Below are 57,671 nucleotides of genomic sequence, written 5' to 3'. Positions count from 1 at the left end.
CTTTGCTGGCGATGACGTTTTTGGTCCAGTGGTGGTTAATCGGCCCGGCCGGCAATTCAGTCACGGTGGTCGGCTCGCCGAGGATGGAGGTCTGGCCTTTCTCATAGTGATAACGCAGTAACTTGTCGGTGTCGGCAACGTAAAAGTCATTGCCGACCAGCGCCATGCCAAAAGGCGAATTCAAGCCTTTCAGAAACACCGTGCGCGTTTGCGCCACGCCATTATGGTCGTTGTCCCGCAGCAAAGTGATCCTGTTAGCGCTGGGTACGCCTGCACCCGCACGGCCCATGACTTTTTTCATGACCCAGCCGCGAATACCCGGCGAGTCGTCTGGCTTGGCGGGAGAATTGGTTTCTGCCACCAACACATCACCGTTTGGAAGTACATACAGCCAACGCGGGTGATCCAGGTTTTCGGCGAAGGCAGCCACCTGGGTTCCGGGTGCGGCGATCGGTTTCTCGCCTTTTGCCCAGCCCACGGCAGGCGCAATGTTCACGGTAGGGATCAACGTCTTGGTGGGTTCTGGCAGTTTGGGCGTGGGGCCAGTGCCATCGGCTACTTGCAACCGGGACGTGTCGCCGCAAGCCGCGAGGCCAGCGGTCACTACCAGCAGAACGACCCATTGAGGTCTTATTGTGGGCATGAGTGATCTCCATGAAAGACGAAAAGTCGCGTCAATAATCAGAGGCAGTTGAGCTGTTGAGGTTCAACTTTCCGGGTGCGCGACCCCGTATGTGGTTTAAACCGTTCAAGCGTCCCAAAGCAAGCGGCACTTTGATTGACGCTCTACCCCCAACCCTCTACCCTTCGCGACGTGTTTCAGGTGCTTCGCAATCAACGATTGGCGGAGTGAAACAGGGAAGCCGGTGAGGGCGCGTCAAGCGCTCGATCCCGGCGCTGCCCCCGCAACGGTAAATGAGTCGAAGCTGTGCATTTCAGCCACTGTGTCCGAAGCGACATGGGAAGGCGCATAGCAGGGAATTCCCACTCATGAGCCCGGAGACCGGCCTGATCCATTCAACAGCATCACGGCGGGCGATGCTCTGCGCAGGGCTTTTTGGGCCGTGCTGGCAGTCAATTTCAGTGCCTTCCGTTTGCTATCGCCTGCCTCAAGCGGAGAGCTGAGATGAACGAAACCCCCGAACGTGATGAGCGCCATCTGGCGCGTATGCAGCGCAAAAAAGCCGTCATCGACGAACGCATCGCCAATTCACCGGATGAATGCGGCTTGTTGCTAGTGCTTACCGGCAATGGCAAGGGCAAAAGCAGCTCTGCGTTCGGCATGCTCGCCCGAGCCATGGGCCATGGGATGCAGTGCGGCGTGGTGCAATTCATCAAAGGTCGCAACAGCACCGGCGAAGAGCTGTTCTTTCGACGGTTTCCCGAGCAAGTGCGCTATCACGTCATGGGCGAAGGCTTCACCTGGGAAACTCAGGACCGTCAGCGCGATATCGCTGCCGCCGAAGCCGCCTGGGAAGTGTCCCGGGAGATGCTTCGCGACCCGAGTATCGGCTTGATCGTCCTTGATGAACTGAACATCGCCCTCAAGCACGGTTACCTGGACCTTGAAAAAGTGCTCAGCGATTTGCAGGGCCGTCCGCCGATGCAGCACGTGCTGGTCACCGGTCGCGGAGCCAAGCCGGAGATGATCGAGCTGGCGGACACTGTCTCCGACATCGCCGTGGTCAAGCATGCCTTCCAGGCTGGCATCCGCGCGCAAAAAGGCATCGAGTTGTGAGTACGCATCAATGAGAACGTCGCGTCATTGCCCGGCGGTATTGATCGCTGCGCCAGCGTCTGGCCAGGGCAAAACCACGGTGACCGCCGCGTTGGCGCGTCTGCATCGCAATCAGGGTCGCAGCGTGCGCGTGTTCAAATGTGGACCGGATTTTCTCGACCCGATGATCCTTGAGCGGGCCAGCGGTGCGCCGGTTTATCAGTTGGACTTATGGATGGTAGGCGCCGATGAAAGTCGTCGCCTGCTATGGGAAGCGGCAGGCGAGGCGGACCTGATCCTGATCGAAGGCGTCATGGGCTTGTTCGATGGAACACCTTCCAGCGCTGACCTCGCCCGGCACTTCGGGGTGCCGGTGTTGGCAGTGATTGACGGCACGGCCATGGCACAAACCTTCGGTGCCTTGGCGTTGGGCTTGGCCCGTTATCAGCCGGATTTGCCGTTTGCCGGAGTTTTGGCCAATCGCGTCGGCACCGTGCGCCATGCGCAATTGCTTGAGGGCAGCCTGACAGAAGGCCTGCGTTGGTACGGTGCGTTGTCCCGGGACACCGGGATCGAATTGCCCAGCCGTCATTTGGGGCTGGTCCAGGCCAGCGAGCTGACTGATCTGGACGCCCGACTCGATGCCGCCGCCGCTGCGTTAGGCAGCACCTGTGAAGTGTCGCTGCCGCCACCGGTTGAATTTTCCGTACCCGAAGAGGCGCCGACCGAGCCGTTACTGAATGGCGTACGCATTGCCGTAGCCCACGACGAGGCCTTTGCCTTTATCTATGGCGCTAACCTGGACCTGCTGCGGGCCATGGGCGCCGAACTGGCGTTTTTCTCGCCGATCCACGACACCCGGATTCCCCCCGCTGACAGCCTATACTTGCCCGGCGGCTACCCGGAATTGCACCACGTGACCCTGGGACAAAACTTGCCAATGCTGGCGGCTATTCGTGCGCACTATGCCGCAGGTAAACCGCTGTTGGCGGAGTGTGGCGGCATGCTCTATTTGCTGGATGCCTTGACCGATGTCGATGGCCAACGGGCTGAACTGGTGGGTTTGCTCACGGGCGAAGCGGTGATGCAAAAACGTTTGGCCGCGCTGGCATTGCAAACCGTCGAGTTGCCGGAAGGTGTGCTGCGTGGGCATACCTATCACCATTCGCTGACCAGCACCCAATTACAGCCCATTGCCCGTGGCGTCAGCCCCAATGGCGGGCGCGGCGCTGAGGCCGTTTACCGTGACGGGCGCATGACCGCGTCTTATGTGCACTTCTATTTCCCTTCCAACCCACAAGCGGTTGCGGCGCTTTTCAAACCATGAATGATCAGGCCTTCAGCCCCGATGAACGTGCCGCGGTGTATCGGGCGATAGCCGAGCGGCGAGACATGCGCCACTTCATAGGCGGTGAAGTGGCCCCTGAATTGCTTGCTCGTTTGCTTGAAGCAGCGCATCACGCGCCCAGCGTTGGCTTGATGCAGCCGTGGCGTTTTATTCGGATCACTGACCGGGATTTGCGTGCACGTATTCAGGCCCAGGTAGAGGAAGAGCGGATTCGCACCGCTGAAGCGTTGGGTGAGCGCTCGGACGACTTCATGAAGCTCAAAGTCGAAGGCATCAATGACTGTGCGGAGGTGCTGGTCGCCGCGCTGATGGACGGTCGCGAGAAGCACATCTTCGGTCGCCGTACCTTGCCGGAGATGGACATGGCATCGTTGTCCTGCGCAATTCAGAATTTATGGCTGGCCGCGCGCGCTGAAGGGCTCGGCATGGGTTGGGTGTCGCTGTTCGAACCCCAAGCCTTGGCTGACCTGCTCGGCATGCCAGCCGGGGCCAAGCCTCTGGCGGTCTTATGCTTGGGACCGGTGGCCGAGTTTTACCCGGCGCCGATGTTGGTATTGGAAGGTTGGGCCGAAGTACGGCCGTTGAGTGAGCTGCTGTATGAAAACCAGTGGGGAATGACCCGATGAGCGTGGCGTTACTGAGCGTCGCCGGGTTCGCACTGGACGCATTGCTCGGCGAGCCGAAACGAGCGCACCCGTTGGTGGCGTTCGGACGTTTTGCGGACCGCATCGAGCAGCGTTTCAATTCGGCGGGACGTGGCTGGCGCAGCCATGGCGTGACGGCGTGGTTCATCGCTGTTATCCCGTTGACGCTATTGGCGACGGCCTTGAGCTGGCTGCCGTATATAGGCTGGCTGGTTGATATCGCCGCGCTGTATTGCGCGCTGGGCCTGCGCAGCCTTGGCGAGCACGTTGAACCGGTGGCGCAGGCGTTACGCGCTGAAAATCTCGACCAGGCGCGACGCCGGGTTTCGTATCTGGTGAGCCGGCAAACCGCCGAGCTGGATGCCACCGAAGTAGCGCGGGCCGCCACGGAGTCGGTTCTGGAAAATGGCAGCGATGCAGTATTTGCCGCGTTGTTCTGGTTTGTGGTCGCCGGTGTGCCAGGCGTGGTCCTGTACCGCTTGAGCAATACCCTGGATGCCATGTGGGGTTATCGTAACGAACGTTTCCAGCGTTTCGGCTGGGCAGCGGCGAAAATCGATGACGTTCTTAATTACATTCCCGCACGGCTGGTGGCGCTGACCTACGCCTTACTGGGCAACACCCGATTGGCGCTGCGTTGCTGGCGTTACCAGGCGCCGCTTTGGGACAGTCCCAACGCTGGCCCGGTCATGGCCGCAGGCGCTGGCGCGTTAAGCGTCGAGTTGGGCGGAGCAGCGGTTTATCACGGCGAACTGCACCAGCGTCCGCAACTGGGCGAAGGCGCTGCCGCTGATGCCGATTCAATCGACCGTGGCTGGCAACTGGTTCAGCGCGGGGTCTGGTTATGGTTATTGGTCGTGTGTGTGGGGGCTGAGTTTTATGTTTGAACGTTATGCTTGAACATGGCGGCCGCTTGCGGGAAGCGGCGTTGAAATACGGCATCGCCGAGCAAGATTGGCTGGACCTGTCCAGTGGCATCGCGCCGTGGTCATGGCCCGTTCCAGACATCCCGGCCCGTGCATGGGCGCGTCTGCCGGAAACCGATGACGGTCTGGAAAAGGCTGCCTGTGAATATTACGGCGCACCACAGGTGCTGCCAGTTCCCGGTTCCCAGGCGGCGATTCAGGCGCTGCCGCGATTGCGTCGCTCGGGCAAAGTGGGGGTGCTGTCACCGTGCTATGCCGAGCACGCGGAAGCCTGGCGCAGTAACGGTTTTCTGGTCCGGGAAGTGCTCGAACACGAAGTTGAGTTCTTTCTCGACAACCTAAACGTGTTGGTGGTGGTCAATCCCAACAATCCCACCGGCTTGAATATTCCTCCCGAGCGCTTGCTGGCATGGCACGCACGGTTGGCCCAGCGCGGTGGCTGGTTGGTGGTCGATGAAGCGTTCATGGACAACACACCGCCATTCAGCCTGAGCGCCGAGACGTGGCGAGTGGGGTTGATCGTATTGCGGTCGTTTGGCAAGTTTTTCGGGCTGGCCGGGGTGCGCCTGGGTTTCGTCCTCGCTGAGCCGCAATTGCTTAAACTGCTGGAGCGGCACATCGGCCCTTGGGCTGTCAGCGGGCCGACCCGGGTGTTGGGTCAAGCGTGTCTGAAAGACGTTGTTGGCCATCACCAGCAACGTCTGCGCGCCGAGCAGGCCAGTGACCGTCTGGCGGCGATGCTGACCTGGTATGGCCTGAAACCCCAGGGTGGCTGCGCATTGTTTCAATGGCTCAGCACCCCGCACGCCGTTGCGCTGCACGAATTCTGCGCCCGTCGGGGGGTTCTGTTGCGTTTGTTTGTCAGCCGGGATCGTCCGCATAACGACAGCGTGCGCTTTGGATTGCCAGCGGATGAACTCTGCTGGCAACGGCTGGAACAGGTACTCAGCGAATACGACAGGGAAACCCCATGACCACGTTGATGGTGCAGGGCACCACCTCCGATGCCGGCAAAAGTACCCTGGTGACAGCGTTGTGCCGCTGGCTGACCCGCCAAGGTGTCAGTGTGGTGCCATTCAAGCCGCAAAATATGGCGCTTAACAGCGCGGTGACCGCCGACGGTGGCGAGATAGGCCGTGCTCAGGCGGTGCAGGCGCAAGCCGCCGGACTGGAGCCCCACACCGACATGAATCCGGTGCTGCTCAAGCCCAACAGTGACACCGGCGCGCAAGTGATCATTCACGGGCGGGCCGTCACGACCATGAACGCGGTGGCCTATCACCGCTATAAAGAAATAGCGATGCAGGCAGTATTGGCCTCCCACCTACGCTTGAGCGCAACGTACCCGGTGGTGATGGTGGAAGGGGCGGGCTCCCCGGCCGAAATCAATTTGCGCGCCGGTGACATCGCCAACATGGGCTTCGCCGAGGCGGTGGATTGCCCGGTGCTGTTGATCGCCGACATCAATCGCGGCGGGGTTTTTGCGCATTTGGTGGGCACCCTGGAATTGCTGTCCCCCAGCGAACAGGCGCGGGTCAAAGGCTTTATCATCAACCGTTTTCGCGGCGACATCGCCCTGCTGCAGCCGGGCCTCGACTGGCTCGAAGCGCGCACCGGCAAACCAGTGATCGGCGTACTGCCCTACGTGATGGACTTGCACCTTGAGGCCGAAGACGGGCTTGATCAGCGCCAAACCGAGAAGGTCGAGCAGGTGTTAAATGTGGTGGTGCCGGTGTTGCCGCGCATCAGCAACCACACGGACTTCGATCCGTTGCGCTTGCACCCTCAGGTTAATCTGCAATTCATCGGTCCCGGCCAGGGGATTCCGGCCGCCGACCTGATCATCTTGCCTGGCTCGAAAAGCGTGCGCAGCGACCTGGGCTATCTGCGCGCCAACGGCTGGGACACCGCCATTGCCCGTCATCTGCGCTATGGCGGCAAAGTGATTGGCGTTTGCGGCGGCTTGCAGATGCTCGGCCAGCACATCCATGATCCCCTGGGGCTGGAAGGGGGGCCTGGGTCCAGCGCTGGTTTTGCCTTGCTGGACATCAGCACGGTGCTGGAGGCAGAAAAGCAACTGCGTAACGTGCGAGGCCGACTGCTGCTGGAAGATGCCCTCGTCAGCGGTTACGAAATTCACGCGGGGGTCACCCAGGGAACGGCCTTGGATACCCCGGCGGTGCGCTTGGACGATGGCCGCTGTGACGGTGTGCAAAGTACCGACGGGCAGATTATCGGCACCTATCTGCACGGCCTGTTTGAATCGCCGCAAGCCTGTAGCGCTTTGCTGCGCTGGGCCGGGTTACAGGACGTGCAGGACGTGGATTACCACGCCTTGCGCGAACGCGACATCGAGCGCTTGGCGGACTTGGTGGAGAATCATCTGGATGGCGCGCTATTACGCCAGCTCTGTGGTTTGGATGCTTCGTCCGCGGAGGTCAATTGACATGCTGCAACTGATCCTCGGCGGGGCGCGTTCCGGCAAGAGCGCGTTGGCCGAACGGCTGGCGGCTCAAAGCGCGCTCGACGTTATTTATATCGCTACCAGTCAGCCATTGGACGGCGAAATGAATCAGCGCGTGGCCCTGCACCGCCAGCGCCGCCCCCAGCAGTGGGGCTTGATCGAAGAACCCATCGAGCTGGCGCGGGTACTGCGCGAACAGGGGCGCGGCGATCGTTGTTTATTGGTGGATTGCCTGACGTTGTGGCTGACTAATCTGTTGATGCTGGAAGATTCCGAACGCCTGGCCAGCGAACGCGAGGCGCTGTTGAGCTGCCTGGCGGATCTGCCGGGCGAAATCATTTTTGTCAGCAACGAAACCGGGTTGGGCGTCGTGCCCCTCGGCGAACTGACCCGCCGTTATGTCGACGAAGCCGGCTGGCTGCACCAAGCCCTGGCGGAACGTTGCCAGCGTGTGGTGTTGACTGTTGCTGGCTTGCCGCTGACGTTGAAAGGACCCGCATTATGAGTAATTCCTGGTGGCTCATGCCTGCACAGGCGATGGACGTTCCGGCCCGTGAAGAAGCCTTGGCCCGTCAGCAACAACTGACTAAACCGGCTGGCTCCCTTGGGCAACTGGAACGCGTTGCGGTGCAGCTTGCCGGCCTGCAAGGGCGCGCAAAACCGACGGTCGATAATGTCTGGATCGCGATTTTCGCCGGCGATCATGGGGTGGTGGCTGAAGGCGTTTCTGCGTTTCCCCAAGCCGTGACCGGACAAATGCTGCACAACTTTGTCACCGGTGGCGCCGCTATTAGCGTGCTGGCTCGGCAACTGCCGGCACAACTGGAAGTGGTCGACTTGGGCACTGTTTCGCCATTGAACCTGCCAGGCGTTCGCCACCTCAACCTGGGGGCGGGCACCGCGAACTTCGTCGAAGCCCCGGCCATGACAGACGCCCAAGGCTTACTGGCCTTGGAGGCGGGGCGCGACAGTGTCCTGCGCGCAGTGGCGTCGGGGGCAGAACTGTTCATCGGCGGCGAAATGGGCATTGGCAATACCACCGCCGCCAGTGCTTTGGCATGCCTGCTGTTGGAAAGCCCAGTGAGTTTATTGGTTGGGCCAGGTACGGGTCTGAACGTGGCGGGCGTCACTCATAAAGCACTGGTCATCGAACGTGCGCTGGCCTTGCACGCCGAACACGCAAGCGATCCGCTGCGTGGTCTGTTTTGTTTGGGCGGCTTTGAAATTGCTGCGTTGGTGGGAGCTTATCTGGCTTGTGCCCAAGAAGGCGTCGCGGTGTTGGTCGATGGCTTTATCTGTAGCGTTGCGGCGTTGGTCGCGGTGCGCTTGAACCCGTCGTGCCGCGATTGGCTGTTGTTTGCCCATCGCGGTGCGGAGCCGGGCCATCGTCATTTGCTGGAAGTGTTACAAGCCGAGCCATTGCTCGACCTCGGTTTACGCTTGGGCGAGGGTAGCGGCGCGGCACTGGCCGTGCCTTTGCTGCGTCTGGCCTGCGAGCTGCACAACGGCATGGCGACCTTCGCCGAAGCTGCCGTGGCGGACCGCCCGGCATGACCCTACGCCTCGACCTGCTGCGCCATGGCGAAACCGAACTGGGTGGCGGTTTGCGCGGCAGCCTGGATGACGCACTGACGGATGTCGGTTGGATGCAGATGCGGGCGGCAGTGGTCGGTGCCGGGCCATGGAGCCGCATCATCAGCTCGCCGCTGCAACGCTGCGCGCGCTTTGCCGAAGAATTGGCTGAGAAGCTAGGGCTGCTGGTGCAGTTGGAGCCTGACATGCAAGAACTGCACTTCGGCGAGTGGGAAGGGCGAAGCGCAGCGCAATTGATGGAAACCGACGCCGAGGGTCTGGGTTTGTTTTGGGCGGATCCGTATGCCTTTACCCCACCCCAGGGTGAGCCATTGCCGGTGTTTTCAGCGCGGGTACTCGGGGCCGCGTTGCGCTTACAACAGACATACGTCGGCGAACGGGTATTGCTGGTCTGTCATGGCGGCGTCATGCGCTTGTTATTGGCTCAGGCGCGAGGGCTGCCCCGTGAGCAGTTGTTACAAGTCGACGTTGGGCACGGCGCGCTGTTGTCGATTCAGATCGATGCCAACGGTGTGCTGAGCGAATGAAGTTATTGCCGCTGTGGATCGCCCTACAATTTCTCAGCAGCCTGCCTGTTCGTTTGCCGGGGATGCCGAAACCAGACGAATTGGGTCGCTCGTTATTGTTTTATCCGCTGGTGGGCGGGCTGTTTGGGTTGCTGCTGTTGGGCCTGAATACGCTGTTGGCCAACGCGCCGTCGTTGCTGCACGCGGCGTTGCTGTTGACCGTTTGGGTGTTGCTCAGCGGCGGCCTGCACCTCGACGGCCTGGCCGACAGCGCTGACGCCTGGCTGGGTGGATTCGGTGATCGCGAACGCACATTGAGCATCATGAAAGACCCTCGCAGCGGGCCGATTGCGGTGGTTACCCTGGTGCTGGTGTTGTTACTCAAATTCTGTGCAGTGCTGGCGTTGATTGAAAGCCATCACACCATCGGTTTGTTACTGGCCCCAGTGATCGGTCGCAGCGCCATGCTCGGTTTGTTCTTGAGTACCCCTTACGTGCGGGCTGGCGGGTTGGGACAGGCATTGGCTGATCATGTTCCTCGCACAGCCGGGAAACAGGTATTGGTTGTGAGTGCGATGGGTTGTTTGTTGGTGGCCGGGGTTGGTGGGCTTGTTGTGCTGGTGACGGCGGTTGTTGGTTTTTATGGGTTGCGGGGTTTGATGATTCGCAGGCTGGGGGGGAGTACGGGGGATACGGCCGGGGCAATGTTGGAGTTGTTGGAAATGGGGGTGTTGGTGGTGTTGGCAATCTGTAGGAACTAACGTGTTGGCGAGGGTTTTGTGTTGGCGCTGGGTTTGGAGTGTATATCCGGCCTTTGTGGTTGCTGCGATAGGCCGGGGTCGCGGGCGACCGGCACCCCACCAAGCCGGACGACCCGGCGATGATCGCGGCTGTCGAGAAAGTCATCGCGTCCAAGCGTTAGCCTTTGATAAACAAAGCCATGAAAAAGCCCGACTGCCACTGCTGGCGGTCGGGCTTTTTAGTATTCGCGATGCAGACCTTTCAGCCTGCCGCGAATGGGCGCGTCAGAAGCGGTAGGTCAGAGACGAACCGAAGCCGTTGGCGCTGTTGTGGTAGGTGGCGCTATACGGCGCGCCTTTACCTGTGTCGTTGACCGACACGCTTTCTTCTTTCAAGTAAGAATAAGCAACGTCGATAGTGATGTCGTCGGTAGGGCTCCAGCCAGCACCCAGGCTGAAGATGCGGCGGTCGCCGGTTGGAATCCGTACCGAACGATCAACGTTGTTGGTAGGCGATTGGTCAACCGAGAAACCGGCGCGTAACACGACTTCTTTGTTCAACTGGTAAGCGGCGCCGATGGCTTGCGCCCAGGTGTCATGCCAGTTTTCCTGCTCGGAAATCGTCCCCAGGGGACCGCTGTTGCCGCCAAGGAGCGCTGGAACGCCTTCGTTGTTGACGGTGATGTCTTTGAGGCGGCTCCAACGGGTCCACGTGCTGCCGGCGTATACGGTCCAGTCCTGGTTAAGCTTCTGGGTGATGGAGAAGTCAACCGACTCTGGTGTAGTAAGGTCCAGACCGCCGTCAAACTTAAGGCCGTTAGGGCCGAAATTCGCGCCAGCGTACTTGGTGTTACCTTCCAGGGCGAAGCTCACTTTGGAGTGATAGGTCACGCCCAAATTGGTAGTGGCAGTCGGCGTGACGAGGATGCCGACGTTGTAACCCCATGCGTTGTCTTCACCGTTGATGCGCGCTTTGCTGTCGTTGGTGCCAGCAGGGTTCACCTGAATGGCCGAGGTCAACTCACCTTTGATGTGGTTGAAGGTGGGACCTGCACCGATCGACACGTAGTCGTTAAACGCATAGCTGATGGTCGGTTGAACCGTGAGGACCGAGACGTTGCTCTTGTCACCGTAGTAACGTCCCTGGAAGCTTTTTTCATAGTCGGTCACCAGACCGAACGGCGCATAGACACCCAGACCCACTGCCCAATGCTCGTCGATTGGTTTGACGTAGTAGCCAAAAGGAACAACGGTCAGCGGAACCATGTCGCCGTCGTTGGTGCTGCCTGGTTGGCCGCTTGTATGTTTGATGTCGGTGCTGGCATCGATAGCAACCGCACCCAGGCTGATTTGTTCGCGTTTGATTTTCGACATGCCGGCCGGGTTACCGACAACGGTGCTCGCGTCATCGGCGGAAGAGGAGCGGCCTGCGTAGCCGGTGCCCATCCCACTTACGCTTTGTTCGTTAAGTGCAAAACCGCTCGCGAAGAGCTGGGTAGAGATAAGGCCTACAGCGAGGCTAAGTGTGGTCTTGAGCATTACTTTTTTCATTATTAGAACTCCTTGTTGATCACCGGGCGGAAATTACCAACATTTTCGCCGTTGCGCTATAGCCTGAATTGCCCGGAATAGAGCCATCTTGTAGGACAATCTTTCCAAACGGCATCGATCTCCAGTAAATCCGTGCAATCAGTGAAGGTTCCAAACGCGCTGTTAATGGGTAGTTACACAGTTTTGCCAAGACGTCGTGAAGTTGCGCAGCTTTATCAATTTGTAAACAGGTAGATGGCCGACGAGGCTCTGACGCTTGGCAGCAGTGAATCGACTAGAGCCCGCCGGAAGCGACCAAGGTCGCTTGAGTTGAAGTGTAGTGTCAAATTACGAGCGTAAAGGACTGTTTCTGAAATATTTGTGCTTGCGCTTGGCAGACGTCGACCATCGGTTAAGGCAAATCCGGGGCAATAAAAAGCCCCGCTGCGAGGCGAGGCTTGATATATGAGCGCTTCAGCAAGTGAAGGGCGTCAGCACCTTCAGGCAACCAGTGCCTGACGTGTGCGGTCGATCACCATTTGCAGCGGTTCGGCGCTGGAATACTGATCGGGGTAAAGACGTTCGCTGTGACGCGCGATGCCGTGTTCGTTGACGATGGTGAAGCTGAAGCAGCCTTTACGAGCGGCCATGATCAGGCAGTTCATCGGAGCAAAAGCGTTAGTCAGGGTGCGGATGGCGTCCTGGGTCTGGATATGATTATTCATGGTTGGGTGTTTCCTAAAGCGACACGGTATAAGACCGTGCAAAAATAAAACGTTCCAGTTAACGCGGGCCCGTGCTTCAAATGCAACGTGGCTGGGCGAGTAACCTGACTGGAACAAAGCAGACAGTTGAAGCGCGCTTAATCGTATGGCGCTCGGGCTGACCGGTAGGTACTTAGGAGGGCAGGCGGCACAACAATGGCAAAGGTTCGACGCCAGAGGTGGAGATCCTGATCAATTTGCAGGCTGGTTCTATCAGGGCATCAGAGCTGCTAACACCCTTCCTGTTAATGAGGAAGGCAGTGTATCGAGTTTATGTCTGGAAACCATCGAGGTGGTCGATCCCTTGTTGTCGACAACATTTCACGTGTTAAACGTGGGTGCCGAGGGGATTTGTTCGACCAGAATTGACTTTCAGCTTGGTACTAACGGCGGCAATATTAACCGAATAGGACGCACAAGGGAAGCCGTGGGTGCAAAACATTTTCCGCGGGATGAACCGTGTGCCTGATGGTGCGACGCTTGAGGGCTTGCAAGAACGGGTTATGCACTTTAAATCGGTCGCGTTATAGCCGTTGGTGTGGACTTGTACACACGTTGGCAGCAACCTGCCATGCACCGGTTATCACCTCGGCAGAACGTTTGTTGTTTTGGCACGAATTATTAAGTCAATGAAAAACATCGTTTTTTTTCACTGGTGAAAAAATCGTCAGTTTGAACGCAGGCCCCATTCCATCGGCCTTTGCGAGGGTTCAAGGCGGGTTGTCCACTGAGTTATCCACAGCTTCTGTGGATTGTCCCGAGCGCTTGCTCTAGTCCGCGGGTGCTGGGTTTTTTTTCTTGGCGGTGGCAAAATCCACGCCGAATTTGACGCTGGACCTGGAGTTTTTTATGGCATTGGACCTGACCAGCCTGTTGCTTGGCTTGGCTGTGGCGGCATTGCCATTGCTGGCACTGGCTTGGCAACTGCAGCGGCGGCTCGCGTTAGAACGGGCCGATGCCGCATTGCTCGACGAACGGCTGAGCACCGCACAAATGGCCCAACACGGGCTCAACGCCCAGCTTGATGCGAGCCGCGATGAGATCAGCGACTTGAGCCACGCTAATGCAGCTAAGCAAGCTGACCTTGCGGCAGCGCGTCGTGAGGTTGAGTTATTACAGCAAGAACGTGGCAGCGCCCACGACGCTGCTCAGCTGTGGACTCAGGAACGAACCAGTAAAGAAGCTGAGTTGCGTCACCTGGATGCGCATTGCGCGTCATTGGGCGCAGCGCTTCGTGAGCAGCAAGAAAGCCATCAGCAGCGCCTGAGCGACCTCCAGGGTTCCCGGGATGAACTGCGTGCCCAGTTTGCCGAATTGGCCGGTAAAATTTTCGACGAACGGGAGCAACGTTTCGCTGAAACCAGCCAGCAACAGCTTGGCCAACTGCTCGATCCGTTGAAAGAGCGCATTCAATCGTTTGAAAAGCGTGTGGAAGAAAGTTACCAGCAGGAAGCTCGGGAACGGTTCTCGCTGAGTAAAGAACTGGAGCGTCTGCAACAGCTGAACCAGCGCCTCAGTGACGAGGCCACCAACCTCACCCGTGCGCTTAAGGGGCAGAAGACTCAGGGCAACTGGGGCGAACTGATCCTGGAGCGGGTGCTGGAGCACGCGGGCCTGGAAAAGGGCCGCGAATATCAGACCCAGGTGAGTCTGAAAGGGCCGGATGGCGAACGTTTCCAGCCAGACGTGTTAATCATGCTGCCCGGCAATAAACAAGTCGTAGTCGACGCCAAGGTCAGCCTGACCGCTTACCAGCAATACGTGTCTGCCGACGATGATGTCATTGGCCAGGCCGCACTGAAGCAACACGTGCTGTCGTTGCGCAATCACGTCAAAGGCCTGTCCGGTAAAGACTATAAGCGTCTCGAAGGTCTGCACAGTCTGGATTTTGTCTTGCTGTTCGTGCCTATCGAAGCGGCGTTTTCGGCAGCGTTGCAAGCGGAGCCCAATCTTTTCCAAGAGGCCTTCGACCGCAATATCGTGATCGTAAGCCCGACGACGTTATTGGCAACGTTGCGGGTGATCGACAGCTTGTGGAAGCAAGAGCGGCAAAGTCAGAATGCGCGGGAAATCGCCGAACGTGCGGGCTGGCTGTACGACAAGTTTGTGCTGTTCATCCAAGACCTCGATGAAGTCGGCAATCGGCTGCAGCAACTCGATAAAGCGTATGGCGCGGCTCGTAACAAATTGACTGAAGGTCGCGGTAATCTGGTCAGCCGTAGCGAACAATTGAAGCTGCTCGGCGCCCGAGCCAGCAAGAACCTGCCAGCGGACCTGCTTGAAAGGGCCATGACTGACGACGATGGCGTGTTGCAGCTGCCGGAGTAGACCCGAATATCCAGGGCAGATGACCGTCGGTCGCTTGGTTTGTAGGCATGAGCGCAACGGGTAGGTCTATTGATATGTGCCGCCATGTCACGGCTAAAGTCTGATTGAACGTTTAATCGTTAACAGCTATTTAATGTTTTACGGACGAGCAGATGGTTTCAGTCGACGAGCGGATGGTGTGTTGAGACTTAATGTCACAAATTCTTCCCGCGACATTCGGAAGCAGGCGTAAAGTACGACATCGCACTATGATTAGTAGGACGCGACAAGGCGGATGTCAGTCGCGGAGTATTTCCCTGAAGGGGGGCGTTATGAATAGTAAATTGCAAGAATGGCTCCATGACCTCGGCGTTGCTCTGGGCCTGATCGAACGGCCGAAGCTGCAGCCTATCCCGGTTCGTACTGACGACGAGCGTCGGCGCCCACGCCGGTAAGTCGTGGTACTCAGTCGTTTTCAATCAGCACCAGAATAACGTCAACCAGAATTTGCAGCGTCAGGTGTTCGGGCGCTTTGTAAATGCGTTTTCTGATGCGAATTGGAAAGACAATATCGAATTCGAACTCCAGTTGATCGAGCAATGCCTCGATCTCCAAATCATCCAGCGCTAAATCTCTGAGCGTTGCATCTTCCTTAATCTCAGCTTTGTCTATCAGCATGACTCCCAAGGTGTTGTAGAGTCGTTGTTGAACGTCGAGCCGCTCCATGAAACGCCTGCTTCTGTCACTGACAGAAAATGAACCCCGTACTCAAGGAACCGAGGCTCTGTTCGGTAAGGCTAGCTCACTCTGTGATCAGGCGTGGGTCCAGAAATACTCTGTAGCTAACTTGTTCGCGGTATACCCGGCGTGACGCAGATCCCGGTGGGAGCGAACGTGTTCGCGAAGGCAGCAACGCGGTCCGTCAGACAAACCGCGCCACTCGCTTCCCCAATAAACTCAGTCCACAGGTTGCGATCAAACCGTCTGTGCAATGACCACAGGCCGCGGCGATAACAGGCTGATCACTACGAAGCTGATCAAACCCACCGACAAGCTGTAGTAGATCGGCGTATTAGCATCGAAGCCGTCTTTGAGCATGAACGCCAGCGCAGTCAGGAAGCCCAGCACCATGCTGCTGATCGCGCCTGCGGTAGTGGCTTTTTTCCAGTAGATGGCCCCGATCAGCGGGACCAACATGCCGCCCACCAGCAGGTTGTACGCCAGGGTGAGCGCGCTGATGACGTCGTGCACTACCAACGCGATGGCGAGTACCACCAGGCCGGTTAGCGCTGTGAACAGTCGGTTGATGCCCAGGCTTGATTGTTTGCCGCCACGCAGGCGCGGCAACAGGTCCTCGGTGAGGGTGGTTGATGCCGCAAGCAGGCCAGCGCTGGCCGTGGACATCATGGCCGCCAATGCCGCCGCGATCACTAAGCCGCGCAGGCCGTCGGGCAATGACACTTTGACGATGGCGGCGAAGGCGTTGTTGACGTTGTCCAGATCGGGCAGCAGCACATGGGCCGCCATGCCAATCAGCGCGCAGGCCAGGCCATAGAAAATGCAATACACACCGGCAACAGAACCCGCGTATTTGGCAACTTTATCCGTCCGGGCGGTGAACACCCGTTGCCAGATGTCCTGGCCAATCAAAATGCCGAAGAAGTAGATCAGGAAGTAGGTGATGATCGTGTCCCAGCCGATGGTGGTCCAGCTGAAACTCGACGCTGGCAGCTTGGCCACCAATTGATCCCAACCACCGACGCGGTATAGGCAGATAGGCAGCAAGATAAACATCAGGCCTACGGTTTTGATCACAAACTGGACGATATCGGTCAGGGTCAGCGACCACATTCCGCCAATCGCCGAATACACCACTACCACGCCACCGCCCAGCAACACTGACAGCCAGAACGGCAAGCCGAACAGCACTTGCATTACCGTGCCGATGGCGAGAATCGAGGTCACGCCAATCATCAGGGCGTAGGCCAACATAATCACGGCACTGGCCTGGCGGGCCATGGGGTTGTAGCGCTTTTCCAGCACCTGAGTGACAGTGAAAATGCGCAGCTTGAGCAGGGGCTTAGCCAGAAACAGGTTCAAGGCAATGATGCCTAGACCCAAGGCTGCGCACAGCCAAAATCCTGAAATGCCGTGAACATAACCCAAACGGACGGTGCCGACGGTGGATGCACCGCCGAGTACCGTCGCGGCCATGGTGCCCATGTACAGGGTTGGGCCGAGGTTACGGCCGGCAACCAGGTAGTCTTCGTGGGTTTTAGCCTTGCGCATGCCGTACCAGCCGAGTACCAGCATGCCGGCGGCATAAATGAGGACAACGAAAATATCTAAAGCCATGGCAGGGTGTCTCCAATCATTGTTTTTATAATGTTCGTCGACTGTCGAACGCAGTCGTTTATCAGCCACACCCGACGGCAAACAATGCGGTCGGGTGGGTTCAACAGTTTTAGCGGGGTATTACTTTAGCGGTGTGTAACGCCCGGCAGCACGCAGAGCATTTCGTACAGCAGGTTAGCGCCCAGCAACGAGGTGTTGCCGGTGGTGTCGTACGGCGGCGAGACCTCTACCAGGTCGCAGCCAACCAATTCGAGGCCTTGGCACCCGCGGATGATCTCGATGGCCTGAATCGTGGTCAAGCCGCCAATTTCAGGTGTGCCCGTACCGGGCGCCCACGCGGGGTCGATGCCGTCGATGTCGAAGCTCAGGTACACCGGACCGCCGCCGACTTTCTCGCGGACTTCTTCCATTAGTTGCGACAGCGACTTATGCCAGCACTCCTCGGCCTGAACCACACGGAAGCCTTGTTTGCGGCTCCAGTTGAAATCTTCAGCGGTATAGCCTTGGGCACGCAGACCGATCTGAACCACCCGGTCGCAATCCAGCAAGCCTTCTTCAACCGCGCGGCGGAAGGTGGTGCCGTGGGCGATTTTCTCGCCGAACATGTGGTCGTTGACGTCGGCGTGAGCGTCGATGTGCACCAGTCCGACCTTGCCATGCTTTTTGTGAATCGCACGCAGGATCGGCAGGGTGATGGTGTGGTCGCCACCCAGGGTCAGCGGAATGACATCGTGTTCGAGAATCTGATCGTAGGACTCTTCGATAATGCGTACGGCATCCAGCAAGTTGAACGTGTTGATCGCCACGTCACCAATATCGGCCACGGACAACGAGTCAAACGGGGCGGCGCCGGTGGCCATGTTGTACGGGCGAATCATCACCGACTCGGCACGAATTTCACGTGGCCCGAAGCGCGTGCCGGGGCGTAGCGAGGTACCGATGTCCAGCGGCACGCCAACGAAAGCAGCATCCAGCCCAGCGGCCGATTGCAGGTGCGGCAAACGCATCATGGTGGCAATGCCGGCGAAGCGCGGCATTTCATTGCCGCCCAGTGGTTGGTGAAAAATCTTTTCCACGGGATAGCCTCATTGTCGTTGTGGTATGAGCGGATTCTGCAAAGCGCAACCCGTGGAAGGAATCGCTGAGGCGAAATACTTAGTTCAGAGAATTCTGAACTAACGCTAGACTGAACGCCGTTCTGCGCCGATCTCCTGCAGATTGGCATCCAATGACATTCACGGATTTTTAATGGCCAGCACTTTACCCGACCTGAAACTCCTGCGGATATTCGCCAGTGTGGTGCGCCATCAGGGGTTTGCCAGCGCTCAGCAGGAACTCAACCTGTCGACCTCAGCCATCAGCACCTACATGAGTCAGCTCGAAGCGGCCTTGGGGTTGGTGTTGTGCCACCGTGGGCGCGGCGGGTTCAGTCTGACCAGCAAAGGCGAGCTATTCCATCAGGAAACCCTACGCCTGTTGGGCGAGTTGGAAGGGTTCGAGCAATACGCCGCAGCACTTAAAGGCGAGCTGCGAGGGACTCTGAATTTAGGCGTTATCGATTCCACGGTCAGTGACCGGGCGTTGCCCTTTGCCGAAGCTATTGGCGCCTACAGCCAGGATCATCCCGCGGTGCATTTGCACTTGTCGGTCATGAGTCCCTATGAATTACAACTCGGCGTGCAGGACAACCGTCTCGACCTGGCCATCGGTGCTTTTTCCACGCGCATGAGCGGTTTGGTGTATCAACCGCTGTACCGCGAACAACACTGGCTGTATTGCAGTAACCGGCACCCATTGTTCGCTGAGCGTCGCATCCCCGAGCCGGTGATTGCCCAGCAACGTATGGTCGGGCGCGGTTATTGGAGTCAAGCCGAACTGGCACGACACGGTTTCAAGCACAGCGCCGCCACGGTAGAAAGTATGGAAGCGCAGCTTATATTGGTGCTGTCGGGGGCCTACATCGGTTATCTGCCCGAGCATTACGCCCAGGCTTGGACCGACTCCGGCCATTTACGGGTGTTGCTGCCCGCCACGTTCGGCTATCAAGCGCCGTTTTCCATGATCGCGCGCCGGGGCCGCAGCCGGGAACCGTTGATCCAGGCGTTTCGTGATCTGCTGAAAACCCAGCTCAACCAGAATCAGAGCTGAGAGGCGCCCATGTCCCGGACCCAATGCGCCCGTTGTCTGCGTCCCGAAACCCATTGCCTGTGCGCACTGATACCGCAGCTCGACAGCCGCACGCGGGTGCTGGTGATTCAGCATCCAAGCGAGGTCGGCCATGCCCTGAACACTGCACGCCTGGCCGTGTTGGGGCTGATCAATGCCGAGTTGGTAGTGGGGGAGGTGATTGAGGACCTGAACGGATTGCTGAATCGGCCGGGCTATCTGGCGCGGTTATTATTTCCGGGGGACGATGCGCAGACGTTGCAGGCGAATGCGGGCGGCAGCGACACGCCACACGGTCAGCCATTGCTGTTAGTAGTGCCGGACGGAACGTGGCGCAAGGCACGTAAATTACTACACCTGAACCCGGCCCTGGCTGCGTTGCCACGGGTCACGCTGGGGGCGGCTGCCACGTCACGCTACAGATTGCGCAAAGCACCGGGGCCGGACGCGTTATCCACCATAGAAGCGATCACCCACGCGCTGAATACGTTGGAAGCGCCGCAGACCTTCAATGAGCTGTTGTTACCGTTTGACGCGCTCATCGACGGACAAATCGCGGCAATGGATGCAGACACCTATCAGCGCAATCACCTGTAGCAACAGCATCAACCATTCAACGAAGACTGCTGTGCTGCCTTGGCCTGAATCATGCGATTGATGTAAGCCCCGGTTTCACGTTCCGCATCAAGGCGCGTGTAATACGGGCCTTCCAGAGTGTTTTCCCGGGTGCTGAAAAAGTAATGCCCATTGACCAGCGAAACACGATCACTGCGGTAGTGAACGGTGGGGATTGGATCTTGCGAGCGCTTTCCGTACATGGTCGTTACCTGAAGTCGGACCTGGGACTGCTTGGGTTAGTCACAAAACATTAACTTAAATCACTTCGACAGTGGCACAAAACCATCAGTTCTGTGACAGCGTTGGGACAATAAACACAGTTTTCCATTATCTCCACCGCAACTGTCCCTATGTCGCCAAACAATCCATGCCTAGAATGGCGTCCTTCGTAGCATTTCGTGTTACTGCCATTATCGAGAGTCCTTTCATGCATGTTTCATCTGGCCGCTGGTTGTATGGCCTGTCTTTGGCGCTGGTCACCGCCGTGTTATGGGGTGTCCTGCCAGTCAAGCTTAAACAAGTGCTGCAAGTGATGGACCCCGTGACGGTGACGTGGTTCCGACTATTGGTTTCAGGCTCGTTGCTGTTTATCTGGCTGGCCTCGGTGCGGCGCCTGCCGAGTTTTAAAGTACTCGGACGCAGAGGTAAAATTCTGCTGGTACTGTCGGTGTTCGGCTTGGTGGGCAACTACCTGTTGTACTTGATCGGCCTCAAAATGCTCAGCCCCAGCACCGCGCAGTTGGTGATCCAGGTAGGGCCCATTCTGTTGCTTATCAGCAGTGTTTTTCTGTTCAAAGAGCGATTCAGCATGGGCCAGGGGATTGGGCTATTGGTGCTGCTGGTGGGTTTTGCTTTGTTCTTCAATCAGCGTCTGGAGGAACTACTGACGTCGCTGGGGGATTACACCGCCGGGATACTCACGGTGTTGCTGGCCTCAGCGGTGTGGACGTTCTACGGCCTGAGCCAAAAACAGCTGCTGACCGTGTGGAATTCGCTGCAAGTAATGATGGTGATTTACCTGTTTTGTGCCTTGTTGATCACGCCGTGGGCACACCCGGCCGAAGCGCTGCAATTGAGCCCATTGCAAGGTTGGCTATTGCTGGCGTGCTGTCTGAACACATTGGTGGCGTATGGCGCATTTGCGGAAGCATTGGCTCATTGGGAAGCCTCCCGAGTCAGCGCCACTTTGGCGCTGACGCCGTTAGTCACCTTGGCCACAGTGGCGACGGCCGCCTGGTTATGGCCGGACTACGTGCAAGCAGAAGACCTCAACGGCCTGGGCTACACAGGTGCCGTATTGGTCGTGCTGGGCTCAGCCGTCACCGCGCTCGCCCCCTCAATAATCGCCGGACTGCGGGCAAGGAAACTAAGGCTGGCTGCGGTTTGACAAGCCCTCAGTAAATCCTCTGGAGGGGTCAACTCTTACTGGCGATTTCAGCAGCACAGCGGTGGTTCAGGACGACCGCTGTGCCGGGCATGTCGCCAACAAGTCGGCTCTTACAGAGCCCCGCAGGGCCTAATAGTCACTTACCCGCCTCAAGCATATTTTCCGGCCGCACCCAGGCGTCGAACTCTTCTTCTGTCAAAAACCCCAACGCCAACGAGGCTTCGCGCAGGGTCAACCCTTCGCTGTAGGCTTTTTTGGCGATTTGCGCTGATTTGTCGTAGCCAATGTGTGGGTTCAACGCTGTCACCAGCATCAAGCCGCGTTCCAGATGCTCGGCCATTTTTGCAGCGTCAGGCTCCATTCCAGCAACGCAGTGCTCCTGGAAGTTGCTGCAGCCATCTGCCAGCAAACGAATCGATTGCAGCAGGTTATGGATGATCACGGGCTTGAACACGTTCAACTGCAAATGGCCCTGACTGGCGGCGAAGCCGATCGTGACATCATTGCCCAAGACCTGGCAGGCCAGCATCGACAGCGCTTCGCACTGAGTCGGGTTGACCTTGCCTGGCATGATCGAACTGCCCGGCTCGTTGGCCGGCAACTTGACTTCAGCCAGGCCCGCCCGCGGACCGGAACCCAGCAGACGCAGGTCGTTGGCGATTTTCATCAAGGTCACGGCCAAGGTTTTCAGCGCGCCAGATAATGCCGTCAGCGGCTCATGACCTGCCAGCGCGGCAAATTTGTTCGGCGCAGTGACGAAGGGCAGGCCGGAAAGCGCCGCCAATTCCGCAGCCACTGCTTCGGCAAACCCTTGTGGTGCGTTCAAGCCAGTGCCCACAGCGGTGCCGCCCTGGGCCAGCTCGTACACCGCTGGCAGCGTGTGCCGAATCGCTTTGACGGAGTAATCCAGCTGCGCCACGAACGCCGACAGCTCTTGGCCAAAGGTGATGGGCGTCGCGTCCATCATGTGCGTACGACCGGTTTTAACCAGCCCCATATGCCGCGCGGATTGCTCAGCCAGGCCGTCGGACAATTCAGCAATCGCTGGTAGCAGATGTTCATTGACCGCTTGCGCTGCGGCAATGTGCATCGCCGTTGGGAAACAATCGTTAGAGCTTTGCGACCGATTTACATGGTCGTTGGGGTGCACCGGGGACTTGCCGCCGCGACCCTTGCCGGCCAACTCATTAGCGCGCCCGGCAATCACTTCGTTGACGTTCATGTTGCTTTGGGTGCCGCTGCCGGTCTGCCACACCACCAGTGGGAATTGCCCATCCAGTTGGCCCCCCAGAACTTCATCGGCCGACTGTTCGATCAGGCGGGCAATATCAGCGGGCAGGTCGCCGTTACGGTCATTGACTCGCGCTGCAGCTTTTTTGATCAATGCCAGGGCATGCAGTACAGCCAGCGGCATACGCTGGTCACCGATGGCAAAGTTAATCAGCGAGCGTTGAGTCTGAGCCCCCCAATAAGCGTCGTCGGGAACGTCGATCTGACCAATGCTGTCGGTTTCGATACGGCTCATCTGCTTGCTCCTCATGGCTGAATGCGCAGTTTAGGCTTAGTTAATCCCGAGGGGTTCCCTGAAACGGCTTTTAAGCCGCTGAACGAACCGCTGAGGCAGTCAGGGCTTGAGCCGCAAGCGGACATGGGTGCAGAATGTTCGGCCTTGGGGTTCAGCCTCGCCTGCTAGATGATAAGGAAACTCGATGACCCGTCTTCGTGCCATCTGTACTGCGGTTGCTCTGGTATGCGCCAGCGGCCAGGTTTTTGCCGATACCGCTAGCCACAACGCCAGTGCCGAAACTTTCCTGAAGCTGGCTCATGCCGATAAGCTCGGTACCCCGGTGTACATGCAAGTGCAGCAAATGTTCCTACAGCGCTTTGACGAGTCCAAAGCCCCTGAGTCGAAAAAAGCCCTGCTTGAAACGTACCAGGCCAAAGCCAACGCCGCCCTGGACCAATCCATTGGCTGGAACAAGCTTAAGCCAGACATGGTCAAGCTCTACACCGCGAACTTTACTGAGCAAGAGTTGAAGGATCTGGTTGCGTTCTATCAGTCCCCACTGGGCAAGAAAGTATTGACCAAGATGCCTGAACTGACTCAGCAATCGGCTCAGTTGACCCAAGGTAAACTGGAAGCCGCAGTACCGGTTGTCAACAAGTTGCTGGCCGATATGACCAATGAACTGGACCCGGGCAAGAACGCTGTCCCACCTCCTGCTCCGGCCAAGAAGCCTTAAGCGAAGCCCAACATGACCATGCAACAGCGAATCGAGGCGGCGCTGGCCGCTTTGCAGCCGCAGCACCTGCAAGTGCTTGATGAAAGCCACATGCACAGCCGTGGCCTGCAAACCCATTTCAAGGCGGTGCTGGTCAGTGATCAGTTTGCCGGCTTGAATGCGGTCAAGCGTCACCAGAAGGTTTACGCCGCGCTGGGTGATCTGATGGGCGAGTTCCATGCCTTGGCGCTGCACACCTACACGCCCGAAGAATGGGCTAAAACCGCTGCCGCTCCCGAGTCACCGACGTGTGCTGGTGGCCACTGAGGTTGAGCTCCTACAGTTTTCATTGTTGGATTTTGTTAGAATCGTGATCGCGCCGCTTAGTCGGCGCTTTTTTTTGTATCGGGTCGGCTCTTTGCGAGAGCACCCACCTGGAGAAACAACATGACTCAAAAGATTGTCGTGGCGGCATTGTATAAATTCGTCACGCTGACCGATTACGTTGACCTGCGCGAGCCCCTGCAGCAAGCGATGGTCGACAACGGCATCAAAGGCACGCTGCTCATCGCTGAAGAAGGCATCAACGGCACCGTTTCCGGCAGCCGTGAAGGTATCGACGGTTTGATGGCCTGGCTGAAAAACGACCCGCGCATGGACGATATCGATCACAAGGAATCGTACTGTGACGATCAGCCGTTCTACCGGACCAAGGTTAAGCTCAAGAAAGAAATCGTCACCCTTGGGGTTGAAGGCGTCGACCCGAACAAACAGGTCGGCACCTATGTCGATCCGGAAAACTGGAATGCGCTGATCAGCGACCCTGAAGTCCTACTGATCGATACCCGCAACGACTACGAAGTGTCGATAGGTACGTTCCAAGGCGCTATCGATCCAAAGACCACCAGCTTTCGCGAATTCCCTGACTACATCAAAGCCCACTTCGACCCGGCCAGGCACAAGAAAGTCGCCATGTTCTGCACCGGCGGCATTCGCTGTGAAAAAGCCTCCAGCTACATGCTCAGCCAAGGCTTTGACGAGGTTTACCACCTCAAGGGCGGCATCCTCAAGTACCTGGAAACAGTCCCGCAGGATGAAAGCCAGTGGCGCGGCGACTGTTTTGTATTCGATAACCGAGTGACCGTTCGCCACGACCTGACCGAGGGCAACTACGATCAATGCCACGCGTGCCGCACGCCCGTCAGCGTCGAAGACCGGGCCAGCGAACACTACACACCCGGCATTAGCTGCCCCCATTGCTGGGATAAATTGAGCGACAAAACCCGGCGCAGCGCCATTGACCGGCAGAAGCAAATCGAACTGGCGAAAGCGCGCAACGAACCGCACCCTATCGGTCGCAACTATCGACTGCCTACCGAGGCCTGAGCCATGCAAGCCCGCCTGCTCTATGTGATGGACCCTATGTGTTCCTGGTGCTGGGGCTTTGCGCCGGTGGCCGAAGCCTTGGTGCAACAGGCGCAGGCGGCGGGCGTGGAGCTGCATCTGGTAGCGGGCGGTTTACGCACGGGCAGCGGCGCGGCGCTTGAACCCACCACGCGCCGCTACATCCTTGAACACTGGCAAGCGGTGGCGAAGCTCACCGGTCAGCCGTTTCTGTTTGACAGCGCATTGCCAGATGGATTTGTCTACGACACAGAGCCTGCATGTCGCGCCATGGTCGCAGCACGCAGCCTTGATCCGCAGATGGCCTGGGGACTGGTCAAATTGATTCAAACGGCGTTCTACACCGAAGGCCGCGACGTGACCCAGGCCTCGGTGCTGGTTGAACTGGCGGAACAGGCGGGCCTGCCACGCATCGTGTTCGCCGAGGCCTTCGACAGCGCTGAACAACTGACGGCCACAGCGGCGGACTTTACCTGGGTGCAAGACTTGGGGATTGCCGGCTTCCCGACCCTACTCGCTGAGCGTAAGGGTCAACTGGCGCTGCTGACTAACGGCTATCAATCCCTCGATGAACTGGCTCCGTTGCTCAGTCGTTGGCTGGAGCGTGCAGCCAGTGTCTGAACAACCGCATCACGCTGATTCGGCACCGCGCATTGACCGACTGAGCTGGGCCGAAATTCGCCGCCTGGCACTGCATCACCGCAAATCGCTGTGGATCGCCAACGGCGTGGCCGTGCTAGCCACCTTGTGCAGTGTGCCGATTCCGTTGCTGTTGCCATTGCTGGTGGACGAAGTCCTGCTCGGACACGGCGATTCCGCCCTCAAGTTCATGAATCACTTTCTCCCTGACGGCTTGCAAAAAGCCGTGGGTTACATCGGCCTGATGCTCTTGGCGACCTTCACCCTGCGTCTCGGTGCGCTGGTGTTCAACGTCTTGCAGGCGCGATTGTTCGCCCGGTTAGCCAAAGACATCGTGTATCGGATTCGCCTGCGCCTGATCGAGCGACTCAAGCGTATATCCCTGGCTGAATACGAGAGCCTGGGCAGTGGCACCGTCACCACGCACCTGGTCACCGACCTCGACACGCTGGACAGGTTTGTCGGCGAAACCCTGAGTCGATTTCTGGTCGCCATGCTGACCCTGGTGGGCACCGCAGGCATTCTGCTGTGGATGCATTGGCAACTTGCGGTGCTGATCTTGCTGTTTAATCCGCTGGTGATCTACGCCACGGTACAGCTGGGCAAACGCGTCAAGCACTTGAAGAAGCAGGAAAACGATAGCACTTCACGCTTCACCCAAGCGCTGGCAGAAACCCTGGATGCGATTCAAGAAGTTCGCGCCGGTAATCGTCAGGGATTCTTTCTTGGCAGGCTCGGTGTGCGGGCCAGGGAAGTGCGCGATTACGCCGTGGCTTCGCAATGGAAAAGCGATGCGTCCAACCGAGCCAGCGGCCTGTTGTTTCAATTTGGCATCGATATATTTCGCGCGGCGGCCATGCTTACCGTGCTGTTCTCCGACCTGTCCATCGGCCAAATGCTCGCGGTGTTCAGTTACTTATGGTTCATGATCGGCCCGGTGGAACAACTGCTCAATCTGCAGTATGCGTACTACGCCGCGGGCGGCGCGCTAACCCGGATCAACGAATTGCTGGCGCGCGCCGATGAGCCGCACTACCCCGGTGGCGGTGACCCGTTTACCGGGCATGAGACGGTTGGCATCGAGGTGCGTAACCTGACCTTCCGCTATGGCGAAGAACCGGTGCTTGATCAGTTGAACCTGACGATCGAACCGGGAGAGAAGGTTGCCATCGTCGGTGCCAGCGGCGGCGGCAAAAGCACCTTGGTGCAATTGCTGCTCGGGCTGTATACGGCGCAGTCCGGCAGCATCCGTTTTGGTGGCATGACCCAGCAGGACATTGGTCTGGAATCCGTGCGCGAACATGTCGCCGTGGTGCTGCAACACCCCGCGTTATTCAACGACAGCGTACGCGCCAACTTGACCATGGGCCGTGAGCGCAGTGACGAAAGCTGCTGGCGGGCGCTGGAAATCGCTCAGCTGGACGTGACGATTCACAGTTTGCCCAAGGGTCTGGACACCATCGTCGGCCGTTCCGGGGTGCGCTTGTCTGGCGGCCAGCGGCAACGATTGGCCATCGCCCGTATGGTGTTGGCTGAACCTAAGGTCGTTATCCTCGATGAAGCGACATCGGCTCTGGACGCCGCCACCGAATACAACCTGCATCAAGCGCTGGCGCGTTTTCTCAGCGGCCGCACCACATTGATCATTGCTCATCGTCTCTCGGCGGTGAAACAGGCGGACCGGGTACTGGTGTTTGATGGCGGGCGTATCGCCGAAGATGGCGACCATCAACAGTTGATCGCAGACGGCGGTCTTTACGCCAAACTCTATGGGCATCTACAACAAATCTAGCGGCGACGTCGTTACAGATTTTTATTTCCATGCGCTATAGCGCGAACTTTTCCCTGTTCTTCGTATTCATATGGAGTACCGCTGATGACGGGCGCGTATTGCCCTGCCGCATCGTTTTAATTTTTAAGAAAAAAGACCTGTTGTCGCGCGGTTTAGCCTAGTCTGAGAGCACTGTCACTTTGCTACATGGTGAGTATTAAAGGACGGATTATGAAAGGGAACCCATGAAGCGAACGCGCAGTCTTGAGCCCCGGTTGTTGGGTATCGTTTGGCCATTTATCGCCGTTGTGCTGTTTCAGGCGCTTTTGGGGTGTTTGAGCCTGTACACGCTGTCAGCTGTGCGTGGTTATGTCGCCGGTGAAAGTCTGTGGTCGAAAGGGCAGAAAGACGCCATTTACTACCTGAACTTATATGCCAATAGCCGGGATGAGCAGAACTACCTGAAGTACCAGGAAGCAATTGCTATTCCTCAAGGGGGTCACGATCTGCGCGTGGCCCTTGATCGTCCGATTCCAGACTTGTCGGCTGCCCGTGCCGGACTTTTGCAAGGCGGTAACCACCCGGATGATGCACCGAGCATTATTTGGCTGTATCTGAATTTCCGTCATTTCAGCTACCTGGAAAAAGCCATCGACTTATGGCGGATTGGCGACGGGTATTTGCTGCAACTTGATGCTATTGCGCGGCAGATGCACAGCGCCGTTACCCAAGGTACGGTCAGCGATGGCGACGTATTGGGCTGGAAGACGCGGATTAATGCGATCAACGAGGGTGTTACTCCGGCGGCCAAAGCGTTCAGTGACGCATTGGGAGAAGGCTCACGGTTTATCTTGCGGCTGCTGTTGATAGTCAACATGACCACCGCCTTGGGATTGATTTTGTTGGCGCTGCTGCGCACCCATAAACTGCTGACGCAGCGCCGGGCGTTTGCCAGTGCGTTGCAGCAGGAAAAAGAACGCGCCCAGGTAACCCTTGAGTCCATTGGCGACGGGGTGATCACCACCGATGTCGACGGTTCGATTGCCTACATGAACCCCGCCGCCGAGCAGCTGACCCACTGGAAAAGCGATCAGGCTCAAGGGTTGCCCCTGGCCGCGCTGTTCAACCTGTTGGACGAGAACGACCAGAAAGACAGCTTCACCCTCATCGAGCACATTCTCGGTGGAAAGTTGAGTGGCGGCAGTGAGCATTCCCGGCTGATCCAACGGCTCGATGGCAGCACGGTCTCGGTGGCGCTGGTGGGTTCGCCCATCCAGACCAATGGCAAAACCAGCGGCACCGTGCTGGTCTTGCATGATATGACTCAGGAACGGCAGTACATCGCCAACCTGTCCTGGCAGGCAACCCATGACGCCTTGACCGGGTTGGCCAACCGGCGTGAATTCGAATTACGTCTGGAGCAGGCGCTGGGCATGCTGACGCGCCATTCGGATCGGCATTCACTGATGTTCCTGGACCTCGATCAATTCAAACTGGTTAACGATACCAGCGGCCATGCGGCGGGTGACGAGCTGCTGCGACATATTTGCACGTTGCTCCAGCAGGGCCTGCGTGAAGGCGACACACTGGCGCGACTGGGCGGCGACGAATTTGGCATCCTGCTGAAAAACTGTCCGCCGCAAGCCGCCGAACGCATTGCAGAGTCCCTGCGTGCAACGGTGCAAAGCCTGCATTTCGTCTGGAAGGGTCGGCCATTCGTGACCACGGTCAGTATTGGCCTGGTGCATATTTCCCAAAGCCCGACCACCCTCGAAACCTCGCTGCGCGCGGCAGACATGGCGTGCTACATGGCCAAGGAAAAAGGCCGTAACCGGGTGCAGGTGTATCACGCCGACGATTCGGAGCTCTCCATGCGTTTCGGTGAAATGGCCTGGGTTCAGCGTTTGCACATCGCACTGGAAGAAAACCGTTTCTGCCTATACGCCCAGGAAATTGCCGACATCGGGCAAGTGAATGCCCACCACGGAGGCCATATCGAAATCCTCCTGCGCTTGCGTGATGAAACCGGGCGGATGATTTTGCCCGACAGTTTCATTCCTGCTGCCGAGCGTTATGGGCTGATGACCACCCTTGATCGTTGGGTGGTGCAGAACGTGTTCAAAATCATCGCTCAATGCCTGCGCGAAAATAAACACACGGGGCCGATGGCGATGTGTGCGATCAACCTGTCAGGCACCAGTATCGGCGATGACGCGTTTTTGGAGTATCTGAAGGAGCAGTTTGACACCTACCAGATACCTCCTGATCTGATTTGCTTTGAAATTACCGAAACCAGTGCCATCTCTAACCTTGGCAGCGCAATCCGTTTTATTAACGAGTTAAAAGGGTTAGGGTGCCTGTTCTCGCTGGATGACTTCTGTGCCGGGATGTCGTCGTTCGCTTACCTCAAACATTTGCCTGTAGACTTTCTCAAGATAGACGGTAGCTTCGTCAAGGACATGCTTGATGACCCGATTAATCGGGCCATGGTCGAAGTAATCAATCACATCGGCCACGTCATGGGGAAAAAAACCATAGCCGAATTTGTAGAAACGCCCCAGATCGAGCAGGCGTTGTTAGAGATCGGCGTTGATTTTGCGCAGGGCTACATTATTGAGCGCCCGCAGCCGTTTACGTGTGAAAGCTTGCATGCCCGGCCTGTTCGGCCCGCACCGCTGCTCTTTCGGGCGCCTGGGACTTTTCGCTAAACTGTTTTTAACGCTGGCGGTGAAGTGCTGTTGGCGTAAGACCTGTCACTTACAAAAAAAAGGAGAATGCTAGTGATCGATACCTTTAGCCGAACCGGGCCGCTTATGGAAGCCGCCAGTTACCCGGGCTGGGCGCAGCAACTGATTCAAAACTGCAGTGAAGCCAAGCGTCGGGTGGTCGAGCATGAGCTTTATCAGCGAATGCGTGACGGGCGTTTGAGCGCTAAAACCATGCGCCAGTATTTAATTGGCGGCTGGCCGGTGGTAGAGCAGTTTGCGATCTATATGTCGCAAAACCTGACCAAGACCCGTTTCGCCCGTCATCCCGGCGAAGACATGGCGCGTCGCTGGTTGATGCGAAATATTCGGGTTGAACTCAATCATGCTGATTATTGGGTGAATTGGAGCCTCGCCCACGGCGTCAGTCTGCAAGACTTGCAGGCTCAGCATGTGCCGTCGGAGTTACATGCGCTTAGCCATTGGTGCTGGCACACCAGCGCGTCAGATTCATTGATCGTCGCTGTGGCGGCCACTAATTACGCCATTGAAGGCGCGACCGGTGAGTGGTCTGCCGTTGTGTGCTCAAGCGACGTGTATGCGGCGGGTTTCCCCGACGACCAACGCAAGCGCGCAATGAAATGGTTGAAAATGCACGCGCAGTACGATGACTCTCACCCGTGGGAAGCGCTGGAAATTATCTGCACGTTGGCTGGCAATAACCCAAGCGTTCAGCTGCAGACAGAGCTTCGCCAGGCCATCACCAAAAGCTATGATTACATGTACCTGTTCCTGGAACGCTGCATGCAGCAGGAAAAAGCGCCACATGCTCGCGAGCGGGCAGTAGAAAAGGCATAGACGCAGGTACGCGCTTCAAGCTGTGAGCTGTAGGTTCGAAGTATTGAGCTGGTTGAGCGCATCGAGCTAATCGAGCTTAACCCGCCATTGCCGCCGCGTCGCCCGGGGTATTGGACCGCACGGTTAAAAACCCTTCTGCGCCGAACCTGAACACCCTATCGATATTACGCAGTCAACCCCTGATCGAATTCGTTACGGCCTTGTGCACGTCATTGCCGACGGCATGTCCGTGCACGTCGTTTACCCGCCAGGGAAACGGTCTATGAGTCATTGAGCGTCGAATGCCTGGCCGTTGACGCCGGAGCTGTCCGGACCCATCAAATACAGGTACACGGGCATGATGGCTTCAGGCGCGGGGTTGTTTTGTGGGTTTTCGCCCGGGTACGCCTGGGCGCGCATGCTGGTGCGGGTAGCGCCGGGGTTGATGCTGTTGGCGCGAACGGCTGCGACGTCTTCCAACTCATCGGCCAGGGTTTGCATAAAGCCTTCCGTGGCGAATTTCGACACCCCGTACGCACCCCAATAAGCCCGGCCTTTGCGTCCGACACTGCTGGAGGTGAAGACTACCGAGGCGTCGCTGGACAGCTTGAGCAGTGGCAGCAGGGTGCTGGTGAGCATGAACATGGCGTTGACGTTGATGTGCATGACGCGCATGAAGTTCTCGCCGGACAGCTGTTCTATCGGCGTTCGTGGGCCAATGATCGAGGCGTTGTGTAGCAAGCCGTCGAGGTGGCCGAATTCAGTTTCGATCATCGCTGCCAATTCATCGTATTGATGGGGCAGGGCGGTCTCAAGGTTGAACGGAATGACGCCTGGCTGAGGATGGCCCGCGGCTTCGATTTCATCGTAGACCTGAGTCAGGTTGGCTTCGGTCTTGCCCAGCAACAGCACCGTGGCACCATGCGCCGCGTAGGTCTTGGCCGCCGCAGCACCAATCCCACGGCCAGCGCCCGTCACCAGAATAACCCGGCCCTTGAGCAGTTCAGCGGGTGCAGAATAATCAAACATAAAAACTCCAGCAGAAATAAATAGCGCAGCACACACCGTCATTGTAGGAGCGCGCTTGCCCGCGATGGATCGCGAAGCGGTCCCAAATGCCCAAATCAGGTCTTACACAGCCTGCACAGGAAGAACGAGCTGTCTGAATTACCACTGCCTCGCCGCCGATCGCGGGCAAGCGCGCTCTTACAAAAGCCAGTACTCAGCAATTCAGCAGCTACACAGCGCGTTATCGAGTACGCGGCGCAGGTCCGACGGGTGATCGACCACGACGTCGGCGCCCCAATGATCCGGGTTGTCGTGTGGGTGGATATAGCCATAACGCACCGCGGCGGTTTTGGTCCCGGCGTCGCGGCCCGACTCGATGTCACGTAAGTCATCGCCGACAAACAACACGCTGGCCGGGGGCAGATCAAGCATCTTGCAGGCGAGAATCAGCGGTTCCGGGTGCGGCTTGCTGTGGGTCACATGGTCCGGGCAGATCAGGATGGCCGAGCGCTTCGCCAATCCCAGTTGCTCCATGATCGGCTGAGCAAAGCGCACCGGTTTATTGGTGACCACGCCCCAGATCAGCTTGGCTTTCTCGATGTCGGCCAATAACTGCGCCATGCCATCGAACAGCTTGCTGTGGACGGCGCAATCCACTTGATAGCGTTCAAGAAATTCCAGGCGCAGCGCTTCAAACTCCGGCGCAGTGGGCGACAGCGCGAACGTCGCCGCCACCATTGCCTTGGCACCACCGGAGATTTCATCACGTATCAATTTGTCTGCCACCGCAGGAAAGCCACGGTCGGCAAGCATGCTCTGGCAGATGGCGATGAAATCCGGCGCGGTATCGAGCAGCGTACCGTCCATGTCGAACAAAACCGCTCGCAAACGCATGGGTTCACGCCTCTCGAAGTGTTTGAATCATGTAGTTGACATCGACGTCGGACGCTAACTTGTAGTGCTTGGTCAGCGGGTTGTAGGTCAGGCCGATGATGTCCTTGACCTGCAAACCGGCTTCTCGGCTCCAGGCACCCAATTCGGAAGGGCGAATGAATTTCTTGAAATCGTGCGTACCGCGCGGCAGCAAGCCCATGATGTATTCAGCGCCGATAATCGCGAACAGGTACGCCTTGGGGTTGCGGTTGATGGTAGAGAAAAACACTTGGCCGCCCGGCTTGACCATGCGAAAACAGGCACGAATCACTGACGAAGGATCGGGCACGTGCTCCAGCATTTCCAGGCACGTCACCACATCGAACTGCTCGGGCATTTCGTCGGCCAGGTCTTCGGCGGTGATCTGTCGATAATCGACGGTCACGCCGGATTCCAACTGATGCAACCGCGCAACCGCTAACGGTGCTTCACCCATGTCGATGCCCATGACCGTAGCGCCGCGCAGGGCCATGGCTTCGCTGAGAATACCGCCGCCACACCCCACATCCAGTACGGACTTGCCCGCGAGACTGACGCGTTCGTCGATCCAGTTGACCCGCAGCGGGTTGATGTCGTGCAGCGGCTTGAATTCGCTGTTGCGGTCCCACCAGCGATGGGCCAAAGCCTCGAATTTAGCGATTTCAGCGTGGTCGACGTTGCTCATGGGTAATCCTCTAAAACTTGATTCTTGCGACCTGCTCGGGGGGTTAGACCCAAACGGTCATTATTCGGTCTGGCTTTTTTGGCCCGATATCCGCTGGCCCCACGCCTTGGCGGTTGCGCACAGCGCTTGTTCGTCCATGCGCGTCAGGCGCTTGTCGTCGAGTAAATGCTTACCCGCCACCCAAACATGGGTGACACAGTCGCGGCCGGTGGCATATATAAGCTGTGACACCGGGTCATAAACCGGCTGTTGGGCCAGTCCGGACAGGTCAAATGCGACCATATCGGCGGCCTTGCCAATTTCCAGCGAGCCGGTTTCGGCCTGAATGCCCATGGCGCGTGCTCCGTTCAGCGTGGCCATGCGCAGCGCGCGGTGGGCGTCCAGTGCAGTCGCCGAGCCTGCAACAGCTTTTGCCAGCAGCGCTGCGGTGCGGGTTTCGCCTAGCAGGTCCAAATCATTGTTGCTGGCGGCGCCGTCGGTGCCCACCGCGACGTTGACCCCGGCCTGCCACAAACGCTCCACTGGGCAAAAACCGCTGGCCAGCTTCAGGTTCGATTCCGGGCAATGGATCACGCTGGAGTTGCTTTCTACCAGTAACGCCAGGTCTTCGTCGCTGATCTGAGTCATGTGCACCGCTTGAAAGCGCGGGCCCAACAGTCCGAGGCGGTTCAGTCGGGCCAATGGCCGTTCCTGGCGTGTCTCTATGGACTGTTGCACTTCGAAGGCGGTCTCATGCACGTGCATGTGGATCATCGCGTCGAGCTCATCGGCGAGGATGCGGATTTTTTCCAGGTTGTCGTCGCCAATGGTGTACGGCGCATGGGGGCCGAAGGCAATTTTGATTCGCGGATGGTGCTTGAGGTCGTTGAACAGCTCGACGCCTTTATGCAGCGCTTCGTCAGTGGTGCGTGCTCCGGGAATCGGAAAATCCAGCACCGGCACGGTGATTTGTGCGCGGATGCCGCTGTTATGCACACGTTCGCTGGCAACTTGCGGATAGAAGTACATGTCAGAGAAACAGGTGATGCCGCCTTTCAGTTGCTCGGCGATGGCCAGGTCGGTGCCATCACGGACAAACTCTTCATCGACCCATTTGGCTTCGGCGGGCCAGATGTGGTTCTCCAGCCAGGTCATCAATGGCAAATCATCGGCCAACCCACGAAACAACGTCATCGCCGCATGCCCATGGGCATTGATCAAACCAGGGCTGAGTAACATGCCCGGCAGCTCGCGGACTTCCAGTGCTGGCTGTTTCAAGGCTTCGGCTCTGGGGCCGAGGTAGACAATAAGGCCATCGCGAATGCCCAGGCCATGCTCTTTAAGGACTACCCCGGCAGGTTCGACCGGCACCAGCCAAGTGGGCAAGAGCAGCAGGTCGAGCGGGGCGGCGGCGTTGGGCATGGCGGGGCTTCCAGGGCTTATCTTATGTAAAGGGACAGGGACGGCGAAGTATACCCGAGCGTCTTGGTGGGCGGCTCGCTATAATCGGCGGCTTTTGATTTCCAGCTTTTTGAATTTCTCAGTGGTGGGGTGACAGATGCGCGATCGACTATTGGCTGCGGAGAAGGTGAAAGCCATCGATTGGCGGGACGACGCTCTGTATTTGCTCGATCAGCGTGTGCTGCCATTCGAGGAAACCTGGCATGCCTACACCACCGCTGCGGGTGTGGCAGAGGCGATTCGTTCGATGGTCGTGCGTGGCGCGCCAGCCATTGGCATCGCTGCGGCCTACGGCATTGCCCTGGCGGCGCGCGAGCGATTTGCCAAAGGTGGCGACTGGGCCGGGGCGCTGGTACAGGACTTCGAAGTGCTGGCCAATTCGCGACCCACTGCGGTCAATCTGTTCTGGGCGCTAAACCGCATGCGCGATCGCTTGGCACGGATTAAGAACAATGAATCGCCGTTGGCGGTGTTGGAAGCAGAGGCGGTGGCGATTCACCTCAGCGACCGCGAAGCTAACCTGACCATGGCCCAGCTCGGTGCTGACCTGATCCGCAAGCATCAAGGCAACCTGCAAACCGTATTGACTCATTGCAACACCGGTGCGCTGGCAACCGGTGGATTTGGTACGGCTCTGGGCGTGATCCGGGCAGCGCATCTGGAGGGCATGATCGAGCGCGTATATGCCGACGAAACCCGGCCTTGGCTCCAGGGATCACGGCTGACTGCCTGGGAACTGGCCAACGAAGGTATCCCTGTCACGGTCAATGCTGACTCGGCAGCTGCACATTTGATGAAGACCAAAGGCATTACCTGGGTCATCGTCGGCGCCGACCGCATTACCGCCAACGGTGACGTGGCGAACAAAATCGGTACTTACCAGCTGGCCGTCGCGGCCATGCACCACGGCGTACGTTTTATGGTCGTCGCGCCTAGTTCGACCATCGACATGGCCCTGGCCAGCGGTGACGACATTCCTATTGAAGAGCGCGAAAGTCGTGAGTTGCTGGAATTGGGTGGCAAGCGGGTTGGGGCGGATGTTGATGCGTTTAATCCGGTGTTTGATGTTACGCCGGCGGATTTGATTGATGCGATTGTGACTGAGAAGGGCATTGTTGAGCGGCCCGACACCGCGAAGATGGCGTTGTTGATGTGTCGTAAGCGGTTGCATTGACGGAAACCTGCGGGCGTCCCGTATCTGTAGAAGCCAACTTGTTGGCGAGGCAGTGTATTGGCTACGTATTGGCGCTGGATTTGGTGTGTATATCCATTATGTGTGGTTGCTGGTCTTATGGTTTCGCTCTTACAGCGAGTCACTTTTTTCAACCGCCAAAAAAGTAACCAAAAACGCTTGCCTCACCATCGGGTCTCGCTAAGGCTCGACTTCCCTCGTTCCGGCGCCGCTCCGGGGGTCGCCGTGAGCGGCCATCCCTGGCCGCGCACGGCTAACTCGGCATCCTTGCCTCGTTACCCCCTGCGCAACGCCTGCACTCGGCCTAGATGGTTTTACGGGGCCTGATTGATGAAGGCCCTGCGGGCCTGCTGGTTTACAAGCGAAGATCAACAGCAGTTATGCGTTTGGGCTGCTGCCTGCCCGCTTCTGGCCGAAGGCCGTGGAGTGGCGGATTCGGTTTCTGACTGCTAGTTCTGTATTTACCGCTTGGGGACCGCTTCGCGCTCCATCGCGAATGAATTCGCTCCTGCAGAGATTTCGAGGCCACGTGATCTCCAAATCCAACGCCAACCAACATTTCCATACCAAAGCAACCCCATGCTGGCCTTTTCACAGTCTCCAGCATCACTTACACCCGTCAGCAAGCCGCTACGAAACCCGCCCAAGCCCCTCAGAGCCGCCATAAAGCCCGATCACTCATCGATTAGTGGTTCGGCAGGCTTTCAAGGGATAGGTCCCTGATCGCGATTGTGATAACATTCGGCGGTTTCCAGGGCAGTGCAATGTCGCTGCCTTTACTGCGCAGATCCATGGCACAACTCGTTGATTTGTCGTAAGTCGCTGCATGGCAAACGCCTGCAGCGGCGAGCTTCGTTCGTCCCGCATGGATGTGACGAAGTTTCACCAGAAAAAGGAATCAGGCTTCTCATGGGCGAACTGGCCAAAGAAATCCTCCCGGTCAATATCGAAGACGAGCTGAAACAGTCCTACCTCGACTACGCGATGAGCGTCATCGTCGGTCGAGCACTGCCCGATGCGCGTGATGGCTTGAAGCCTGTGCACCGGCGTGTACTGTTCGCAATGAGCGAACTGGGTAACGACTGGAACAAACCGTACAAGAAATCTGCCCGTGTGGTCGGCGACGTTATCGGTAAGTATCACCCCCACGGTGACACTGCCGTTTACGACACCATCGTACGTATGGCGCAGCCATTCTCCCTGCGCTACCTGCTGGTAGACGGTCAGGGCAACTTCGGTTCGGTGGACGGCGACAACGCCGCGGCCATGCGATACACCGAAGTGCGCATGACCAAGTTGGCGCATGAACTGCTGGCCGACCTGCATAAAGAAACCGTGGACTGGGTGCCGAACTACGACGGCACCGAAATGATCCCTGCGGTCATGCCGACGCGTATCCCCAATTTGTTGGTCAACGGTTCCAGCGGTATCGCTGTGGGCATGGCGACCAACATTCCGCCGCACAACCTTGGTGAAGTCATCGACGGTTGCCTGGCGCTGATCGATAACGCCGACATCACCATCGATGAGCTGATGCAGTTCATCCCCGGTCCAGACTTCCCGACCGCCGCGATCATCAACGGTCGCGCCGGTATCGTCGAAGCCTATCGCACCGGTCGCGGGCGCATTTACATGCGTGCGCGTTCGATGATCGAAGACATCGACAAGGTCGGTGGTCGTCAGCAAATCGTCATCACTGAATTGCCGTACCAACTGAACAAGGCGCGTCTGATCGAGAAGATCGCCGAGCTGGTCAAAGAGAAAAAGCTCGAAGGTATTACTGAACTGCGCGACGAGTCTGACAAAGACGGTATGCGCGTGGTGATCGAGCTGCGTCGTGGCGAAGTGCCGGAAGTTGTTCTGAACAACCTTTACGCTCAGACCCAGTTGCAAAGTGTTTTCGGTATCAACATCGTTGCGTTGATTGATGGCCGTCCGCGAATCCTGAACCTCAAGGACCTGCTGGAAGCCTTCGTTCGTCACCGTCGCGAAGTAGTTACCCGTCGTACTGTTTTCGAGCTGCGTAAAGCCCGTGAACGCGGTCATTTGCTTGAAGGTCAAGCCGTTGCCTTGTCGAACATCGACCCGGTTATTGCGCTGATCAAGGCCTCGCCGACGCCGGCTGAAGCCAAAGTGGCGTTGATCGCAACCCCGTGGGAATCCAGCGCGGTTGTTGAAATGGTTGAGCGTGCCGGCGCCGATTCTTGCCGCCCGGACAACCTTGACCCGCAATACGGTCTGCGCGACGGCAAGTATTTCCTGTCGCCAGAACAGGCCCAGGCGATTCTTGAACTGCGTCTGCACCGGTTGACCGGTCTCGAACACGAAAAACTGTTGACCGAATACCAGGAAATCCTGACCCAGATCGGCGAACTGCTGCGCATCCTCAACAGTGCCGAGCGTTTGATGGAAATCATCCGCGAAGAACTGGAGTTGATCCGCGCTGAATACGGCGATGCCCGTCGCACCGAGATTCTCGATGCCCGTTTGGACCTGACCCTGGGCGACCTGATCACCGAAGAAGAGCGGGTTGTCACCATCTCTCACGGTGGTTATGCCAAGACTCAGCCATTGGCCGTCTACCAGGCTCAGCGCCGTGGCGGTAAAGGCAAGTCGGCTACTGGCGTCAAGGACGAGGACTACATCGCGCACCTGCTGGTTGCCAACAGCCACACCACGCTGTTGATGTTCTCCAGCAAGGGTAAGGTGTACTGGCTCAAGACCTATGAAATTCCGGAAGCGTCCCGCGCTGCCCGTGGTCGTCCGTTGGTCAACCTGTTGCCGCTGAGTGAGGGTGAATACATCACCACCATGTTGCCGGTGGACATGGAAGCCATGCGCAAGAAGTCCGAAGAAGAAGGCGGTGATGATGTCATCACCGTTGAGTCGGACGAAGTCGCCACCGACGAAACCGAAGAAGAACGCAAAGCCCGTATCAAGGCCGAAGACCGGAAGAAAGCGCCGTTTATCTTCATGTCTACCGCCAACGGTACGGTGAAGAAAACCCCGCTGGTGCAATTCAGCCGTCAACGCAGTGTTGGCCTGATCGCGCTGGAGCTGGACGAAGGCGACATCCTGATTTCTGCAGCTATCACCGATGGCGAGCGCGAAGTCATGCTGTTCTCTGACGGCGGCAAGGTCACGCGCTTCAAAGAGTCCGACGTTCGCGCCATGGGCCGTACCGCTCGCGGTGTGCGCGGCATGCGTCTGCCAGAAGGGCAAAAGCTGATTTCCATGCTGATCCCGGAAGAAGGCAGCCAGATTCTGACTGCATCCGAACGTGGTTTCGGCAAGCGCACGGCGATCACCGAGTTCCCAGAGTACAAACGTGGCGGGCAGGGCGTTATCGCCATGGTCAGCAACGACCGTAACGGCCGCTTGGTCGGCGCGGTACAAGTACTCGACGGCGAAGAAATCATGTTGATTTCCGACCAGGGCACGTTGGTTCGCACCCGTGTCGATGAGGTGTCAAGCCTGGGCCGTAACACCCAAGGCGTGACCCTGATCAAACTGGCCAGTGACGAAAAACTGGTTGGTCTGGAACGCGTTCAAGAACCTTCAGAAGTTGAGGGTGAGGAAGGCGAGGAGCTTGAAGGCGAAGCATTCGACGGCGAAGTAATGGAAGGCGACGATGACTTGATCGTCCCGGACGCTGACGACGCCTCCGACACCCTCCAGGCCGACGCGCCAGAAGAGGAGTAAAGCAAAACCTGTAGGAGCTGCCGAAGGCTGCGATAAGGCCGGAACGGCCTCATGGATTTAGGTCCAGCGACCGGTTCCCGGCCGATCGCAGCCTTCGGCAGCTCCTACAGATGCGGTTCATTTGATACACACGCAACGCGTACAGACCCCAGCATTTGACGAGAGTGGATATGAGCAAGCGAGCTTTTAACTTCTGCGCCGGTCCTGCCGCGCTTCCCGAAGCTGTTCTGCTGCGTGCCCAGGCGGAACTTCTGGACTGGCATGGCAAAGGCCTGTCGGTCATGGAGATGAGTCATCGCAGCGATGAGTTCGTCTCCATAGCCAATAAGGCCGAACAAGACCTGCGCGACCTGCTAAGCATTCCCTCGAACTACAAAGTGTTGTTCCTGCAAGGCGGCGCAAGCCAGCAATTTGCACAGATTCCGCTGAACCTGCTGCCCGAAGACGCCACCGCCGATTACATCGACACTGGTATCTGGTCGCAGAAAGCTATCGAAGAAGCTTCGCGCTACGGCAACGTCAACATTGCAGCCACCGCCAAGCCTTACGACTATTTCGCTATTCCGGGTCAGAACGAGTGGAAGCTGTCCAAAGACGCTGCCTACGTTCACTACGCACCCAACGAAACCATTGGCGGCCTGGAATTTAACTGGATCCCTGAGACTGGCGATGTCCCGCTGGTGGCCGACATGTCCTCGGATATTCTGTCGCGACCTGTGGACATTTCCAGATTCGGCATGATCTACGCTGGCGCACAAAAGAACATCGGCCCTAGCGGCATTGTCGTCGTGATCATTCGCGAAGACCTGCTGGGGCGTGCCCGTTCCATCTGCCCGACCATGCTCAACTACAAAGTCGCCGCCGATAACGCCTCGATGTACAACACCCCGCCAACGTTGTCCTGGTACCTGTCGGGTCTGGTGTTCGAATGGCTCAAGGAGCAAGGCGGCGTTGAAGCCATGGGCAAGCGCAATGACCTCAAACAGCGCACGCTGTATGACTTCATCGACGCCAGCGGCTTGTACAGCAACCCCATCAACAAGCCCGATCGCTCGTGGATGAACGTGCCGTTCCGTCTGGCCGATGATCGTCTGGACAAGCCGTTCCTGATCGGTGCCGAAGCGCACGGCCTGCTCAATCTCAAGGGCCATCGTTCGGTCGGTGGCATGCGTGCCTCCATCTATAACGCCGTAGATATCCATGGGGTCAATGCCCTGGTGTCTTACATGGCAGAGTTCGAGAAGGAACACGGCTAATGTCTGAACAAGAACTCAAGGCGCTGCGGGTACGCATCGACAGCCTGGACGAGAAAGTCCTGGAGTTGATCAGTGAGCGCGCCCGCTGTGCGCAAGAAGTTGCACGGGTGAAAATGGCCTCGCTGAAGGAAGGCGAAGTGCCGGTTTTCTACCGTCCAGAACGCGAAGCCCAGGTGCTGAAGCGTGTGATGGAGCGCAACAAAGGGCCGTTGGGCAACGAAGAAATGGCGCGTTTGTTCCGCGAAATCATGTCTTCGTGCCTGGCGCTTGAGCAGCCATTGAAAGTTTCGTACCTCGGTCCGGAAGGCACGTTCACTCAGGCAGCGGCCATGAAGCATTTTGGCCACGCCGTGATCAGCCTGCCCATGGCCGCTATCGACGAAGTGTTCCGTGAAGTCGCCGCAGGGTCGGTGAACTTCGGCGTGGTCCCGGTGGAAAACTCCACCGAGGGCGCTGTCAATCACACCCTCGACAGCTTCCTCGAACACGACATGGTGATCTGTGGCGAAGTCGAACTGCGTATTCACCATCATTTGTTGATCGGCGATAACACCAAGACCGACAGCATCAGCCGCATCTATTCCCACGCTCAGTCCTTGGCCCAATGCCGTAAGTGGCTGGACGCGCACTACCCGAACGTCGAGCGTATCGCCGTCGCCAGCAACGCCGAAGCCGCCAAACGCGTCAAAGGCGAATGGAGTTCTGCCGCGATTGCCGGGGACATGGCCGCTGGCCTGTACGGCCTGACGCGTATCGCCGAAAAAATTGAAGACCGCCCGGACAACGCCACGCGCTTCCTGATTATTGGCAGCCAGGAAGTCCCGCCGACTGGCGATGACAAAACCTCGATTATTGTGTCGATGAGCAACAAGCCCGGTGCGTTGCACGAATTACTGGTGCCGTTCCATCAGAACGGGATCGACCTGACTCGCATCGAGACCCGGCCTTCGCGCAGCGGTAAATGGACCTACGTGTTCTTCATCGATTTCGTGGGCCATCACCGGGATCCGCTGATCAAAGCCGTGCTGGAGCAGATCAGTCAGGAAGCCGTCGCGCTAAAAGTGCTCGGTTCGTACCCGAAAGCGGTTTTGTAAAAGAACGTGCGGCAAACACGGTAACTGTGGGAGCTGCCGAAGATTAACTGTAGGAACGAACACGTTCGCTCCTACAGTTGGTGTGTGCGAATTCAATAAGTTATGGGTTATTTGATAAAAGGTTTACTAGCATGAGCAGCGATTTCCTCGCTCTGGCCCAGCCAGGCGTGCAAAAACTCTCGCCATACGTCCCGGGCAAGCCTGTGGATGAATTGGCGCGCGAGCTGAACATCGATCCGGCCGGCATTATCAAATTGGCCAGCAACGAAAACCCTCTGGGTGCCAGTCCCAAAGCCTTGGCAGCGATTCACCGCGAATTGGCCGAGCTAACGCGTTATCCGGACGGCAACGGCTTTGATCTCAAAGCCAAGCTGTCTGAGCGTTGCGGTGTTCAGGCCAATCAAGTGACGTTGGGCAACGGTTCCAACGACATTCTGGAACTGGTCGCCCGTGCCTATTTGGCGCCGGGCTTGAATGCGGTGTTCAGTGAGCATGCATTCGCCATCTATCCGATTGTCACCCAAGCGGTAGGCGCCGATGCCCGCGTCGCGCCCGCCAAAGAGTGGGGCCACGACCTGCCAGCCATGTTGGCCGCTATCGATAGCGACACCCGCGTGGTGTTCATCGCTAATCCGAACAACCCCACCGGGACCTGGTTTGGTCCGAGCGCGTTGGCTGATTTCCTTGCCAAAGTGCCGGCCACTGTCGTGGTGGTGCTGGACGAGGCTTATATCGAATACGCCGCGGGCAGCGACCTGCCGAACGGCCTGGATTATCTGGCTGACTATCCGAACTTGCTGGTCTCGCGCACCTTTTCCAAAGCCTATGGCCTGGCGTCGTTGCGTGTCGGCTATGGCTTGTCATCGCCAGCCGTTGCAGATGTACTCAATCGCGTCCGCCAGCCATTCAATGTGAACAGCCTTGCACTGGCGGCCGCCTGTGCAGCGCTGGACGATGTCGAGTATGTCGCTGAAAGCCGCCGCCTGAACGAAGTGGGCATGCGCTCGCTGGAGCAGGGTCTACGCGAGCTGGGCCTGAGCTGGATTGCATCGAAAGCCAACTTCCTGGCCGTTGATCTCGGTCGCGAAAGCGCCTCGGTGTATCAAGGGCTGCTGGGCGAAGGTGTAATCGTGCGTCCGATTGCTGGTTACGGCATGCCCAATCACCTGCGGGTGAGCATCGGCCTGCCGAGTGAAAATCTGCGGTTCCTCGACGCGTTGGCGACGGTGCTGGCGCGTGGTTGATGTCATGCCACTGCAATCGGCCCGGCCTATGATCAGTCGCCTGGTGGTGATCGGCCTCGGTTTAATCGGCGGCTCCTTTGCCAAAGGCCTGCGTGAAAGCGGGCTGTGTGGGGAAGTGGTGGGTGTCGATCTGAACCCGCACTCATGCGAGTTGGCCATTGAGCTAGGTGTGGTTGATCGCTGCGAAGGCGACATTGCTGCCGCCTGTCGCGGCGCTGACGTCATCATGCTCGCCGTGCCTATTCTGGCGATGGAAAAACTGTTGGCGCTGTTGGCGACATTCGACTTGGGTGACGCGGTGTTGACCGACGTCGGCAGCGCCAAGGGTAATGTAGTGCGTGCCGCGCGCCTGGCCTTTGGTAATTGTCCCGCGCGCTTTGTGCCTGGGCATCCGATTGCCGGGTCCGAGCAGAGCGGGGTGGAAGCGTCCAACGCCCAGCTGTTCCGTCGCCACAAAGTTATTTTGACCCCGCTGGCCGAAACTGACCCGGCGGCATTGGCCCTGATCGACCGCTTATGGTCTGAGCTGGGCGCAGATGTTGAGCACATGCAGGTCGAGCGCCACGACGAAGTGTTGGCCGCCACCAGTCATTTGCCGCACCTGCTGGCCTTTGGTCTGGTGGATTCACTGGCCAAACGCAACGAAAATCTGGACATTTTTCGATACGCTGCGGGTGGTTTTCGCGATTTCACAAGAATCGCCGGAAGCGACCCGGTGATGTGGCACGACATCTTTCTCGCCAACCGCGAGGCGGTGTTACGCACATTAGATACATTTCGCAGCGATCTCGACGCCTTGCGCGACGCGGTCGATGCAGGGGATGGGCATCAATTGTTGGGCGTCTTCACCCGCGCCCGTGTTGCTCGCGAGCATTTCAGTAAAATCCTGGCCCGTCGGGCCTATGTGGACGCTATGAACTCCAACGACCTGATCTTCCTGGCTAACCCTGGTGGACGCGTTTCCGGACGCATCCGAGTTCCAGGCGACAAATCAATTTCTCACCGCTCGATCATGCTCGGCTCCCTGGCCGAAGGCACTACCGAAGTCGAAGGCTTCCTCGAAGGCGAAGACGCCCTGGCGACCATCCAGGCGTTCCGTGACATGGGCGTGGTCATTGAAGGCCCGAACCATGGCCGCGTGACCGTTCACGGGGTCGGCCTGCATGGCTTGAAAGCGGCTCCGGGCCCGATCTATCTGGGCAACTCCGGCACTTCCATGCGCCTGCTGTCCGGTTTGCTGGCGGCGCAAAGTTTCGACAGCACCCTGACCGGCGACCCGTCATTGTCCAAGCGTCCGATGAATCGCGTGGCCAATCCCTTGCGGGAAATGGGCGCCGTGATCGAGACTGCCGCTGAAGGCCGTCCGCCGATGGTCATCCGTGGCGGCAAGCGTCTGACAGGTCTGACGTACACCTTGCCGATGGCGAGTGCCCAGGTTAAATCCTGCCTGTTGTTGGCGGGCTTGTACGCCGAGGGCGAAACCCGCGTCACCGAGCCCGCACCAACCCGCGATCATACCGAACGCATGCTGCGCGGTTTTGGCTACCCGGTAACCACCGAGGGCAGCACCGCTTCCGTGGAATCTGGCCACACGCTGACCGCGACCCACATCGAAGTGCCTGCGGATATCTCCTCGTCGGCGTTCTTCCTGGTGGCGGCGTCAATTGCCGAAAACTCGGATTTACTGCTGGAACACGTCGGCATCAACCCGACCCGCACCGGGGTCATCGACATCCTTCGGTTGATGGGCGCTGACATCACCCTCGAAAACCAACGGGAAGTCGGCGGCGAGCCTGTGGCTGACCTGCGCGTGCGCTCGGCCAAACTCAAAGGCATCGACATCCCCGAAGAACTGGTGCCATTAGCCATCGACGAATTTCCGGTGCTGTTCGTGGCTGCGGCCTGTGCCGATGGGCGTACGGTATTGCGCGGCGCCGAAGAGCTTCGCGTCAAAGAGTCAGACCGCATTCAGGTCATGGCGGACGGCTTACTCGCCTTGGGCGTCAAAGCTGAGCCAACCGCAGACGGCATCATTATTGATGGCGCTGGCTTTGGCGCTGACGCGTTCAGCGGCGGTGAAGTCCACGCCCATGGCGATCACCGGATTGGCATGGCCTTCAGCGTGGCTTCCCTGCGTGCGTCGGCGCCGATCCGCATTCATGACTGCGCCAACGTTGCCACTTCGTTCCCCAACTTCCTCGAATTGTGTGGGAAAGTCGGCATGCGGGTCGTTAAAGAGGCGCAGTCGTGAAGATTCAACCTCCAGTCATCACCATCGACGGGCCTAGCGGTTCCGGTAAAGGCACGGTCGCCGGCAGATTGGCCAAGCATTTGGGCTGGTGCCTGCTGGATTCCGGTGCGCTGTATCGCTTGCTGGCCTTCGCTGCACGCAACCACGGCGTCGACCTGACCAACGAAGAAGCGCTGAAATTGCTCGCCGCGCACCTGGACGTGCAGTTCAATGCCGGCAACGATGATCATGGGCAGCGTATTACCCTCGAAGGCGAGGACGTTACCCACGCCATCCGCAACGAACAGATTGGTAATGGCGCGTCACAGGTCGCTTCTTTGCCTGCGGTTCGCGATGCATTGCTCCAGCGTCAGCGCGCCTTCCTCGAAGCGCCAGGCCTTGTGGCAGACGGTCGCGACATGGGTACGGTGGTTTTTCCCGACGCGCCGTTGAAGATTTTTCTTACCGCTACGGCCGAGGAACGTGCCCGTCGCCGTTACTTGCAGTTGAAGGCCAAGGGTGATGATGTTAGTCTGTCGAGTCTGCTAGATGAGATATGTGCACGCGATGAGCGTGACACCCAGCGAGCGGTAGCCCCGCTCAAGCCGGCGCATGACGCCATACAGCTGGATTCCACCGAATTATCGATTGAGCAGGTGTTGGAACGCATCTTGAGTGAAGTCGCATTACGCGATATCGCCGGATGACAGAAGAAGCGTGTGGGAGACCAGTCATAGTCCCACAGGCTTTCTTTTACTTGAACGAAACCCACGTTGTCTGGAATGTGGCAGATGGGCGTATTCTTCGCCCTTGATCAACAGGAATTAAAATGAGCGAAAGCTTTGCAGAACTTTTTGAAGAAAGCCTAAAGACCCTCAACCTTCAGGCCGGTTCGATCATCACCGCGATCATCGTTGATATCGATTACCAGGCTGGTTGGGTGACGGTCCACGCCGGTCTGAAATCTGAAGGCCTCATCCCGCTTGAGCAGTTCCACAACGATGCTGGCGAGCTGACCATCAAGATCGGCGACGAAGTGCACGTTGCACTGGACGCGGTCGAAGATGGCTTTGGCGAAACCAAGCTGTCCCGCGAAAAAGCCAAGCGTGCTGAGTGCTGGATCGTTCTGGAAGCGGCTTTCGCAGCTGAAGAAGTGGTCAAGGGCGTTATCAACGGTAAGGTTAAAGGCGGCTTCACTGTCGACGTTAACGGCATCCGTGCGTTCCTGCCTGGTTCTCTGGTTGATGTCCGCCCAGTGCGCGACACCACCCACCTGGAAGGCAAAGAGCTCGAATTCAAGGTCATCAAACTCGACCAGAAACGCAACAACGTTGTCGTTTCCCGCCGTAGCGTCCTTGAAGCCGAGAACAGCGCTGAGCGCGAAGCTCTGCTGGAATCCTTGCAAGAAGGTCAGCAAGTCAAAGGTATCGTCAAAAACCTCACCGATTACGGCGCATTCGTCGATCTGGGTGGCGTCGATGGCCTGCTGCACATTACCGACATGGCTTGGAAACGTATCAAGCATCCATCGGAAATCGTCAACGTTGGCGATGAGATCGATGTCAAGGTCCTGAAGTACGATCGCGAACGCAATCGTGTTTCCCTGGGTCTGAAGCAGTTGGGCGAAGATCCATGGGTCGCTATCAAAGCGCGTTACCCAGAAGGCACTCGCGTGACCGCTCGTGTTACCAACCTGACCGACTACGGCTGCTTCGCTGAGCTGGAAGAAGGCGTTGAAGGCCTGGTACACGTTTCCGAAATGGACTGGACCAACAAAAACATCCACCCTTCGAAAGTCGTACAAGTTGGCGACGAAGTGGAAGTTATGGTTCTGGACATCGACGAAGAGCGTCGTCGTATCTCCCTCGGCATCAAGCAGTGCAAATCTAACCCATGGGAAGATTTCTCTGGCCAGTTCAACAAGGGCGATAAAATCTCCGGCACCATCAAGTCGATCACCGATTTCGGTATCTTCATTGGTCTGGACGGCGGCATCGACGGCCTGGTTCACCTGTCCGACATCTCCTGGAACGAAGTGGGCGAAGAAGCCGTACGTCGCTTCAAGAAGGGCGACGAGCTCGACACCGTGATCCTGTCTGTTGATCCAGAGCGTGAGCGCATCTCGCTGGGTATCAAGCAGCTGGAAAGCGATCCGTTCTCCGAGTACGTGATGACCAACGACAAAGGCGCTATCGTTCGCGGTATCGTTAAAGAAGTTGACGCCAAAGGCGCCATCATCACTCTGGCCGACGACATCGAAGCTTCCCTGAAAGCCTCCGAAATCAGCCGTGACCGCGTTGAAGACGCGCGTAACGTTCTGAAAGAAGGCGAAGAAGTTGAAGCCAAGATCATCAGCGTTGACCGCAAGAGCCGCGTAATCCAATTGTCCATCAAGTCGAAAGACGTTGAAGACGAGAAAGAAGCTATCCAAAGCCTGCGCACTAAGCCAGAAGCTGCGGAAAGCACAGGTCCTACCACCATTGGTGACCTGCTTCGCGCACAAATGGAAAAACAGAACTAAGTTCTGATTAACCATTAGAAAAAGGGCGACTTCGGTCGCCCTTTTTCATGCCTGCGATTTAGTGAAGGCCCTGCACCTACAGGTTTGTGTTTGCTGCGCGACAGCGCGGCGTCGAAGACGTGGCGGACCCTCCTATGGATCCTGTGGAACAGGCTTACCCGCAAATGGCCACAACTCGGTGTCGCCTGATACACCGACCTCCGTCGGCGAACCCCACGAATCAACACCAACAATAGTCATCATGCTTACCCGTGGTTTTTCATATGAAGGGCAGGGCGGTAACTTAGCGCCATCGCTTCCAACAACCTCTCTTGAACTACCTACTGGAGCTTAACCATGAAAACTACCATCGCTTTCGGCTTTGCCCTTTCGGTTCTGGCCGCTACTTCAGCCTTCGCCAGCCCTATGACCAGCACGTCGGCCGCCAAGCCGGTGGTTGTCGCTGAATCGGATCACGTCCGCGTTGCTGACAACACAGCCAAGACGTTTGATCGTCTGGAAGCTAACCTGCACGGCAACGTGATCGTCGCTGAAAACCGCAAAGAGTTCGGTTCGCAGTATCAGCGCTATTGATTGACTGACAGCCCTACAGGGGTCAGCCAAAAAGCCCGGTTATCCGGGCTTTTTGCTGTCTGCAATCCGCCCGCATAGACCGCCCGGCCCGAGAGTCCCGCCTCCAACATTTTCTGTAGGAATATTCCCGCGTCCCGCGCTTATCTTTCCGATGCAGACAGTCAGGCCCATACCCGGCTAGACTCAGAGCATCTCCGAGATGTCGCCGGGCACACGCCCGCATAAGGGAATACATGCGCCAAGTTATAATATTGCTGCTAATAATCACACTTGCCGGTTGTTCCTCCGCCCAAAAAACCAAAGCCGTACGCGGTCAAAGCGCGGTACGGGTTGAATGTTCAGGTATGTTTTCCAACTGGGACCGGTGCTATACCCGGGCCGAGCATGTGTGCCGCCCCCGCGCTTACAAGGTCATCGCCAAGTCCAGCGATGTCAAAGAAGATCCCGATGACTATGCGTTTGGCTGGAACCCTGCAGGCTATTTTAGTCGCCGCATGCTGATCGTTTGCCATTAGTCAGCAGGGACCTTCGTGCAGTCGTTTTGTGAAAAATAACATCCGTAGCACTCGAGCCCATTCGTCCATCCAGATAAGTCAACCCTCGGACTGTTCAAATCCTTCAAGTCATGCTAAAACCTTTGAAGCGCTTTACCTAGCTGCTTGAAACAGAAGGGAAAAATATGACGAAGTCGGAGTTGATCGAACGAATTGTCACCCATCAGGGACTGCTCTCATCCAAGGATGTCGAGCTGGCCATCAAGACAATGCTTGAGCAAATGTCCCAATGCCTCGCCACCGGTGATCGCATCGAGATACGTGGCTTTGGCAGCTTCTCCCTTCATTACCGTGCCCCCCGCGTAGGCCGGAACCCGAAGACTGGCCAATCCGTTAGCCTGGATGGCAAGTTCGTCCCTCACTTCAAACCGGGAAAAGAATTGCGCGACCGGGTCAATGAAGACGAGGAAGAGGGCTATTAATGCTCCAGTAGACAGGAGCGCCAAATGCGCAACTTGAAACGCGTCATCTTTGTCTTAATCACATCGCTGGTAGTTCTGGCGACGGTAGTGTTCATGTTGGAAAACCAACAGCCTGTTGCGTTGGTCTTTCTTGGTTGGGCGGGGCCGCAGATGTCGGTAGCAATCCCTATTATTCTGGCACTGCTCGTCGGAATGATGATCGGGCCGCTGCTAAGTTGGGTCGCTTCACTGCGCAAGCGACCCAAAGGGGTTAAAACCGCCTGATCTTCGGTCTTTAATCCCGCCGCCTTACTGCGGCAGAAAGATTTTGTAAAACGTTAGCCGCTTATTTCCCCCTTGGTTTGGCTGCATTAGCCTGTTTTTTATGGGCTAATTGCGCCTCAAAATCGCTTTACCCAAGGGAGTCGCATGCTTTTTCCTGAGATCATTCATCACGGTGCTACACAAGGCGTTACCGGTTCATGTCATCAACTGTGTGTTGATGCCGAGCATAGCTTCCTGATTGATTGTGGCTTGTTTCAAGGTTCTGATGTCGGCAACGGAAAGGAGGCTGCGGCCGCGCAATCCGCAGTGCTGTTTTCGCTAAAAACCATCAAAGCGCTTATCGTGACTCATGTTCATGCCGACCACATCGGTCGCATCCCTCAGTTGTTGGCGGCGGGCTTCTCGGGCCCGATACTCTGCAGCGAGCCCTCGGCTCAGCTGATGCCTCTGGTTCTGGAAGATGCCTTTCGGCTTCAAGTCGGTCGTACCCAGAAAGAGGTTGACCAATACCTTGAGCTGATTGCCAAGCGCACCATCGCGTTGCCCTTCAATACGTGGTTCGACCTTATTAGCTTGCCGGAACTGACCTGTCGTATTCGCCTGCAGCGCGCCGGCCATGTCTTAGGCTCGGCCTACGTCGAATGCGACATGGTTTATCACGTGGAAAACAGGCAGCAGCGCGTGGTGTTCTCCGGTGACCTGGGTGCGTCGCACACCCCCCTATTGCCAAGCCCCAAATCCCCGGAGCGTGCGGATATTCTGCTGTTGGAAAGTACCTACGGTGATCGTCTGCATGAAGACCGCACGACCCGTCACCTGCGCCTGGAGCAGGCTATCGATAAAGCGCTTGAAGACAACGGCACGATATTAATCCCCGCGTTCAGCCTGGGCCGTACTCAAGAGCTGCTCTACGAGATCGAGGACATCCTTCACCGCAAAGCGCTTGGGCACAACACCTACCTTACGCAAGGGGACAATCAGCGAGGCGAAACCGTTAACTGGCCGCAGTTGCCGATCATCCTCGATTCTCCGCTGGCAAGTCGCATCACAAAGGTTTATCAGCAATTCGACGATACCTGGGATGCCGAAGCATCGGCTCGGCTCGAAAGCGGTCGCACACCGCTCAAGTTCTCTCAATTGGTCACCATCGACAGCCACGACCAACACCTGCGAACCGTTAATTACCTGACAAGCACCGCTCGCCCGGCGATTGTGATTGCTGGCCACGGGATGTGCGCAGGTGGCCGAATCGTTAACTACTTGAAAGCCATGCTGGGTGACAGCCGTCATAACGTGATCTTCGTCGGCTACCAGGCCAAAGGAACTCCAGGGGCAGCGCTCCAGGCTCATGGTCCACGGGGCGGGTATGTTGAGCTGGACAAAGATCGCTACGTGGTTCGTGCAGCCGTCACTACCTTAGGCGGCTATTCCGCTCATGCTGATCAGCAGGGATTGGTGGATTTTGTGACGGGTATGGATGAGTGGCCTTCGGAGATCAGGCTGGTTCATGGGGAGGCTGGGGCGAAGAAGGCTTTGAGTGAGGTTTTACGTAGGAAGTATTCGCTGGCGAAGCGGGAAGGGGAGGTCGTGATCGCTGGCAGCTAAGTTTTTTTTTTAGGCATGACTCGGATCAGCATATGTTTGGTTCGGGTCACGCCAACGCTATTTTCATAACCGTTCGTTTATAACGAAAAAATCGTCTAGATAAAATATGTTTGTATTAATAACAAAGCACGTTTTAGCGGTAAGATGGCGCATTGAGCCGTCAAGCTCGGCTGTCACATCGCCGGTCTCAGTCGACCGCTCCCTTTGCTGAGGGGCGGGGCGGTAGTCTATTTAAAGATTGGACAAGACTTTCCTACACTTGGCCCAATCAATCAGGGATTTGATTCGCGTGAAGATTTTAGTCACTGGCGGTGCAGGCTTTATCGGGTCCGCTGTCATCCGCCACATTATTACCAGCACCTCTGATTCTGTAGTGAACGTCGATAAACTGACCTACGCGGGCAATTTAGAGTCTCTCGCTGAGGTGGCTAATGACTCACGTTACGCGTTCGAGCGGGTCGACATTTGTAATCGCGATGACGTTGAGCGAGTATTTCGCGATCATAATCCTGACGTCGTGATGCATCTGGCCGCAGAGTCCCATGTGGATCGCTCAATCACCGGCCCGTCGACGTTTATCCAGACCAATATCATCGGCACTTACACCTTGTTGGAAGTGGCCCGACACTATTTGAACGGCCTCGACGACGTTCGCAAGGCCGCCTTCCGCTTTCATCACATCTCCACGGATGAAGTGTACGGCGACCTGGCAGCACCCGATGACCTCTTCACCGAAGAGACACCTTACCAGCCGAGCTCACCCTACTCGGCCAGCAAAGCCAGCTCCGACCATCTGGTCCGCGCCTGGAGCCGTACCTACGGCCTGCCCATTTTGGTAACCAACTGCTCGAACAACTACGGCCCGTACCATTTTCCTGAGAAGTTGATCCCGCTGATCATCCTTAACGCTTTGGAAGGCAAGCCGCTGCCGGTATACGGCAAAGGCAATCAAGTGCGCGATTGGTTGTATGTGGAAGACCACGCCCGAGCGTTGTACCAGGTCGTTTCCATTGGAAAGGTCGGCGAGACCTACAACATCGGTGGCCACAACGAGAAGCAGAATCTCGATGTCGTCCACACGCTGTGTGAATTGCTTGATGAGCTAAGACCTGATTCAAAATTCCGCCCGCACGCGAGTTTGATCACTTACGTACAAGATCGGCCAGGGCATGACCTGCGCTACGCAATCGATGCCAGCAAGATTCAGCGAGAGCTGGGTTGGGTGCCCCAAGAGACATTCGAGTCAGGCATTCGCAAAACCGTGGCGTGGTACCTGGATAACCCGGAATGGGTTGCACACGTAAAGAGCGGTGCTTATCAGCAGTGGATTGATGCCCACTACACGACAGCCTCAGGCAAGCCATGAAGATTTGGTTGTTAGGGAAAAACAGCCAGGTAGATTGGGAGCTACAGCGCTTGCTCAATATGCTGGGTGGATTACGAACAGCGTCGCAATCTTCCACTAATCATGGTGTTTTCCATCCTGCGACTGCCGGCGAAAGATCGTCCGTCGAGGAAGTTGAACCAATGGCTACTGCGGCTTATCCAATACCTGCTCGGCGACCACTTGAATTTTCGTCTGGATACTCAGAAACTGCGCGACTTTTTTCGCTGCACTTGCCGGATTGGCAAAGTGGAGTAACCCGAATGCTTACGGAAGCCCTGACTAGATGACCACCACCCCTGTTCGTAAAGGCATTATCCTCGCTGGTGGTTCGGGCACGCGCCTGCATCCCCTGACGCTGGGTGTGTCTAAACAGATGCTGCCAATCTTCGACAAGCCGATGATTTTCTATCCGTTGTCGGTTCTGATGCTCGCCGGCATGCGTGAAGTCTTGATCATTTCTACTCCGGAGGATCTCCCTTCCTTCCGTAAGCTGTTAGGAGATGGTAGTCAATACGGTATTCAGCTGACGTACGCCGAACAGCCTACCCCTGATGGCTTGGCCCAGGCTTTCATCATCGGCGAAGCGTTCATTGGCAAAGACCCATGCTGCTTGATCCTGGGCGATAACATATTTTACGGCCAGCACTTTTCCGACAACCTGCGCTCCGCTAACGACCAGACTCACGGGGCAACGGTGTTCGGCTACCACGTAGCCGATCCCGAGCGCTTTGGTGTAGTCGAGTTCGATAAATCTGGCCGTGCCCTGAGCATTGAAGAAAAACCGCCTGTGCCGAAATCGAATTATGCGGTCACTGGCCTGTATTTCTATGACAACCAGGTCGTGGAAATTGCTAAAAGCATCAAGCCTTCCGAGCGGGGCGAGCTGGAAATCACCGACGTCAACCTCGCCTATCTCGAACAGCAGAGCCTCAATGTAGAGATATTGGGTCGTGGCTTCGCCTGGCTGGATACCGGGACTCATGAGTCGCTGCTTGAGGCGAGTCATTTTGTTCACACAATTGAGCAGCGTCAGGGTTTGAAGGTCGCTTGTCTGGAAGAGATCGCGTTCAATTCGGGTTGGATTGACGCGGCGAAATTGGGCGAACAAGCGAGCCGGTTGAAAAAGACCGGCTACGGGCTGTATTTGCAGAAGCTGCTGGACGAGCAGGGTCGCTAGGAGCAAAACGAAGTTTGATTCTGCAGTATTGTGGCATCATCATTCTTCACAAAATCAAAGCAAGGGCTGGGTAAAACCAAGCTAACCAATGTCAAATAAGGCCAGAGATCCAAAATGGTGAATAACTCAGCAAGCACGCAGGATGCGGATGAAATTGATCTGTTCGAATTATTAGGTGTCCTTTGGAAGCAAAAGCTTCTGATCGTGAGCGTAGCGGTACTTGTAACCGCCATCGCTGCTGCCTATGCACTTCTGACTAAACCTATCTACGAGGCTCGCATTTTTTTGCAACCTCCGACGTCGAATGAGATCGCCGATTTCAATTACGGGCGGACGACAGCGGCTGAACTTGTTCCATTTTCTATAAGAGATATATATGACGTTTTTATCAGAAATCTTCAAAGCGAGGATTTGCGCAGGGCATTTTTTGTAGAGGTGTATTTACCTTCATTGCCAGAGGCTAGAAGAGTCGGATCACAAGATGGTTTATATTCTGAGTATTTGAACGATTTGGCTATAGGGCTTCCTACAAAAGAGCAACCAGATCGTTATTCGGTAAGTGTCCAGAGTCAAAATCCAGCTCAAGCTACAGAGTGGACTAAAGCATTTGTTGCTCGGGCTGGTGTCGCAGCTAAAAACGAAGTGATTAAAAACGTTGCCCGTGAGGCGGAGGTTCGTGCACGCAATTTAGGTCAACAAATTATAACGTTACAGGAGACCGAAGATAAAATCCGCGCAGACTCCATAACCCAATTGCATGAAGCGTTAAAAATAGCACAAGCTATCCACCTTACGGACCCTCCAATAATTTCGGGCAACGTTGCGGCAGAAGTTTCAGCCGCAATGAATGGCGAACTAACCTATATGCGTGGGACCAAGGCGCTTGAGGCTGAAATCAGAAATCTCGACGAACGTAAGTCGAATGACCCGTTCATTGTTTCTCTTCGATCATTGCAAATTAAACAGAGCTTCTACAAGAATATGCAAGTTAATCCTAATGCAGTGTCGGTTTATAGGGTTGATGGCTCTGTAGAACAACCAGATCGTCCTATTAAACCGAAAAAGCTTTTAATCGTTGCAGTAGGCATGATTCTGGGTGGAGGTTTAGGTTTGCTGATCGCTCTGTTCCGCCATTTGATTTTAGTTCGAAAAGGTCGGAGTCGATAGGGATAGCTAATATCCGAGCAGCGTCAGGTTGCTTCATTTATTTACTGTTGGGGGCATGATCGCTCGGAGTTGGTTTGATACAACGCGGAGATGTGCGTGCCTCCCTATTACTACACGCGCGAACGCCCTATCGAAAAGTGATTCTGCACATGAGGACCAGAAGGTTTGCTAGAATTTAGCATCAGCTTTATCCTTCCACCACTTGAGGTTAGGGTAATTGTAGGTGGCAATTTGATGGGATAGGAGCACTCAACGTTACGGTCCAAAAGGCAATCAGTGTCGGCGAGTTGAATATATGCCGGGTAGAGTTACCGCCGTTTTTGTCTGCATCGCCCCATGGAACCGGTGGGTTGCATGGCCAGAAGACTCAATCAGCTAGCCCGACTTAGCTATGGACGCATTGTCAATGATGAAAGAATGATGACTATTTTTACAGCCACTGCAGATGGCTCAACGTACGCGACGGAGAGAAATTGGTACCTAGTCCAGTGCAAGCTACGGCAGGATGAGCGTGCTGAAGAGAATCTGGCTGGCCAAGGCTATGAAATTTTTCGGCCTAAGCGGAAATTTGAAAAAATTATCCGCGGCAAGCCGATGTGGGTCACTGAGTCGCTGTTTCCAGGTTACCTATTTATTTTCCTCCCCCGAGAATCCAACTGGGGACCACTTCGCTCGACGCGAGGAGTCAGTCGTGTTGTCAACTTCGGTGGAGCGCCAGTTGCAGTGGATGATAGTCTTATTAAACAGCTTCAGGATCGAGTAGAAATCGACGTGAAGATGAAGCTAAGCTTAGGCGATAATGTACGAATTATTGATGGCGCAGCCAGTGAGCTTGATGCAATCTTTATTTCAATGGACGGTGAGGAGCGAGTTATTTTGCTGATCCATTTTCTAAACCGTCAACACCAAATTACCGTACCGATGGCGAGTATCGACTGCAACAGGTGAGGCCACTGAGTCCTAATGATTCAGTGGGAACAATAGATGAACGCGTTTTCAGGAACCCAACGGTAAATCCTGGGGCGGTAGCGTGCTTGAACGACCTCCAAGGCGAGCGCGGTTGAGATCGTAACCACCCGATAGACGGCAAAAAATTGCATTTTGCACTAACCTTGGATATATGATTTATGATCTCGGGCAGGAGCTTAACTTAGTGATCAACCCCGACACTCTGACGGTTGTTTTCACGGCGGGTGTACCAGCACCTAGCCGAACCCTACTATGGAACGTTTTTTTTGCGTCAAAAGGGCGCGGAATCAGTCTTCCAGTCCATTTTCCGTGGATGGATAATAATGAAAACGTTGTTTGCATCGGTTTATACGATGCTGAACCTGAGAATAAGCAGGTAATAATTGCAACGCTAATAATAAAAATAATTAGCATGGCAGATGATAGATACATCGGGCTGATTGGTTTGGTCTGTGTGGCGGAGGGGTGGAGGGGGAACGGCTTTAGCAATCGCCTCATGTCAGAAGCGATCGAACATGGGAAGAAAATTAATCTTGATGCACTGCTACTCTGGACTCAACTACCAGAGATTTACACCCGTCACGGGTTTATTTCGAACGTACAAGAAATGTTTGGAACTGCTGAACAAAAATGTGTAAACACGTGCAAAGTAATTTATTCGACCGATGTGTGGCCAGATCTATTAAGTACGAAAAAGCAACAAGGATTACCACCTTTCGCAAAAACCGGTAAATTAATCAGAAGTGAGCTTGCAAGTATAGTAGTTCTGGAAACCCAAAATAAGGGAATTACATTAGCAAAATGGCAAGGGAAGAATAGTGATGTCGTCGACCTGTTAATGAGTTCTTTACCAAATAAGTGGTCATTCAACGTGTTAGAAAGCGATGGGATAATTGTTGAATTGCTAGAACGGAACTTCGAAATCAGCCTTGAACCTTCAGCGGTGTGTATGGTTAAAGAATTAAAAAATTCATCCATATTAAATTACATTGCAATCGAATTTCTTGATAGAGTCTAAATCATGTCAAATAAAAACCCCATGATTCCGCTAGTAAAGGTCGCGATGCCTTCGCGTGATCGGTTGATGCCAGCTTTGGAATCAGTACTTTATAGCGGGATGATCGCAGAAGGGGAGTTTGTTTACCAGTTCGAAAAAAGGTTTTCAGAACAATTTAAATTGAAAAACGTACTTGCCACGAGTAGCGGCACAGCTGCCTTACACTTAGCGTTCCTGCTGTCAGGCGTTATGCCGGGAGACGAGGTGATAACGACCTCGATGACCGCTGAGCCAACTAACACTACTATTCTGCAAGTTGGCGCAAAACCCGTATTTGCCGATGTTGACGCGACGACTGGAAACTTGTTTCCAGCTTCGGTTGAGGCCCTGATAACTACGAATACAAAAGCTATTTGTGTTGTGCATTATGCGGGCTACCCTGCGAGTCTTAAAGAGTTAAGAAATATTGCTGACCGATATAGCTTGTCTCTAATTGAGGATTGTGCACACGCGCTGGGAGCTGAATACGATGACCAACCAATTGGCAGCATCGGAGATTATGCAATATTTTCCTTTCAAGCCATCAAGCATATGACTACAGTCGATGGCGGGATGCTTGTTATAAAAAA

At 56.6% G+C, this 57,671-nt stretch carries 53 protein-coding genes and 1 riboswitch (1 of these 54 running past the window's edge); of the genes, 41 read left to right on the top strand and 12 right to left on the bottom strand.

Translation table 11 applies throughout. The features are described 5' to 3' along the window. Window positions 1-643: the start of a sorbosone dehydrogenase family protein gene (locus JWR17_RS00265; RefSeq protein ID WP_299827155.1), read on the bottom strand. Its footprint begins 704 nt before the window's first position; 643 of the gene's 1,347 nt are visible here — the first part of the coding sequence; it begins with the start codon at window positions 641-643; the stop codon falls past the left edge of the window. A 161-nt stretch (window positions 644-804) separates the two neighbouring features. After that, window positions 805-1,027, top strand: a riboswitch (cobalamin riboswitch). Between the two features lie 99 nt (window positions 1,028-1,126). Between JWR17_RS00265 and cobO the strand changes: the two genes are divergently transcribed. The 10 genes from cobO to JWR17_RS00215 are packed head-to-tail and all read left to right on the top strand — an operon-like array spanning window position 1,127 to window position 9,959. Beyond that, the gene (gene cobO, locus JWR17_RS00260) at window positions 1,127-1,738 is read left to right on the top strand and encodes a cob(I)yrinic acid a,c-diamide adenosyltransferase (protein WP_299827154.1); all 612 of its coding nucleotides are present in this window, start codon (window positions 1,127-1,129) and stop codon (window positions 1,736-1,738) included. Window positions 1,739-1,748: 10 nt separating this feature from the next. Next, on the top strand, window positions 1,749-3,044 hold the full coding sequence (locus JWR17_RS00255) for a cobyrinate a,c-diamide synthase (RefSeq protein WP_299827153.1): 1,296 nt from the start codon (window positions 1,749-1,751) through the stop codon (window positions 3,042-3,044). Next, on the top strand, window positions 3,041-3,691 hold the full coding sequence (gene bluB / locus JWR17_RS00250; protein WP_299827152.1) for a 5,6-dimethylbenzimidazole synthase: 651 nt from the start codon (window positions 3,041-3,043) through the stop codon (window positions 3,689-3,691). The genes JWR17_RS00255 and bluB overlap by 4 nt, the downstream gene beginning before the upstream one ends. Continuing rightward, window positions 3,688-4,596, top strand: a complete 909-nt coding sequence (cbiB, locus tag JWR17_RS00245) for an adenosylcobinamide-phosphate synthase CbiB (protein WP_299827151.1) — start codon at window positions 3,688-3,690, stop codon at window positions 4,594-4,596. The genes bluB and cbiB overlap by 4 nt, the downstream gene beginning before the upstream one ends. Before the next feature lie 5 nt (window positions 4,597-4,601). Further along, window positions 4,602-5,609 carry a threonine-phosphate decarboxylase CobD gene (gene cobD, locus JWR17_RS00240; protein WP_299827185.1) on the top strand — a complete coding sequence of 336 codons (1,008 nt, stop codon included), beginning with the start codon at window positions 4,602-4,604 and terminating at the stop codon, window positions 5,607-5,609. Further along, complete coding sequence (locus JWR17_RS00235; protein ID WP_299827150.1) at window positions 5,606-7,081, top strand: cobyric acid synthase; 1,476 nt, start codon at window positions 5,606-5,608, stop codon at window positions 7,079-7,081. Before cobD ends, JWR17_RS00235 begins: the two co-directional genes overlap by 4 nt. A gap of 1 nt (window position 7,082) precedes the next feature. Beyond that, complete coding sequence (gene cobU, locus JWR17_RS00230; protein ID WP_299827149.1) at window positions 7,083-7,604, top strand: bifunctional adenosylcobinamide kinase/adenosylcobinamide-phosphate guanylyltransferase; 522 nt, start codon at window positions 7,083-7,085, stop codon at window positions 7,602-7,604. Continuing rightward, entirely contained in the window at window positions 7,601-8,653 is a 1,053-nt protein-coding gene (gene cobT, locus JWR17_RS00225) for a nicotinate-nucleotide--dimethylbenzimidazole phosphoribosyltransferase (protein WP_299827148.1), read from the top strand. Before cobU ends, cobT begins: the two co-directional genes overlap by 4 nt. Beyond that, a complete protein-coding gene (gene cobC, locus JWR17_RS00220) occupies window positions 8,650-9,219 on the top strand; it encodes an alpha-ribazole phosphatase family protein (RefSeq protein WP_299827147.1) in 570 nt (189 codons plus the stop codon). The genes cobT and cobC overlap by 4 nt, the downstream gene beginning before the upstream one ends. Next, a complete protein-coding gene (locus JWR17_RS00215; RefSeq protein WP_299827146.1) occupies window positions 9,216-9,959 on the top strand; it encodes an adenosylcobinamide-GDP ribazoletransferase in 744 nt (247 codons plus the stop codon). Before cobC ends, JWR17_RS00215 begins: the two co-directional genes overlap by 4 nt. Before the next feature lie 264 nt (window positions 9,960-10,223). On the opposite strand, the gene JWR17_RS00210 is transcribed toward JWR17_RS00215, so the two are convergent. Next, the gene (locus tag JWR17_RS00210; protein ID WP_299827145.1) at window positions 10,224-11,489 is read right to left on the bottom strand and encodes an outer membrane protein transport protein; all 1,266 of its coding nucleotides are present in this window, start codon (window positions 11,487-11,489) and stop codon (window positions 10,224-10,226) included. A 479-nt stretch (window positions 11,490-11,968) separates the two neighbouring features. Then, entirely contained in the window at window positions 11,969-12,193 is a 225-nt protein-coding gene (locus JWR17_RS00205; RefSeq protein WP_299827144.1) for a hypothetical protein, read from the bottom strand. A 1,002-nt stretch (window positions 12,194-13,195) separates the two neighbouring features. On the opposite strand from JWR17_RS00205, the gene rmuC reads away from it, so the two are divergent. Further along, window positions 13,196-14,560: a DNA recombination protein RmuC gene (gene rmuC / locus JWR17_RS00200; protein WP_299827183.1), complete on the top strand. Its 1,365-nt coding sequence runs from the start codon at window positions 13,196-13,198 to the stop codon at window positions 14,558-14,560. 311 nt (window positions 14,561-14,871) lie between these two features. Then, on the top strand, window positions 14,872-14,994 hold the full coding sequence (locus tag JWR17_RS00195; protein ID WP_264759385.1) for a PA1414 family protein: 123 nt from the start codon (window positions 14,872-14,874) through the stop codon (window positions 14,992-14,994). Between the two features lie 10 nt (window positions 14,995-15,004). Here JWR17_RS00195 and JWR17_RS00190 read toward each other — a convergent pair whose 3' ends face one another. The 3 genes from JWR17_RS00190 to speB all read right to left on the bottom strand — a co-directional run bounded on the left by JWR17_RS00190 (window position 15,005) and on the right by speB (window position 17,970). Then, window positions 15,005-15,265 carry a hypothetical protein gene (locus tag JWR17_RS00190; protein ID WP_299827140.1) on the bottom strand — a complete coding sequence of 87 codons (261 nt, stop codon included), beginning with the start codon at window positions 15,263-15,265 and terminating at the stop codon, window positions 15,005-15,007. Between the two features lie 249 nt (window positions 15,266-15,514). Continuing rightward, window positions 15,515-16,894, bottom strand: coding sequence for a sodium:solute symporter (locus tag JWR17_RS00185; RefSeq protein WP_299827138.1), 1,380 nt, complete (start codon window positions 16,892-16,894; stop codon window positions 15,515-15,517). Between the two features lie 125 nt (window positions 16,895-17,019). Continuing rightward, complete coding sequence (gene speB / locus JWR17_RS00180) at window positions 17,020-17,970, bottom strand: agmatinase (RefSeq protein WP_299827136.1); 951 nt, start codon at window positions 17,968-17,970, stop codon at window positions 17,020-17,022. Window positions 17,971-18,142: 172 nt separating this feature from the next. Between speB and JWR17_RS00175 the strand changes: the two genes are divergently transcribed. Both JWR17_RS00175 and JWR17_RS00170 read left to right on the top strand, forming a co-directional pair. After that, the gene (locus tag JWR17_RS00175; RefSeq protein ID WP_299827134.1) at window positions 18,143-19,042 is read left to right on the top strand and encodes a LysR family transcriptional regulator; all 900 of its coding nucleotides are present in this window, start codon (window positions 18,143-18,145) and stop codon (window positions 19,040-19,042) included. Window positions 19,043-19,051: 9 nt separating this feature from the next. Beyond that, complete coding sequence (locus tag JWR17_RS00170; RefSeq protein ID WP_299827132.1) at window positions 19,052-19,657, top strand: DTW domain-containing protein; 606 nt, start codon at window positions 19,052-19,054, stop codon at window positions 19,655-19,657. Between the two features lie 8 nt (window positions 19,658-19,665). Here JWR17_RS00170 and JWR17_RS00165 read toward each other — a convergent pair whose 3' ends face one another. Next, the gene (locus tag JWR17_RS00165) at window positions 19,666-19,878 is read right to left on the bottom strand and encodes a DUF6316 family protein (RefSeq protein WP_299827130.1); all 213 of its coding nucleotides are present in this window, start codon (window positions 19,876-19,878) and stop codon (window positions 19,666-19,668) included. A gap of 227 nt (window positions 19,879-20,105) precedes the next feature. Between JWR17_RS00165 and JWR17_RS00160 the strand changes: the two genes are divergently transcribed. After that, entirely contained in the window at window positions 20,106-21,065 is a 960-nt protein-coding gene (locus JWR17_RS00160) for a DMT family transporter (protein WP_299827128.1), read from the top strand. Window positions 21,066-21,201: 136 nt separating this feature from the next. On the opposite strand, the gene JWR17_RS00155 is transcribed toward JWR17_RS00160, so the two are convergent. Continuing rightward, entirely contained in the window at window positions 21,202-22,590 is a 1,389-nt protein-coding gene (locus tag JWR17_RS00155; RefSeq protein ID WP_299827126.1) for a class II fumarate hydratase, read from the bottom strand. Window positions 22,591-22,774: 184 nt separating this feature from the next. Between JWR17_RS00155 and JWR17_RS00150 the strand changes: the two genes are divergently transcribed. From JWR17_RS00150 to JWR17_RS00120, 7 genes are all read left to right on the top strand, one after another. Next, window positions 22,775-23,308, top strand: a complete 534-nt coding sequence (locus JWR17_RS00150; RefSeq protein ID WP_299827124.1) for a DUF2059 domain-containing protein — start codon at window positions 22,775-22,777, stop codon at window positions 23,306-23,308. A gap of 12 nt (window positions 23,309-23,320) precedes the next feature. Continuing rightward, window positions 23,321-23,614, top strand: coding sequence for a BolA family transcriptional regulator (locus JWR17_RS00145; RefSeq protein ID WP_299827122.1), 294 nt, complete (start codon window positions 23,321-23,323; stop codon window positions 23,612-23,614). A gap of 120 nt (window positions 23,615-23,734) precedes the next feature. Next, complete coding sequence (locus JWR17_RS00140; protein WP_299827120.1) at window positions 23,735-24,673, top strand: rhodanese-related sulfurtransferase; 939 nt, start codon at window positions 23,735-23,737, stop codon at window positions 24,671-24,673. 36 nt (window positions 24,674-24,709) lie between these two features. Next, entirely contained in the window at window positions 24,710-25,312 is a 603-nt protein-coding gene (locus JWR17_RS00135; RefSeq protein ID WP_299827181.1) for a DsbA family protein, read from the top strand. Window positions 25,313-25,343: 31 nt separating this feature from the next. Beyond that, window positions 25,344-27,122, top strand: a complete 1,779-nt coding sequence (locus tag JWR17_RS00130) for an ABC transporter ATP-binding protein (protein ID WP_299827179.1) — start codon at window positions 25,344-25,346, stop codon at window positions 27,120-27,122. 224 nt (window positions 27,123-27,346) lie between these two features. After that, entirely contained in the window at window positions 27,347-29,809 is a 2,463-nt protein-coding gene (locus JWR17_RS00125) for an EAL domain-containing protein (protein WP_299827118.1), read from the top strand. 72 nt (window positions 29,810-29,881) lie between these two features. Next, a complete protein-coding gene (locus JWR17_RS00120) occupies window positions 29,882-30,664 on the top strand; it encodes a TenA family transcriptional regulator (RefSeq protein WP_299827117.1) in 783 nt (260 codons plus the stop codon). A gap of 267 nt (window positions 30,665-30,931) precedes the next feature. Here the strand turns inward: JWR17_RS00120 and JWR17_RS00115 are convergent, their stop codons facing one another. The 4 genes from JWR17_RS00115 to JWR17_RS00100 all read right to left on the bottom strand — a co-directional run bounded on the left by JWR17_RS00115 (window position 30,932) and on the right by JWR17_RS00100 (window position 34,649). Continuing rightward, complete coding sequence (locus JWR17_RS00115) at window positions 30,932-31,672, bottom strand: YciK family oxidoreductase (RefSeq protein WP_299827115.1); 741 nt, start codon at window positions 31,670-31,672, stop codon at window positions 30,932-30,934. Between the two features lie 201 nt (window positions 31,673-31,873). Beyond that, a complete protein-coding gene (gene mupP / locus JWR17_RS00110) occupies window positions 31,874-32,545 on the bottom strand; it encodes an N-acetylmuramic acid 6-phosphate phosphatase MupP (protein WP_299827113.1) in 672 nt (223 codons plus the stop codon). 4 nt (window positions 32,546-32,549) lie between these two features. After that, window positions 32,550-33,248 (bottom strand): bifunctional 2-polyprenyl-6-hydroxyphenol methylase/3-demethylubiquinol 3-O-methyltransferase UbiG, encoded by a 699-nt coding sequence (gene ubiG, locus JWR17_RS00105; protein WP_299827111.1) that lies wholly within the window; start codon window positions 33,246-33,248, stop codon window positions 32,550-32,552. A 60-nt stretch (window positions 33,249-33,308) separates the two neighbouring features. Next, window positions 33,309-34,649 carry a TRZ/ATZ family hydrolase gene (locus JWR17_RS00100; RefSeq protein ID WP_299827109.1) on the bottom strand — a complete coding sequence of 447 codons (1,341 nt, stop codon included), beginning with the start codon at window positions 34,647-34,649 and terminating at the stop codon, window positions 33,309-33,311. A 136-nt stretch (window positions 34,650-34,785) separates the two neighbouring features. On the opposite strand from JWR17_RS00100, the gene mtnA reads away from it, so the two are divergent. The 19 genes from mtnA to JWR17_RS00005 form a co-directional block, all read left to right on the top strand. Next, window positions 34,786-35,862 (top strand): S-methyl-5-thioribose-1-phosphate isomerase, encoded by a 1,077-nt coding sequence (gene mtnA / locus JWR17_RS00095; RefSeq protein ID WP_299827106.1) that lies wholly within the window; start codon window positions 34,786-34,788, stop codon window positions 35,860-35,862. Window positions 35,863-36,789: 927 nt separating this feature from the next. Then, window positions 36,790-39,582, top strand: a complete 2,793-nt coding sequence (gene gyrA / locus JWR17_RS00090; protein WP_299827104.1) for a DNA gyrase subunit A — start codon at window positions 36,790-36,792, stop codon at window positions 39,580-39,582. Window positions 39,583-39,752: 170 nt separating this feature from the next. Continuing rightward, entirely contained in the window at window positions 39,753-40,838 is a 1,086-nt protein-coding gene (gene serC, locus JWR17_RS00085; RefSeq protein WP_299827103.1) for a 3-phosphoserine/phosphohydroxythreonine transaminase, read from the top strand. Next, complete coding sequence (gene pheA / locus JWR17_RS00080; protein ID WP_299827101.1) at window positions 40,838-41,932, top strand: prephenate dehydratase; 1,095 nt, start codon at window positions 40,838-40,840, stop codon at window positions 41,930-41,932. Before serC ends, pheA begins: the two co-directional genes overlap by 1 nt. Before the next feature lie 131 nt (window positions 41,933-42,063). Then, window positions 42,064-43,176: a histidinol-phosphate transaminase gene (gene hisC / locus JWR17_RS00075; RefSeq protein ID WP_299827099.1), complete on the top strand. Its 1,113-nt coding sequence runs from the start codon at window positions 42,064-42,066 to the stop codon at window positions 43,174-43,176. Window positions 43,177-43,204: 28 nt separating this feature from the next. Continuing rightward, a complete protein-coding gene (locus tag JWR17_RS00070) occupies window positions 43,205-45,427 on the top strand; it encodes a bifunctional prephenate dehydrogenase/3-phosphoshikimate 1-carboxyvinyltransferase (RefSeq protein WP_299827177.1) in 2,223 nt (740 codons plus the stop codon). After that, window positions 45,424-46,113, top strand: a complete 690-nt coding sequence (gene cmk / locus JWR17_RS00065; RefSeq protein WP_299827097.1) for a (d)CMP kinase — start codon at window positions 45,424-45,426, stop codon at window positions 46,111-46,113. Before JWR17_RS00070 ends, cmk begins: the two co-directional genes overlap by 4 nt. Window positions 46,114-46,235: 122 nt before the next feature. After that, window positions 46,236-47,927, top strand: coding sequence for a 30S ribosomal protein S1 (gene rpsA / locus JWR17_RS00060; RefSeq protein WP_299827095.1), 1,692 nt, complete (start codon window positions 46,236-46,238; stop codon window positions 47,925-47,927). A 336-nt stretch (window positions 47,928-48,263) separates the two neighbouring features. Next, the gene (locus JWR17_RS00055; RefSeq protein WP_299827093.1) at window positions 48,264-48,500 is read left to right on the top strand and encodes a hypothetical protein; all 237 of its coding nucleotides are present in this window, start codon (window positions 48,264-48,266) and stop codon (window positions 48,498-48,500) included. A gap of 344 nt (window positions 48,501-48,844) precedes the next feature. Further along, window positions 48,845-49,015, top strand: a complete 171-nt coding sequence (locus JWR17_RS00050; RefSeq protein ID WP_299827091.1) for a hypothetical protein — start codon at window positions 48,845-48,847, stop codon at window positions 49,013-49,015. 164 nt (window positions 49,016-49,179) lie between these two features. Further along, on the top strand, window positions 49,180-49,476 hold the full coding sequence (ihfB, locus tag JWR17_RS00045) for an integration host factor subunit beta (RefSeq protein WP_299827089.1): 297 nt from the start codon (window positions 49,180-49,182) through the stop codon (window positions 49,474-49,476). A gap of 24 nt (window positions 49,477-49,500) precedes the next feature. Further along, window positions 49,501-49,740 (top strand): lipopolysaccharide assembly protein LapA domain-containing protein, encoded by a 240-nt coding sequence (locus JWR17_RS00040; RefSeq protein WP_299827087.1) that lies wholly within the window; start codon window positions 49,501-49,503, stop codon window positions 49,738-49,740. A gap of 144 nt (window positions 49,741-49,884) precedes the next feature. Continuing rightward, window positions 49,885-51,345 (top strand): MBL fold metallo-hydrolase, encoded by a 1,461-nt coding sequence (locus tag JWR17_RS00035; RefSeq protein WP_299827085.1) that lies wholly within the window; start codon window positions 49,885-49,887, stop codon window positions 51,343-51,345. A 289-nt stretch (window positions 51,346-51,634) separates the two neighbouring features. Further along, window positions 51,635-52,711: a dTDP-glucose 4,6-dehydratase gene (rfbB, locus tag JWR17_RS00030; protein WP_299827083.1), complete on the top strand. Its 1,077-nt coding sequence runs from the start codon at window positions 51,635-51,637 to the stop codon at window positions 52,709-52,711. A gap of 304 nt (window positions 52,712-53,015) precedes the next feature. Next, window positions 53,016-53,909, top strand: coding sequence for a glucose-1-phosphate thymidylyltransferase RfbA (gene rfbA, locus JWR17_RS00025; RefSeq protein ID WP_299827081.1), 894 nt, complete (start codon window positions 53,016-53,018; stop codon window positions 53,907-53,909). Between the two features lie 114 nt (window positions 53,910-54,023). Further along, window positions 54,024-55,076 carry a Wzz/FepE/Etk N-terminal domain-containing protein gene (locus JWR17_RS00020; protein ID WP_299827079.1) on the top strand — a complete coding sequence of 351 codons (1,053 nt, stop codon included), beginning with the start codon at window positions 54,024-54,026 and terminating at the stop codon, window positions 55,074-55,076. A gap of 420 nt (window positions 55,077-55,496) precedes the next feature. Continuing rightward, window positions 55,497-56,024, top strand: coding sequence for a transcription/translation regulatory transformer protein RfaH (gene rfaH, locus JWR17_RS00015; protein WP_299827175.1), 528 nt, complete (start codon window positions 55,497-55,499; stop codon window positions 56,022-56,024). A 205-nt stretch (window positions 56,025-56,229) separates the two neighbouring features. Next, window positions 56,230-57,063: a GNAT family N-acetyltransferase gene (locus JWR17_RS00010; protein ID WP_299827077.1), complete on the top strand. Its 834-nt coding sequence runs from the start codon at window positions 56,230-56,232 to the stop codon at window positions 57,061-57,063. A 3-nt stretch (window positions 57,064-57,066) separates the two neighbouring features. Continuing rightward, the coding region (locus JWR17_RS00005; protein ID WP_299827076.1) for a DegT/DnrJ/EryC1/StrS family aminotransferase at window positions 57,067-57,671 on the top strand (605 nt) is incomplete at its 3' end.

Origin of the sequence: Pseudomonas sp. (genome assembly GCF_028293835.1) — a bacterium.
GTDB lineage: Bacteria > Pseudomonadota > Gammaproteobacteria > Pseudomonadales > Pseudomonadaceae > Aquipseudomonas.
The sequence above is the reverse complement of the archived record's forward strand: the minus strand, read 5'-3'. Positions and strand labels throughout refer to the sequence as shown.

Coding starts and splice junctions, on each gene's coding strand:
- cobO (WP_299827154.1), top strand. CDS start 1,127: ATGAACGAAACCCCCGAACGTGATGAGCGCCATCTGGCGCGTATGCAG.
- JWR17_RS00255 (WP_299827153.1), top strand. CDS start 1,749: ATGAGAACGTCGCGTCATTGCCCGGCGGTATTGATCGCTGCGCCAGCG.
- bluB (WP_299827152.1), top strand. CDS start 3,041: ATGAATGATCAGGCCTTCAGCCCCGATGAACGTGCCGCGGTGTATCGG.
- cbiB (WP_299827151.1), top strand. CDS start 3,688: ATGAGCGTGGCGTTACTGAGCGTCGCCGGGTTCGCACTGGACGCATTG.
- cobD (WP_299827185.1), top strand. CDS start 4,602: ATGCTTGAACATGGCGGCCGCTTGCGGGAAGCGGCGTTGAAATACGGC.
- JWR17_RS00235 (WP_299827150.1), top strand. CDS start 5,606: ATGACCACGTTGATGGTGCAGGGCACCACCTCCGATGCCGGCAAAAGT.
- cobU (WP_299827149.1), top strand. CDS start 7,083: ATGCTGCAACTGATCCTCGGCGGGGCGCGTTCCGGCAAGAGCGCGTTG.
- cobT (WP_299827148.1), top strand. CDS start 7,601: ATGAGTAATTCCTGGTGGCTCATGCCTGCACAGGCGATGGACGTTCCG.
- cobC (WP_299827147.1), top strand. CDS start 8,650: ATGACCCTACGCCTCGACCTGCTGCGCCATGGCGAAACCGAACTGGGT.
- JWR17_RS00215 (WP_299827146.1), top strand. CDS start 9,216: ATGAAGTTATTGCCGCTGTGGATCGCCCTACAATTTCTCAGCAGCCTG.
- JWR17_RS00210 (WP_299827145.1), bottom strand. CDS start 11,489: ATGAAAAAAGTAATGCTCAAGACCACACTTAGCCTCGCTGTAGGCCTT.
- JWR17_RS00205 (WP_299827144.1), bottom strand. CDS start 12,193: ATGAATAATCATATCCAGACCCAGGACGCCATCCGCACCCTGACTAAC.
- JWR17_RS00195 (WP_264759385.1), top strand. CDS start 14,872: ATGAATAGTAAATTGCAAGAATGGCTCCATGACCTCGGCGTTGCTCTG.
- JWR17_RS00190 (WP_299827140.1), bottom strand. CDS start 15,265: ATGGAGCGGCTCGACGTTCAACAACGACTCTACAACACCTTGGGAGTC.
- JWR17_RS00185 (WP_299827138.1), bottom strand. CDS start 16,894: ATGGCTTTAGATATTTTCGTTGTCCTCATTTATGCCGCCGGCATGCTG.
- JWR17_RS00175 (WP_299827134.1), top strand. CDS start 18,143: ATGGCCAGCACTTTACCCGACCTGAAACTCCTGCGGATATTCGCCAGT.
- JWR17_RS00170 (WP_299827132.1), top strand. CDS start 19,052: ATGTCCCGGACCCAATGCGCCCGTTGTCTGCGTCCCGAAACCCATTGC.
- JWR17_RS00165 (WP_299827130.1), bottom strand. CDS start 19,878: ATGTACGGAAAGCGCTCGCAAGATCCAATCCCCACCGTTCACTACCGC.
- JWR17_RS00160 (WP_299827128.1), top strand. CDS start 20,106: ATGCATGTTTCATCTGGCCGCTGGTTGTATGGCCTGTCTTTGGCGCTG.
- JWR17_RS00155 (WP_299827126.1), bottom strand. CDS start 22,590: ATGAGCCGTATCGAAACCGACAGCATTGGTCAGATCGACGTTCCCGAC.
- JWR17_RS00150 (WP_299827124.1), top strand. CDS start 22,775: ATGACCCGTCTTCGTGCCATCTGTACTGCGGTTGCTCTGGTATGCGCC.
- JWR17_RS00145 (WP_299827122.1), top strand. CDS start 23,321: ATGACCATGCAACAGCGAATCGAGGCGGCGCTGGCCGCTTTGCAGCCG.
- JWR17_RS00140 (WP_299827120.1), top strand. CDS start 23,735: ATGACTCAAAAGATTGTCGTGGCGGCATTGTATAAATTCGTCACGCTG.
- JWR17_RS00135 (WP_299827181.1), top strand. CDS start 24,710: ATGTGTTCCTGGTGCTGGGGCTTTGCGCCGGTGGCCGAAGCCTTGGTG.
- JWR17_RS00125 (WP_299827118.1), top strand. CDS start 27,347: ATGAAGCGAACGCGCAGTCTTGAGCCCCGGTTGTTGGGTATCGTTTGG.
- JWR17_RS00115 (WP_299827115.1), bottom strand. CDS start 31,672: ATGTTTGATTATTCTGCACCCGCTGAACTGCTCAAGGGCCGGGTTATT.
- mupP (WP_299827113.1), bottom strand. CDS start 32,545: ATGCGTTTGCGAGCGGTTTTGTTCGACATGGACGGTACGCTGCTCGAT.
- ubiG (WP_299827111.1), bottom strand. CDS start 33,248: ATGAGCAACGTCGACCACGCTGAAATCGCTAAATTCGAGGCTTTGGCC.
- JWR17_RS00100 (WP_299827109.1), bottom strand. CDS start 34,649: ATGCCCAACGCCGCCGCCCCGCTCGACCTGCTGCTCTTGCCCACTTGG.
- mtnA (WP_299827106.1), top strand. CDS start 34,786: ATGCGCGATCGACTATTGGCTGCGGAGAAGGTGAAAGCCATCGATTGG.
- gyrA (WP_299827104.1), top strand. CDS start 36,790: ATGGGCGAACTGGCCAAAGAAATCCTCCCGGTCAATATCGAAGACGAG.
- serC (WP_299827103.1), top strand. CDS start 39,753: ATGAGCAAGCGAGCTTTTAACTTCTGCGCCGGTCCTGCCGCGCTTCCC.
- pheA (WP_299827101.1), top strand. CDS start 40,838: ATGTCTGAACAAGAACTCAAGGCGCTGCGGGTACGCATCGACAGCCTG.
- hisC (WP_299827099.1), top strand. CDS start 42,064: ATGAGCAGCGATTTCCTCGCTCTGGCCCAGCCAGGCGTGCAAAAACTC.
- JWR17_RS00070 (WP_299827177.1), top strand. CDS start 43,205: ATGATCAGTCGCCTGGTGGTGATCGGCCTCGGTTTAATCGGCGGCTCC.
- rpsA (WP_299827095.1), top strand. CDS start 46,236: ATGAGCGAAAGCTTTGCAGAACTTTTTGAAGAAAGCCTAAAGACCCTC.
- JWR17_RS00055 (WP_299827093.1), top strand. CDS start 48,264: ATGAAAACTACCATCGCTTTCGGCTTTGCCCTTTCGGTTCTGGCCGCT.
- JWR17_RS00050 (WP_299827091.1), top strand. CDS start 48,845: ATGTTTTCCAACTGGGACCGGTGCTATACCCGGGCCGAGCATGTGTGC.
- ihfB (WP_299827089.1), top strand. CDS start 49,180: ATGACGAAGTCGGAGTTGATCGAACGAATTGTCACCCATCAGGGACTG.
- JWR17_RS00040 (WP_299827087.1), top strand. CDS start 49,501: ATGCGCAACTTGAAACGCGTCATCTTTGTCTTAATCACATCGCTGGTA.
- JWR17_RS00035 (WP_299827085.1), top strand. CDS start 49,885: ATGCTTTTTCCTGAGATCATTCATCACGGTGCTACACAAGGCGTTACC.
- rfbA (WP_299827081.1), top strand. CDS start 53,016: ATGACCACCACCCCTGTTCGTAAAGGCATTATCCTCGCTGGTGGTTCG.
- JWR17_RS00020 (WP_299827079.1), top strand. CDS start 54,024: ATGGTGAATAACTCAGCAAGCACGCAGGATGCGGATGAAATTGATCTG.
- rfaH (WP_299827175.1), top strand. CDS start 55,497: ATGACTATTTTTACAGCCACTGCAGATGGCTCAACGTACGCGACGGAG.